A 57,671-nucleotide genomic window follows, 5' to 3' on the forward strand; every position below is an offset into this window, starting at 1 on the left:
ACGGCGGTGTTTGGCACCTCGATGTCGGCTCATCACATCCTGGGGCTGAAGCCGGTCCCAAGGGTATGGCTGTTCGCCATTTAAAGTGGTACGCGAGCTGGGTTTAGAACGTCGTGAGACAGTTCGGTCCCTATCTGCCGTGGACGTTTGAGATTTGAGAGGGGCTGCTCCTAGTACGAGAGGACCGGAGTGGACGAACCTCTGGTGTTCCGGTTGTCACGCCAGTGGCATTGCCGGGTAGCTATGTTCGGAAAAGATAACCGCTGAAAGCATCTAAGCGGGAAACTTGCCTCAAGATGAGATCTCACTGGAACCTTGAGTTCCCTGAAGGGCCGTCGAAGACTACGACGTTGATAGGTTGGGTGTGTAAGCGCTGTGAGGCGTTGAGCTAACCAATACTAATTGCCCGTGAGGCTTGACCATATAACACCCAAGCAATTTGACTACTCGAAAGAGCATCAGATTGCGGTGTGTGAAGACGCAATGAACCGAAAGTTCGATGCTCACAAAACACCGAAAACTATCCCATACCCAATTTGCTGAAGCGAGGCCAGCCGGCCACGAGTCAGTACCCGAATTTCTTGACGACCATAGAGCGTTGGAACCACCTGATCCCATCCCGAACTCAGAAGTGAAACGATGCATCGCCGATGGTAGTGTGGGGTTTCCCCATGTGAGAGTAGGTCATCGTCAAGATTAAATTCCGAAACCCCAATTGCGAAAGCAATTGGGGTTTTGTATTAGTAGAAGTTCCCGTTTTTTCTGGTCCGTTACCGTGGTAACGGGCTGGTCACAGAATTTCTTGACGACCATAGAGCGTTGGAACCACCTGATCCCATCCCGAACTCAGAAGTGAAACGATGCATCGCCGATGGTAGTGTGGGGTTTCCCCATGTGAGAGTAGGTCATCGTCAAGATTAAATTCCGAAACCCTTGTTTGCTAATGCAAACAGGGGTTTTGTCGTTTCAGGCTCACCAAAATCCAATCTTCAAACTACTCTGCGTGCCTTGCTACTTCGACGAGCCTGCCATTTGCGCCACCAGATGTAGACGCCAGTCCCGGACAACCCCGCAATCAGAACACCCAATACCGCGATCATTACTTGCCCGGTAAAACCGATGATCCGCCCCCCATGTATCGGCAACTGCAACCGATAAAACCGCTCTCCCAACGTTCCTTCTCCTGCGATCTCCTGCCCGAGTAATCGCCCGTCCGTACCGTGGAAAAACAACCAGGATTTACCATGGGCCTCGGTGTCATGCTGTCCAAACCCCGCACCGTAGAAGTTGTACTCCAAGCTGTAATACAACTCACCGATCGCTGCAGTCAGTCCCAACCTTTTTCCTTCCTGCTGTGCCCTTTCGTAGGCCTGTTGATAACTCAATCGAGTGATCCCCAGCTCATCGGCAGTCATTCGCCCTCGGGCCTCATACACGCTCGGCTCAATTGGAGACAACAGTGACACCACCGGTTTGAAGACCTGGCTCGGCAAGTTCATGGCCACGCTGCTGACGGCTATCGGCAGCAATAACAACCATAGCCACAAGCCCCCCGCCCGATGCAGATCGAAGTTGAGCCGATAGGCATGTCCGCCCTTGATCTTCCAGGCGCTCGACCACTTCTTCCAAAAGGGTTTACCCCGCGGCAACGTCAGCCAGAGGGCGATGAAGCAATCGATCACCCAGGCAATGGCCACCAATCCCATCAACAGCAACCCCCAGTTCCCGGGCAGCGTCAGGTTGTAGTGGAACTCGAGAATGAAAGGAATGAAGTTCTCACGCTGGAAACAGCACTCACCCCAGTAACGCTGGCCTTTTTGCTCGCGACTGACTGGGTCGAGGTAGAACACCTGATTACGCTCATCGAACGGTTTGCCCGTCGCCGGATCATTACGTGGTACCGCCGCCAGCAAGGCTGTGTGGCCTGCCTCATTCGGATACTCCATGTACCAGACCTGCAGCCTCGGATGTGCAGATTGCACCGCATCAACCAGCTCACCGGGCGCGAGACGCGACCCCTCTGTCGACGCCGCGTAAAACCCAGGGTTCAGCCACTCATCCAGCTCATGGTTGAACGCCAGAATGCTCCCGGTGATTCCCGCCAGCAACAGAAACACAGCCGTGGCCAACCCGATATACCGGTGCAGTAAAACCAGAAACGAACGCATGAAATTGTCCCCACGAATACGACAAAGCCGGTCCCTGAATCTCAGGGACTGGCTTTTTTATGCACAAGACAAAGGCTTAGAACTGATAGCTGACCGTAGCGGCGACGTTCCGCTCTTCGCCCATGTAGCAGAAGTTCAGGCTGGCGCAGGAGGCCACATATGATTCGTTGGTCAGGTTGTTCGCATTCAGTCGTACATCGACGCCCTTCAAACCAACCTTGCCCAGGTCATAACCGATCGACGCGTCGAACAACGTGTAGGAAGGCACTTTCATGGTGTTCTCTGCATCAGCCCAGCTATAGCCGACGTAACGCACTCCGCCGCCCAATCGCAGGCCATCAAGCGCTGCGCTGTCGAACTTGTAGTCAGCCCACAGCGATGCCATGTATCGCGGCGCCTGCGTCGGAGAGTTGCCTTTGTTCTGGATCACGTCCGTCGGGGTACTCAGGGTGCTGACCATCGATTTCGAGTACTTGATGTCAGTGAAAGTGTAACTACCGAGCACTTTCAGGTTGTCGGTGAGCTGCATGTGCGCTTCAAGCTCCAAACCTTGGGAACGGACAGCACCTACAGCACGGTAGAAGTTTTCTTGCGGGAGTTTGGTGGCGAGGTTTTCCTGATCGATGCGGAACAGCGAGGCCGTGAACAGATTGTCGGTGCCGGGTGGCTGGTACTTCAGGCCTGCTTCCCACTGCGTGCCATCCGTTGGCGCCAGCGGATTACCGGCGCTGTCGGCATAGGAATTGGGGTTGAACGACTCCGAGTAGCTGATGTACGGCGCCAGGCCGTTATCGAACAGATACAGCGCGCCGACACGACCAGTCAGTTTGGTGCGTTTGTCGCTGATCTCGGTGCCGACCGGACGGCTCGCCTCGGCAATCCGGTTCTCCTCGGACGTCTCCACCCAGTCCTGCCGCAGACCCAGGGAGAAGCGCCACTTGTCCATCTCAATCAAGTCTTGCAGGTAAACCCCGGTCTGCTCCAGACGGCGCAGATAACTGGTCTCACCGTACATATCGATGGTGGCATTGCCGTACACCGGATTGAACGCATTGATCGGCGCCAGACCTCCGCTGGTCCAGTCGACCACGGTTTTGCGCCGCTGATAATCCGCCCCCATCAGCACCGTGTGTTTAGTCACGCCGGTGAAAAATTCGGCCTGCAGCATGTTGTCGACGATGAACGCGTGCAGTCGCTCGTCACCGCCGGTGTAGTAGCGATTCAGCTCGTTGCTGGTCGGCGACGTCCAGCCATAGGCGTACACCTGATCCATGTTCACTTTGGAGTCGAGGTAACGGAAATTCTGCCGCGCAGTGAAGACGTCGTTGAAGCGATGTTCGAATTGATAACCGAACGACTGCTGATCGCGGGAATAACCATCGACTCCCGGTTCGCCCTCGAAGAAGTGCGGCGAGATGCGGTTGCCGTTGCGCTGATGAATCGTGCCGTCGGCTGGCACGCCACCGTGATAGCCGCCATCCGGGTCATGCTGCAGATACGCCTGCAGGGTCAGCGAAGTGTCTTCGTTGAAATCGATGCTGACCGTCGGCGCGAGGGCGAAGCGTTTTTCCTTGTTGTGGTCGAATTGCGTGTCGGACTGATCCGTCAAACCGATCAGACGATAGGCGACGCGCTTGTCGTCATCGACCGGACCGCTGAAGTCAAAGCCGACACCACGCTGACCCTGAGTGCCAACGGTGGCCTGAACCTGGTGATAGACCTCGTACAGCGGTTTCTTGCTGGTCAACGCCACCAGCCCGCCCGGTGAACTACGGCCGTACAACACCGACGACGGGCCTTTGAGAATGTCCACTCGCTCGAGGAAATACGGATCGACCTGCATAGTGCTGTAGGTGCCGCTGTCGCCCATGGACTTGAGGCCGTCGAGGTAGATGTTATCCACCGAGCCATCGTTGAAGCCGCGCATCGCCACGTAGTCGTAACGGTGAGTGGCGCCATAGGGGTTGGTCAGCACGCCAGGGGCGTAGCGCATGGCCTGGGACACGGTTTGCGAGCCCTGATCGTCCATTTGCTCGCGGGTGACCACGGACACTGTTTGCGAAGTTTCCAGCAGCGCGGTACTGGTTTTGGTGGCGATCTGACTGTGCGTCGCGTTGTAGCCGTCCATGCTGCCCAGCGCGTTACCGAGGGCAAAACCTTTGATGTCGGTAGTCGGCAGGGCCAGCGCTTCGGTTTCAGCAACGGAGCGCAAGACGTAGCTGCTGCCGTCCTGGCTAACGGCTTCCAGACCCGAGCCGCCGAGCAGATGACTCAACGCCTGATCGGTCGAATACTCGCCCTGCACGCCGGGTGATTGTCGGCCTTGAGTCTGCTGCGGGGTCATCGACAAGGTGATGCCGGCCTGGCGCGCGAACTGATTCAGCGCCTCACCCAATGGGCCAGCGGCGATGTTGTAGCGGTGGCTGCTGACCTCACTGCCGCCCGCCGCGACACTCAAGTTTGGCAGCAGGCCGACGCCCAGTGCCGTGGAGAATAGCGCGGCCCGAACGGCGTGGCGCAGAAGGCTCGATTCGGTAGTGAAATTCAGAGGGTTCTTACAGGTAACGCGCGCAGTCATTGTAGGTTTCCGTGGCAAGTCGCGAAGGCTGAATTGAAGTGCTTACTGACTAAGCCGGCCTTGCCACGAAAACCCGCCAAAAAAATTTCAGACGGCTCGTTCCAGCGTTACCCACCAGCGGGTGCGATAGCGCAATTGCACCGGCAGCGTCTGCGGCAAAATCGCCAGCAACTTGTCGGTGTCATCGAGACGGAACACGCCGGACAAGCGCAGATCCGCAACCTGCGGGGCGCAATTCAGGAAGCCCTGACGATAGCGACCAACCTCATTGAGGAAATCTCCCAGACGCATGTTGCGGGTCACGATAAGCCCGTCGATCCAGGCGCCGGCATCCATGTCCAGCGGCGGAGCGGGATGCGCAAGATGGTGATCGATCAAGTAACTCTGACCGGCAAGCACCTCAGTGGAAGCGCCATCGCTCGCCCGTGGCGAATGAATCGCGACGCGACCACTGGTGACGGTCAGCCGCGTGCAATCACCTTCCTGACGTAGGATGAAGCGCGCGTCGAACGGCTCATAGGTACCATGACGACTTTGCACCCGCAGCGGTCGATCAATCGTCGTACCTTCATCGGCGCCGCCACAGGTCACGATGATCTCGCCCCGAGTCAGTTTGATCAGCCGTTGTTGCGCCGTGTAATCGAGGTCCACGGCGCTGGCCGTGTTCAGTTCGATTCGCGTGCCGTCAGGCAACTGGAATCCGCGGCGCTCGCCGGTGGCGGTAGCGTAATCGGCGATCCATTGCTGCCAGGCAGACGTGTCTTTGGCCAGCCACGTGGCGGAGCCCATCAACAACGCACCGGACAGCAGCTTCAACGCCTGCCGACGACCGAGCCCATGCGCACTGTTTTCCAGTGTGTTGAATGCCACTTGCGCACCCGGAACGGAGCGCAGATTTTGGGTCAGCTCACTTTGTAACGACTGGACTCGTTGCCAGGCCAGTTCGTGATCGTGGTGCTCGGCGCGCCATTGTTCGCATTGGTGGCTCAAGCGCGAATTGCCATGATTGTTGCGCAGGCGCAGCAGCCAGTGGATCGCCTGTTTGACCACTTTCTGCTGTGGCTCGGCGCTTCGGGCGATTGACAGTTTATCCACCGGCATCAGCTTTCGTACCGCAGCACGTAGCAGTGATACAGCGCATCGGCGACGTAGCGTTCCACCGAGCGCAAGGACAGGCCCATCTGCTCGGCGATCTGCTTGTGGGTCAAGCCTTCGCACTGCGCCAGCAGAAACGCCTGACGCACTTTGGGCTTCAGCCCTTCGAGCATGCGGGCAATGCTTTCCAACAGTTCGATCACCAGGGCGCGGGCTTCGGCACTGGGTGTCTCGGCCTCGGGCAAGTGAGCGATGGTTTCCAGATACGCGCGTTCGATTTCTTCGCGTCGCCAATGGTCGATGACCAGGCCGCGAGCGATGGTGCGCAGAAACGCGCGAGGCGCGTTGAGTTCGAGACGTTCGGTGCGTTGCAGCAGGCGAACGAAGGTGTCCTGGGCCAGATCCGCCGCATCGGCCGCATTGCCCAGTCGCGCGCGCAACCAGCTGTTGAGCCAGCCGTGATGACGACTGTAAAGCGCCTGTACTGCAAACTCAGGTGAGGACATGAACGCGACAGCCCGAACGTCACAAATGATAATTAGTCGCATTGTCATCAAGGGTTACAGAATTTGCAACCGACGCTGCAAAACAGTCATCAAAAAATGACAGGCGAACGCTCTGGCACGCCGTTCGGCGGGAAGCTGGCAGAAATGCCGTCCATTTCCTACAAAACGCTAAGTTTTCTCCGAGTCGTGCCGACAGACTGGTGAGACATGCGTGCACCAAAGTAGAGCAGTCATCAGAACGCTGCCTGCGCTGTACATGGAATGTTGCATCCGGAACGCATCCCCACTTTTGGCATAAGAAGTCCCGTGAAATGAATCTCAAGTTCAGCCATAAAATCCTGTTGGCCGCCTCAGGCGTCGTGGTCCTGGCGTTCGCGCTGTTCACTTTGTACAACGACTATCTGCAGCGAAACACCATTCGCCAGAACCTCCAGTCCTCCGTCCAGCAGGCCGGCGACCTGACCGCCAGCAGTGTGCAGAACTGGATGAGCGGACGGATTCTGGTGCTGGAAAACCTCGCGCAGAACGTTGCTCATCAGGGCAAGAACGCCGACTTCCCGGGGCTGGTCGATCAACCGGCCTTCACCTCGAACTTCCAGTTCACCTACGTCGGCCAGGCCAATGGTGTGTTCACCCAGCGTCCTGACGCGAAGATGCCGGACGGCTACGACCCGCGTCAGCGTCCCTGGTACAAGCAGGCCGTGGCCGCTGACCAGACCATGCTGACTCCGCCATACATGGCCGCCGTCGGCGGTCTGGTGGTGACCATCGCCATGCCGGTGAAAAAGAACGGCGAGCTGCTCGGTGTGGTAGGCGGTGACCTGAGCCTGGAAACCCTGGTGAAGATCATCAACTCGGTGGACTTCGGTGGCCTCGGCCATGCGTTCCTGGTCAGCGGTGACGGTCAGGTGATCGTCAGCCCGGACAAAGACCAGGTGATGAAGAACCTCAAAGACATCTACCCGAACGCCGACGTACGCATCCAGAAGGGCAATCAGAACGTGGTGCTCAACGGCCAGGAGCGCATCCTGTCGTTTACCCCGGTCACCGGTCTGCCGAATGCCGAGTGGTACATCGGTCTGTCGATCGACCGCGACAAGGCCTACGCTGCGCTCAGCCAGTTCCGCACCTCGGCACTGATCGCGATGTTCGTCGCGGTGGGCGCGATTGCGGTATTCCTGAGCCTGTTGATCACCGTGCTGATGCGTCCGCTGATCACCATGGGCCGTGCGATGCAGGACATCGCCCAGGGTGAAGGTGACCTGACTCGCCGTCTGGTAGTGGAAAGCAAGGACGAGTTCGGCGAGCTGGGCAGTTCGTTCAACCAGTTCGTGGAGCGGATTCACGCGTCCATTTCCGAAGTGTCTTCCGCGACTCGTCATGTACACGACCTGTCGCAACGCGTGATGGCATCGTCCAACGCCTCGATCATCGGCTCCGACGAGCAGAGCGCACGCACCAACAGCGTGGCCGCCGCGATCAATCAACTGGGTGCCGCCACCCAGGAAATCGCCCGCAACGCCGCCGATGCTTCGCAACATGCCAGCGGCGCGAGCGAACAGGCCGATGACGGTCGTCAGGTGGTCGAGCAGACGATTCAGGCCATGACCGAGCTGTCGCAGAAGATCAGCCTGTCGTGCACCCAGATCGAAACCCTGAATGCGAGCACCGACAACATCGGCCACATTCTCGATGTGATCAAAGGCATCTCCCAGCAGACCAACCTGCTGGCGCTCAACGCGGCCATCGAAGCGGCACGTGCAGGTGAAGCCGGTCGCGGTTTTGCGGTGGTGGCGGACGAGGTGCGTAACCTCGCTCACCGCACCCAGGAATCGGCGGAAGAGATCCACAAGATGATCACCTCGCTGCAGATCGGTTCCCGCGAAGCGGTGACCACCATGAACGCCAGTCAGGCGTCCAGCGAAGAGAGCGTTGAAGTGGCGAACCAGGCCGGTCTGCGTCTGGTCAGCGTGACCCAGCGTATCGGCGAAATCGACGGCATGAACCAATCGGTGGCAGCGGCTACCGAGGAGCAGACCGCCGTGGTGGAAACCCTCAACGTCGACGTCAACCAGATCAACCTGCTGAACCAGCAGAGCGTGGCCAATCTCAATGAAACGTTGAAGGATTGCGATGCGTTGTCGCAACAGGCCAACCGTTTGAAACAGCTGGTCGACAGCTTCAAGATCTGATCGCTTGCGGTCAAAAACAGCCCGCTGCGGAGCGATCCACAGCGGGCTTTTTCAGGCCTTACACAAACAGCTTCAGCACATTGCCCATCGCATCATCGGCAAACCCCTGGACGAAATCCTTGAACCCCGGCAGCGCCTCGGGCCCACCGCTGGCCGGCTCGGCGATGATCGTCCAGGTCGCCCGCGACTTGCCCTCGCCCAACGACTCCACATTCATCGCCGCCCACAGGTTGGCCACGCCCAGGGTGTTGTAGATCGTGGTCCAGGTCATGCTCAACGCCTGGTCGTCCCGGGAGTTGAGTTGCTCGACCACCAGGTTGCCATCCTTGAAGAACTTCTTGCGCAGTGAAGACACGCCTTCGCCGGTCATCTCGATGTGCGACAGGGCTGGAATGAAACGGTCGAAGCCGTCGAATTTGCCGACCACCGCCCATACTTGTCTGGCGTCCACCGGCACTTCCACCGAAGACACGACGTGGCAGCCTTGAGGGTTTTTGATCAGGGTGTCGGGTTGAAGATTGCTCATGGTGTTGCTCCTTGGTTGATGAGTCAGATGAAGTTGATTTCTTTCAGGTAATCGCAGCCGCGACGCAGCAGTGCCGGGGATTTTTCCGGGTAGTGCGCGCCCATCTGCTGCACGCCGGCCTGGGCGTTGGCGTGGCCGATCAGGGAGATATCGCCGATGTCTTCCTCGAAGCCGTTGAGGTAGAAACCGAGTACGCCGAACAGCGCGTTGTCGGCATCGACCCGACCCAGTTGCCGTTGCCAGTCGGCGACGCTGACCAGCGAAAACTCGCTGCCGGTTTCGCGGAACGAAGCAACATAAGCATCCCAGCTCAGAGGCTCCGGGTTGTGCAGGTTGAACACCGCCCGTTCGGGCGAATAACGGCTGGCGTGGAAGGCGATGAAGCGGGCGAGAAAGTCCACCGGCATCAGGTCGAAATTCAGCGCGAAGGCCGGCACCTGACCGAGCTGGATCGAGCCCTTGAGCATCAGCATCAAACGGTTCTTGTGCGGTTGGCAGACGCCGCTGAGGCTGTTGAAACTGATGTTGCCGGGACGATACAGATTGACCCGCACCCCACGCTCCCGCGCCCGTTCGAGGATGCGTTCGCCGACCCATTTCGACAGGTTGTAGCCGTTGCGAATGTAGATCGGCGGCGTCGGTGCGGCGGGCAATTCCAGCACCCGGCCTGCGTCGTCGACGGTGCTGGAGGCCGACAGCGTCGAGACGAAATTGAACACCTTCTTGCTGCGCCCTTCGCACAGCCGCAGCAGTTCGAAAATCGGCTCGACGTTGTCCGCCGCCAGCGACTCGTAGTCGAGGACGTGGTTGACGTTGGCGGCGTTGTGTACCAGCGCGCCGAACTCCCGATCCAGTCGTTCGAAATCGCTATCGGCCAGGCCCAGTTGCGGCCGGGTGATGTCGGCCGAATAGACCCGCACCCGGCTCAGGTCCAGATGTTCCAGCCGGTTCTCCCGCAACGAATGGGCAAAGCGCTGCGCCGCCGTTTGCCCGCCGCCCTCGCGCACCAGACACGCCACCTCGCTGGCGCCCCAACCCAACAACGCCTCGACGATGTGCACGCCGACAAAGCTGTTGGCGCCGGTGACGATCACCTTGTGCACATCGCCCATGCGGCTGATCGGCAACGGTTCGATGTCCAGGGCTCGCTCGGCGTCGGCCATCGCCTGGGCGCTGAGCACCGCGCTGTCATCGGTGCCGCGCACTAGCGTGGCGAGCTTGGTAATGGTCGGCAGTTCGATGAAGCGATTGATCGAAATACTGCGACCAAACTCCTCCCGCAGACGCAGTAGCATGCGCGACAGCAGAATCGAGTGACCGCCGAGATTGAAGAAGCTTTCGTCGGTGGAAATGTCACTGGTCGGCAGCTCCAGCAACTCGCCCCAGATTTCCAGCAGCAGCGCTTCGTCGGCGTTGGCTGGCAGGCATTTGGGGCCGCTGTCCTGCACGCTGACCGGCAGCTCCAGTAAGGCCTTGCGGTCGACCTTGCCGTTGGCGGCGAACGGCATGTTCGGCAACTCCGTCCACGCCACCGGTTGCATGTAGTCGGGCAAAAACTGCTGCGCGTGAGCTTTCAAAGACTCGCGCGCGGCATCCGATTGCGGTTGGGCGAGGAACGCCAGAATCCGCCGCTGACTGTCGATCACCACCGCAATCTGCCGATATAGCTGACTCTCGCGCAGGCATCGCTCGATCTCTTCCGGCTCGACCCGGAAGCCGCGGATTTTCACCTGATTGTCGCGACGTCCGCACAGCTCGATGCCATCCTCGCCCCACTTGGCCATGTCGCCGCTGCGGTAGGCACGCAGACGCTGGCCGTCCGGCAACTCCAGGTCCAGATAGCGTTCGGCGGTCTGCTGCGGATTGTTCAGGTAACCCAGGCACACGCCGGGGCCGACGATGAACAGCTCGCCCACGGTTTGCTCCGACACCGGTTGCAGATCGTCATCGAGGATCAGCACCTGACTGTTGGCGATCGGCCCGCCGAGGGTGCGATTGCTGTCGCCCGATTGCAGTTGCCGCGCGGTGATCAACACTGTGGCTTCGGTAGGGCCGTAGAGGTTGTGCAGCTTGCCCTGGCGCGTCAGTTGCTCGATCACGAACGGCTCGCAGACATCGCCGCCGGTCATGATCTGCCCGATGCTTTGCAGTTGCTCCAGCGGCAGGATGCTCAGCAGTGCTGGCGGCAGGAACGCGTGGGTCAGCTGTCGGCGACGGATCAACGCCACCAGTTGCAGTGGATCGCGGCGCTGGTTGTCGTCGGGCACTACCAGTTCCGCACCTTTGAGCAGGGTCGGGAAGATGTCGATCAGCGACGAGTCAAAACTCAGCGACGAGAACTGCAGCACCCGGCTCTCGGTGTGCAACTGCACGTAATCGGCGTACCACGCCGTGAAATGCGCGAGGTTCGCCTGACTGAGCAGCACACCCTTCGGATGCCCGGTGGTGCCGGAGGTGTAGAGCGCCATGCACGGTGCATCGAGCTCGGGCCGGCGAAGCATCAGCGGTAGCGACAGATCGACGTCAGTGCGGTCGATGCGGCAGACATCCAGCCCCGGCATCGAATCGCTCAGTGGATGTTCGCCATCGTGCAGCAACAACACCGCGCCGGCGTTTTCCAGGATGTATTGCTGGCGCTGAAGCGGATGGCTCGGCTCCAGCGGCAGGTACACTGCGCCGCTGCCGAGAACCGCCAGAATCGAAGCAAACAGCGCATCGCATTTCGGCAGACAAATCCCCACCACCCACGGCTGTGGTTGTGTCTCCAGCATTGCCAGCAAACGCTGTTGGATTGCACGGCTGTGATCATGCAGCTGGCGATAGCTGATCGACTGTTCGGCGAGGTGCAGCGCCGGGCGCTCTGCGTGCTCGATCAGACTCTGTTGCAGCCGCTCGATCATCGGGATTTGCGCTTGTTGCAACAAGGCCGGATTGGCCGTGGCATTGAGGCGATGGACGTAAGCCAGGCCGTCGAGAAATTGCAGGTTTTCAATCTGTTCGAAGTCTGGCGCACGGGCTGTCGCCGCGTGCTGGAAATACTCGGCGTCGCGGGAGAAGCGGCTGACCAGCAGCGCCACTTCGTCCACCACGAGCGCGAGTGTTCGCTGGCGCAGGACCTGACCGTTGCCGGACGGTTCGTCGGCGATAGGCACGCGGCTCAGCAGTGTCGAGTTGCAGAAGCAAAGCAGATCGAGCACCGGCAACCCACCGGCACCCGTTGCACCGATACCCAGACGCAAGGTCAGGTGCGGTGACGTGCCGTAATCCTGTGGCGCGAGACTGCCGTCATCGATCACCAGATCCATCGACGGAGCAGTCTCTGTCAGCAATGAATGACCGTGTTGTTCGAGCTCCTGCGCCAGGTCGGTCAAGGCCTGGCTGCGGCCCCTCAGCAAAATGTCGAGACGTCTCATGTCAGCCTCCTTGTCAAACCAGGTAGTCGCGCAGGGCGTGCTGTACGCACGGTGTGTCGAGCAGCGAGCTGTTGTGGAAAAACCGCACGATGTTGCCCACCAGCGGGTGGTGGCGATTGATCGGGAAGGCCAGCCCGGCCATCTCGTCTTTCAGCGCACGGCGGGTTGCATCGTTGACTGGCAGGGCGTCGATCAGGCGCAGGTCGAAGGACTTCTGGATGTCGTTGGTCAGGTAATGGCCGATGAACACCGGCAGGATCTGCGCGATACATTCGCGATCCGCATCGCTCGCGGTGTTCCAGTAGATGCGCACCATCCGCGCCCAGAAACTCGAGTGCCGACCTTCGTCGAGCAAGTGATCGGCCATCAGGCCCTTGATCGACGGCTTGACCGTATCGTCCCGGGCGAACGCCGCGACATCGCCGGTCACGGTGTTCTCGGCGATGGCTACGCAAATCAGTTCCACGGCGCTGCGCAGGTGTTCCGGAGCCAGTTCGACGGCGGCGGGAATTGCTCGGCTCAGTTCGATTTCATTCGGTAGCTCGATCGGCTCGATGCCGGTCATGGCCACGGTCTGCTGCATGAAATCCATCGCCACCAGCGCGTGGTAATCCTCGTCCACCACCACGGTCATGGCGTCGTAGCGACAGGCGAACGGGAAGGGCACGGCGAAGCGGTTCTTGGCGATGCTGCGGGCGGTCTTGTCGACGATCTCGGTTTCGAAAATCACCACGTCGTTGATGAATTTGTACAGCGTCTGCACCAGGGCGAAATCACGCTGTTCGGGGCATTCGCGCAGGAAGGTTTCGCTGAGCACCAACGGCTGGCGACTGAGCGGATAGATCAGCCGCGCGTCATCCTCCAGCACGCGGCGCGGCCGGGTGCGAATGGTCGCGCGGCTTTCCCAGGCATCGGCGAAAGACTGGTAGTCGGCGGCGTTCATTGGGCCACCTCCGCCAGCGGTTCGCGCAGGCTTTGGCGCAGGCCGTCCCACAGGGCGATGCGGCTTTCCACGGCGGCGATGGCGCTGGCATAGACCTCGGCTTCGCGCTGCGGATCGCCGTCCACCAGTCGATCCAGCAGTTGTTCGGCGGCAGGGCCGTGGTCTTCGGAGTCGACCTCGATATGCCGCTCGAGGTAGTAACGGAAGGTCGGCGCCTGTTCGACGCCGATGCCCCAGGCATCGAGCATGCGCTGGAACATGATCGGGATGACGCTCTCGCGACCGTGCAGGAAGGCAGCGGCGACGCTGTGCCCTGGCGCATGCAGTGCCGTGAGCAAGGTGTCGCGGACGAATTGCGCGGCGGCCGGGTCGACCTCGACACTTTGCAGCGCGACGTCGTAGCTCACGCCTTCCTGTTGCAGCGCGACGAAACGCTCCACCGCCGAGGTGCTCGCACCGACTTCGCGCATCGCGTCCAGGTACAACTCGAAATGACTGTAATGCCCGTGTGACAACCGATCGTCCGACTCTTCGCCGAGCACGATTTCATTGATCAATCGTGCGGCATGGGGATCGCGCGGCGGCAGCCATGGCAGGCGGGTGCAGGTCAGTTCCTGTTGCAGGCGTTTGGTCAGCGACATGAAATCCCATACGGCAAATACATGGGATTCCATGAAACGCCGCAACACCGATAGCGAATCGATTTCGGAGAAAATCGGGTGAACGCTGAGTTCGGCTTTCTTTTGGGCGAGTTGTTCTTTAGTTGGCATGATGCGAGCCTCTGGCTTATAGGGATATAGGGACTGCTCAATCAATGGCTAACAACGTTGGATATATATTCCAGGCGAGCGATAGCCTCATTTGTTTCGATGAAAGTTAAAGTTTCATTGAAAGGCCTGGTACGACCGCATACCGCTGAAGGCGGCTGCTAACCAGGTCATATTGCTGGACCTCGCCGGTCTGTCGGTTCGGTACAAAACCCGGCGTAGAAAAACTAATACATCGCAAAACAACTTAACAAGTATATTTTTAATTAATTTAAGTTTGCCATTTTTGAAGTATGAGTGAGGCTGATAAAACTTTTAAGTTGAGTTTTATTTGGGCGTAGTTGCTCCTTTCGGCGTTTAAAGGCCAAAATTGAATAACAAGAGTGAATGCCTCACTCGAAGCAACTTTCTAATGAAGTAATTGAAATGATCTGAGGGGATGAAGTTGGCCTGGTACTGCGGCGAATCTTCCTTTTCCCGTGACAAGGCTCCTTCCGTAGGTTCCTGTTGCGGAGACTGCTGCCGGGGCGGCGCGTCCCCGTTCTATTTTGGGTTGGCGATTCAAGGGTGCGCGTAAATCGGCGCCGCGGCTATCGTCGAAAATGACTTCCTTGCGGTGCAATTTCCGGGCTGTCCAAAGCAGGGGGGAGGTTAGAGCGAAGGCGCCGAAGTGCCACGGCAATTGAGCGTGACTGGCGTGGGGATTTGTAAGCGGGTTATTCGCCGGGTAAGCGGGAGCTCACCCGGAAGGGGGGAATCAGCGGGCAGTCTTGCGGTTTTGTGCGGCGGGGCTGGCGAGGTAACGGGTGATGACCTCGACACCGCGGTTAAGGTGCTGTTCCAGCAACGCCACTGCGAGTGGGGTGTCCCGTTGCTGCACGGCTTGCAGCAGGGCACGGTGATCGTCCTGGGAGATCTTGCCCAGGCCCATGGCCTCGAGGTTGAAGCGCAGGAAGCGTTCCTCTTCATTCAAACCGTCCTCGACCAGTCGCAGCAGACGACCGTTCGGGGATTTGCAGTAAAGCGTCATGTGGAACAGGCGGTTGAGCCGGCCGATTTCGGTGTAGTCGTGCTCGGTTTCCAGCTCTTCGATGTAGCCGGCGGCGCGCTCGTGATCGGCGCTGGTCAGCAGCGGGATCGACTGACGCAGGGCTTCGGATTCCAGCAGGATGCGCAGCTCATAGGTTTCGGTCGCGTCACCCTGGATCAGCGGCGCTACCACGGCGCCTTTGTGGGCAACCACGCTCAACAGACCTTGGGCTTCCAGTTGACGCAAGGCTTCGCGCACCGGCATGCGGCTGACGCCGAACAGGTCCGCGAGATCCTGCTGGCGCACGGCGGTGCCGCACGGCAGGCGCCCGTCGAGAATCGCCGAGCGCAGGGTTTCCTCGATGACCGAGCGCGCCAGATGCGCGGGAATCGGCCCTTCGACTTTGATGCTGTGGAGTGGCTTGAGCTTCTGGGTCACAACTGCACACCCTGTTGACTGCGGAATTTGGATCCAAAGGACACTAGTGATTGCTCTACAGGTTGTCAAACCACGTAGAGGAACCCTGTTACCTCTAAAGTTTAGCGCGGTGGAGATGATCTCAGGATGCCATTGTTTTTTGCTGGACTAACCTTCACCATCAAACGCCATTTCTCCCTGCCCTGGATGCTTTGCATTGGCGGTACGTTTCGCGATCCCACGGATTGCGCGCTGGCTTGCCTGCGCGCTGCTGCTGGCCGGCATCATGCTGGGCGGCCTGCATGCCGATTGGGATTTTTCCGCGATCAGCCGCAAGGCCACGGCATTGTACGGACCGCTGGGCGCCGGGCAACAACGGATCGATGCCTGGCAGAATCTGTTGGCCACCCAGAAGCAGGTCAGCGAGATGGAAAAGCTCAAAGTGGTGAACCTGTTTTTCAACAAACAGATGCGCTACGTCGAGGACATCGACCTGTGGGGCCAGGTCGATTATTGGGAGACCCCCATCGAAGCCTTGTGGAAAGGTGCCGGCGATTGCGAAGACTACGCGATTGCCAAGTATTTCAGCCTGCGCCACCTGGGGGTTGCCAGTGACAAGTTGCGCATCACCTACGTCAAGGCCCTGCGCCAGAACCGCGCGCATATGGTCCTGACTTACTATTCCAGCCCTGACGCCATGCCACTGGTGCTCGACAGCCTGATCGACCCGATCAAGCCGGCGTCCGAGCGAACCGATTTGCTGCCGGTCTACTCTTTCAATGCCGAAGGTCTATACCTGCCGGGGGCGAAGGGCAACAAGAAGGTCGGCGACACCAAACGTCTGTCACGCTGGCAGGATGTGTTGAAGAAAATGCAGGCCGAAGGATTCCCGGTCGAGACGACTAACTAGGAGCACGCGCTCAGATGTCTTTGTTCAAACAGCTGTTGATCGCTATCTGTCTGTTCCTGGTGGTCGCCTTTACCGGCAGCTTCATGGTCAGTCTGGAGAGCTCGCGCACCCAGTACGTCAACCAGTTGCGCTCCCACGCCCAGGACGCCGCCACGGCACTGGCGCTGTCGCTGACACCGAATATCGACGACCCGGCGATGGTCGAGTTGCTGGTCAGCTCGATTTTCGACAGCGGTTATTACTCGAGCATCCGCGTGGTCGATCTGAAGACCGACCAGACTATTGTCGAGCGCAGTGGCATTCCCGCCGTCACCAACGTGCCGGACTGGTTCGTCAAACTGATCGGCCTGGAACCGGCCGGTGGCGATGCGCTGGTCAGCCGTGGCTGGGAGCAAGCGGCGCGGGTCGAGGTGGTCAGCCACCCGATGTTCGCGTTGGCCAAACTCTGGCAGAGCGCCTTGGGCAGTCTTGGTTGGTTGTTGGTCTGCGGCGCGGTGAGTGCGGTGTTGGGCGCGCTGTTGCTGCGTCGGCAACTGAGGCCGCTGGATTACATGGTCAAGCAATCCCACGCCATCGCCCGTCGCGAATTCCTCAGCCTGCCGGACCTGCCGCGTACGCCTGAACTGCGTCGCGTGGTGCTGGCCATGAACCAGATGGTCGAGAAGCTCAAGGCGCTGTTCCAGGAGCAGGCCGAACGCAGCGAAAAACTGCGTACCGAGTCCTATCAGGACAACCTCACCGGGCTCGCCAACCGACGCTACTTCGAGATGCAATTGAACGCTCGCGTGAGCAACCCGGAACAGGCCAGCTCAGGTTACTTGCTGTTGCTTCGGGTCAAGGATCTGGCGGGTTTGAACCAGCGTCTCGGCGGTCAGCGCACCGATGAATTGTTGAAAGCGGTCGGTCAGCAACTCTCTCGCGAGTGCGCCAAATACCCGGAAACCCAGAACCTCGTAACCCGCATTCGAGGCGGTGAATTCGCCGTGCTGGCGCCGGGGCTGACCCGCGAAGAAGCGCTGCAACTGGCGCAGAACCTCGACAGCGCCCTGGGCAGCCTGCATGCGACGGGCGCCACCGACGTGCCTGCTGTGGCCTCCATCGGCCTGGCGCCGTTCGCCCACGGCGATTCTCCGCAAGCGGTACTCAGCCTCGGCGATCAGGCCTTGGCTCAGGCCGAAGGTCAGGGCGAACAGAACTGGGCGTGCCTCGACCAGAGCCTGGTGGCGGATGTCGGCGACGATCACCACGCCTGGCATCGCCTGCTCGATCAGGCGCTGAATCAGCGGCGTTTCGAGTTGTTCTTCCAGCCGGTGGTGGCAGCTCAGGACACGCAGCTGGTGCTGCATTACAAAGTGCTGTCGCGCCTGCTCGACGAACAGGGCCAGACCATTCCCGCCGGACGTTTCCTGCCATGGCTGGAGCGCTTTGGCTGGACCGCACGGCTGGACCGTTTGATGCTCGAGCGGGTGCTGGAGCAAATGGCCGGCCATGAAGAATCCCTGGCGCTGAACCTGTCTTCGGCGACCCTGGCCGATCCGCAGGCGCTGAACAAAGTCTTCGAGATTCTGCGCTCGCATTCCAATCTGGGGCCGCGCCTGACCCTGGAAATCGGCGAGGAACAATTGCCGGAGCAAGCGGTGCTGGAACAGTTGACCCGCCGCCTGCGCGAACTCGGTTTCTCCCTGAGCCTGCAGCGCTTCGGCGGGCGCTTCAGCATGATCGGCAACCTGGCGCGGCTAGGGCTGGCGTACCTGAAGATCGATGGCAGCTACATCCGCGCGATCGATCAGGAGAGCGACAAGCGCCTGTTCATCGAGGCGATCCAGCGGGCGGCGCACAGCATCGATCTGCCGCTGATTGCCGAACGGGTCGAGACGGAAGGGGAGTTGTCGGTGATTCGCGAGATGGGGTTGTATGGGGTTCAGGGGCAGCTCTTCGGCGAGCCGAAACCCTGGTGATGAATTGCCCGTTCCCACGCGCAGCGCGGGAACGGGCAAGACAAAAGAGATCAGATCAACCCGGTCTCTTCATCATCGATCAACTGACTCAACCCGCCCAACGCTTCCCGGGCCTGGGTCCGGTCCATCAACTTGGCCTGGGCCGCCGGCGGCAGGTCGGTGACGCGGATCACGCCTTTCTGGGTCAGGACCTGAATCAGGTCGTCGAGTACCCGAATCATCTCCAGGTCGCTCTGCTTGAGCTGCTTGAGGCTGTTTTCCACCGCCGCGTTGGCAAACCAGGCCTGGATTTCATGGTGGTCGGCGGGCAGCGTTTCCGTGGCCTCGGCCCAGGCCGCAGCTTCCACGCGAACCAACTGACCCTGTGCATCGCGTTGCACGTAAAACATTGAGCATCCCTCGGAAATGGACCAGCGTCATGCTGTCAGCAGCATAGCCAACTGCACGGGAGTATGCGGTGCGGCGACGCAATCGTCACCGGGAAGAAAGACGCAAACGTGACGGCCGCCCCATTGGGGCGGCCGTTTTGTTCACGCATCAGCTGTTGTTGTGGTCGACCTTGATGGTCGGATCGCTGCCGGCAATCAGGTTGTGAATGTTGGCAGTGGACCAGTTGTTGCCTTCCAGTTTGATCGTCACGTCCGGTGTCGCGGCAGCCGCATCGGCGGAGTTGAACTTGCCCGCCGAACTGACTTGCAGCGACGACACGCCGTCGACCGTGGTGATCTTCAGGAAGTTGTCGATGGTGCTGCCGGACTCGCCCTGCAGCAGGTCGCGCAGGTCGATACGGTCACCTTCGCTGGCGTTGAAGTCCTTGATCACATCGTTGCCGGTGTCACCTGCTTTCCAGACGAAGGTGTCGGCACCGGAACCGCCGATCAGGATGTCGTTGCCCTGGCCGCCGATCAGCGTGTCGTTGCCGGAGCCGCCGAGCAGGATGTCATTGCCTTTGCCGCCGTCGAGCACGTCATTGCCGCCGCCGCCGAACAGGATGTCATTGCCTGCGCCACCCAGTAGCGTGTCGTTGCCGTCATGGGCACCGGACACATCGAACGCCTGATAGTGCTCGGTGATGTACTGGTGCACGTTGCTGGTGGTGACTTTGCTGACATCGACGCCAGTCTGCTGCGCAACGAATGCCTGTATCGCCTGGTAACCCTCACCGGCAATGCCGTTGAAGCTCACCAGGTCGCCGAACAGGATGTCGTTGCCGTCGCCACCGTTGACGGTGTCGTTGCCCGGCATCGTCGCTTCGGTGTGGCCGATGATCGAGTTGGCCAGGTCCTTCGGATCGATGTTGGTCTGCGGGTTGTGATCGGTGTCGTACGGTTTCAGGTCGTTGAGGCTGACACCGCTGTTGATCCCGATGGCTTCCACATTGGACAGGTTGCCCAGCAGCGCGAAGGCGCTGTTGGCGTTGTCAGTGGTGGCCTGGCTGGTGCTGCTGCCGGAGCCAGCCAGGCTCGACAGCTCGTAGGTGCCGTCGCCCTGAGCGTGGATGGTACCCACGTTGCTCCAGTTCCAGCTGCCGTTCTTGTACGTCTGCAGCACCACGGCACCCGCCGTGCTGATGGTCAGGTAGTGGGTACTGTCGATGTAGGTGCTGAAGCTGTCACCCAGCTTGTAGTTGCTGGTCTTCACCACGTCGTCGAGCTTCACGTTGCCGTACAGCGTCGGGTTGGTCTGTTCGCCGCTCTGGTAGTAGGTCGGCTGGCCGTCGGTGATGAAGTACGTGAGGTTCTTCGCCCCGGTGTTGGCCACGGCTTCAGTGCTCTGGAAGAAGTTGGCCGTAGCCTTGAACACGTCTTCGTAGTTGGTGCCGCCACCGGAGGTCATTGAGTCCAGCACAGCCTTGAGCTTGGTCAGCGCGTTCGGGTCGTTGAGGTTCACCGACACCGACTTGTTGACCTGGGTATCGAAGTCCACCAGGAAGATGTTCACCGTACCCGAGTTGTTGCCCATGCTCTGCTTGAGGGTGTTGAACACCGACGTCAGCGAGTCCTTGGCGGCGTTGATCGACGAGGTGCTCATACTGCCCGAGCTGTCGACCATGAACGCGATGTTGTAGTTGGTGCCCGGCACCACGGTCAGGCCGCCGATGTCGGCGACGATGATGTCGTTGCCGTCGGTGCCGGTGACGGTGTCGTCGGCAGAGGTGGCGACAATCGAGTTGTAGACCGCCGGCACCACGGAGACCGGAATGGTCGCGGTGGTGCTGGCCGAGCCGCCCAGTGCCTCGGTCGAAGTCGAGGTCACGGTCAGGTTGAACTGGCCGTTGTAGTAGGCCGGCGGAGTCACGGTCAGGCTGCCGAGGTTCCAGCCCGTGACGTTGGCGTCGCCGCTGGTGGCGGTCACGGTGAAGCTGTGGCCCGCACCATCGCTGAGCACCGAACCGACCGGTGCGCCGCTGATCTTGATGCTCAGGGTTTCCGAGCCGTCGGTGTCGGTCAGCGCGGTGCTGATCGACGACAGTTTCACGGTGGTGCCTTCGGCGCCGGTGTTGAGCTTGTAGCCGTCGTAATAGCCTTCGCCGTTGGTGCCGTGCAGGTCGGAGACGGTCACACCGGAGTTCACCAGGTCCTGTACGCCGGTGTAGATCGGCACGCCGGCACTGCTCAGGTCGATCGCCGTGCCGCCGTTGACCGACAGGTTGACGTCATAGCTGCCCGGACCGCTCTGGTTGTGGTGGTAGATTTCCAGGGTGTAGTAGCCGCTGGTGGTCGGGGTGAACGAACCGTTGAGGTTGCCGCCCGCGCCCCACGTCGTGGAGGCCACGTTCTTGCCACCGATGTTTACCAACAGGCTGTCATCGCCGGTGCCGGTGAAGGTGTAGGTCTTGCCGGCTTCGAGGTAGATCAGGCCGGAGGTCTTCGACGCGGTGCCCGCCGCGACGTTGCCGTCGGATTGCACGTTGGTCACGTTGCCTTTGGAGTTCGCGGTGCCGGCGCCGTCGATCACGTTTTTCAGGGTGGTCGAGTTCGCGCCACTGCCATCGGTGCCCAGGCCCGACAGGCCGGTCCAGACTTCCTTGATCAGCCCGGTGGACTTCACGCTGTTGTCGGCCACCGACAGGGTCGGCGCATCCGCCACCGGCGTGATGTCGATCTTGATCGTACCGGTGTTGCCCAGCAGTTGGCCGTCGGTTGGCTGGAACTTGATCTGCGCGTAGTCCGCCTGGTTGTTGCCCAGACCGGTGCCGCCATAACCGTTCGCACCCGATTCGTTGGCATCCGGCAGGAAGCGCAGCTTGCCGGCGTCGATGTCGGCCTTACTGAAAGTCTGGTTGGTGGCGACGTCTTTCCAGGTCGAACCGTCCAGATACTGCAGTTTGCCTTCGCCCGGCAGCTGGGTGATTTTCACGCCCAGGCTCGAGGCCGGGCTGTCCACGTCGGTGACGCCGAAGGTCGACCAGCCGAGGATCAGCGGGGTGTCTTCGGTGCCGGTGACGTTGACCGGTGCAGCGACCGGCGCGTCGTTGACGGCCACGACGTTGACCGTGGTGGTGGCGACGTTGGAGTAGTTGCCGCCATCGGTCACCGTCACGGTGATGATCCGCGGCACGGTGCTCGGGTCTTCACTGCTGTTGGTGAAGGTGATGTTCTTGATCGCCTGCATGTAGTCGGCGAGCGTCGCGTTGCCGGACAGGGTCAGCGTGATGGTGCCATTGGTGCTGTTGGCATTGATGGTGATGCCGTTGACGCTGTTGCCCAGATTCAGCGCATCGCCGTCCTGACGGTTGGTCAGCACGATGGTGGCGCCGGTCAGCATGGTGCTGTCCGGGTCGGTGATGCTGATGTCGGTGTCGGCAATCGACACGCCCGCGCCCGGGGTGTTTTCGGTGAAGGTCACCTTGTAGTCGGCCCCGGTGGCGCCGCTGGAGTTGTTGGCGTCGAGGTCGAGGACCGGTGGCGCATCGTTGTCGATGATCGAGGTGCTGACGCTGCCGTTGGTGCTGCTGACCGCCAGGTTCTCGAAGTTGCCGCCGGTGGCCGAGTCGATCTTGACCACGAAGTTCTCGGTGCCTTCGGTGATCTTGTCGTCGATGGTTGCGACGTTGAACTGCGCGCTGCTGGCGCCTGCCGGGATCTTCACGGTGTACACGCCGGTGAAGTCCGAACCGTCGGCGGCGGTGCCGCTGTAGACGATTTTCAGGGTCACTTCGGTTTGCGCCGGGTGGGTCAGGCTCACGGTGTAGGTCGCGGTCTGGCCTTCGGTCACCGAGGTGCTGCCGGTGATGCTGACGGTGGTGGTGTCGATGGTGTCGGTGACGTTGGTCACCGCTGGCGTGTTGCTGGTCACCAGGTTTTCGAAGTTGCCACCGGTGGCGTTGGTGATGGTTGCCTGCACGGTGCCGGCGTCTTTGTAGACGTCGTCAGCTGGTGCCGGAACAGTCACGGTGCCAGTGGTTTTACCGGCCTCGATGGTGATCACCGAGCCATTGCTCAGGGTCACGGTCACCGGCGTGCCTGCCGCGTTGGTCAGGGTCGCGGTGTAGGTGATCTGACCACCTTCAGCCACGGTGCCGGTCGCTGTCAGCGACAGGTTGGTGGTGTCGATGGTGTCGGTAACCGTGGTGCTGACCGGCGTCTTGTCGGCCACGAGGTTTTCGTAGTTGCCGCCGCTGACGTTGGTGATCGAGTTGGTCAGTGGTGCATGACCATTCAACACGTCGTTCGGCGCAGTCGTGGTGACGGTGCCGGTGGTCTTGCCGATGTCGATCGTGATGGTCTGGCCGTTGGACAGGGCCACGGTCACTGGCGAACCGGTCACCGGCGCGCCGACAGTCGCGGTGTAGACGACGTTGCCGCCCTCGGCCGCGGTTGCGGTCGCGGTGAGCTTCACGGTGGTGGTGTCGATGGTGTCGGTGACGTTGGTCACGGCCGGTGTGTTGCTGGTCACCAGATTTTCGAAGTTGCCACCGGTGGCCGATTTGATCGTGGCCTGAATGGTGCCGGCGTCTTTGTAAACGTCATCGGCTGGTGCAGGAACGGTCACGGTGCCGGTGGTTTTGCCGGCGTCGATGGTGATCACGGCGCCGTTGCTCAAGGTGACGGTCACCGGAGTGCCCGCAGCGTTGGTCAACGTTGCGGTGTAGACGATCGAGCCACCTTCGGCCACGGTGCCGGTCGCGGTCAGCGACAGGTTGGTGGTGTCGATGGTGTCGGTGACGGTGGTGCTGACCGGCGTCTTGTCGGCCACGAGGTTCTCGTAGTTGCCGCCGCTGACATTGGTGATGGCGTTGGTCAGCGGTGCGTGACCGTTCAACGCATCGTTCGGTGCGGTGGTGGTCACGGTGCCGGTGGTTTTACCCACTTCGATGGTGATGGTCTGGCCGTTGGACAGGGTCACGGTCACTGGCGAACCGGTCACCGGTGCACCAACAGTCGCGGTGTAGACGACGTTGCCGCCCTCGGCCGCTGTTGCGGTCGCGGTCAGCTTCACGGTGGTGGTGTCGATGGTGTCGGTGACGTTGGTCACCGCTGGTGTGGTGCTGGTTACCAGGTTTTCGAAGTTGCCACCGGTGGCGTTGGTGATGGTTGCCTGAACAGTGCCGGCGTCTTTGTAAACGTCATCGGCTGGAGCCGGAACAGTCACGGTGCCGGTGGTTTTGCCGGCGTCGATGGTGATCACGGCGCCATTGCTCAACGTTACGGTCACCGGAGTGCCAGCAGCGTTGGTCAGTGTGGCGGTGTAGATAATCGAACCGCCCTCGGCGACCGAATTGGTGGCGCTCAAGGACAGGTTGGTGGTGTCGATGGTGTCGGTGACAGTGGTCGAAACCGGGGTCTTGTCGGCAACGAGATTCTCGTAGTTGCCGCCACTCACGCCGGTGATCGCGTTGGTCAGTGGCGCATGACCATTCAACACGTCGTTCGGCGCGGTGGTGGTGACGGTGCCGGTGGTCTTGCCGACTTCGATGGTGATTTGCTGACCGTTCGACAGGGTCACGGTCACTGGAGAGCCGGTAACCGGTGCACCCACTGTGGCGGTGTAGGTGACGGTGCCACCCTCGGCCGCTGTCGCGGTCGCGGTCAGCTTCACGGTAGTGGTGTCGATGGTGTCGGTGACGCTGGTCACCGCTGGCGTGGTGCTGGTCACCAGGTTTTCGAAGTTGCCACCGGTGGCCGACTTGATTGTTGCCTGAACGTTGCCGGCGTCCTTGTAGACGTCATCGGCCGGTGCCGGAACCGTCACGGTGCCGGTGGTTTTGCCCGCGTCGATGGTGATGACAGCTCCGTTCGACAAGGTCACGGTGACTGGCGAGCCAGCGGCGTTGGTCAGGGTTGCGGTGTAGGTGATCTGGCCACCTTCGGCCACGGTGCCGGTCGCGGTCAGCGACAGGTTGGTGGTGTCGATGGTGTCGGTCACGGTGGTGCTGACCGGGGTTTTGTCAGCGACCAGATTTTCGTAGTTGCCGCCGGAAGCGTTGGTGATGGCGTTGGTCAACGGCGCGTGGCCGGTCAGCACATCGTTTGGCGCCGTGGTAGTTACGGTGCCGGTGGTCTTGCCCACTTCGATGGTGATGGTCTGGCCGTTCGACAGGGTCACGGTGACCGGCGAGCCGGTGACCGGTGCCCCCACGGTAGCGGTGTAGGTGACGGTGCCACCTTCAGCAGCGGTTTCGGTCGCAGTCAGTTTGACCGTGGTGGTGTCGATGGTGTCCGTGACGTTGGTCACGGCTGGTGTATTGCTGGTCACCAGGTTTTCGAAGTTGCCACCGGTGGCGGATTTGATCGTGGCCTGGACGGTGCCGGCGTCTTTGTAAACGTCATCGGCGGGGGCCGGAACGGTCACAGTGCCGGTGGTCTTGCCCGCGTCGATGGTGATCACGGCGCCGTTCGACAAGGTCACGGTCATTGGCGAGCCAGCGGCGTTGGTCAAGGTCGCGGTGTAGGTGATCGAACCACCCTCGGCCACGGTGCCGGTCGCAGTCAGCGACAGGTTGGTGGTGTCGATGGTGTCGGTGACGGTGGTGCTGACCGGCGTCTTGTCCGCTACGAGGTTCTCGTAGTTGCCGCCGCTGACGTCGGTAATCGCGTTGGTCAGCGGCGCGTGGCCAGTCAGCGCATCGTTCGGCGCGGTGGTGGTCACGGTGCCGGTGGTTTTGCCCACTTCGATGGTGATGGTCTGGCCGTTCGACAGGGTCACGGTCACTGGCGAGCCGGTGACAGGTGCACCCACGGTCGCGGTGTACGTAACGGTGCCGCCTTCAGCTGCCGACTCGGTCGCAGTGAGTTTCACCGTGGTGGTGTCGATGGTGTCGGTGACCTGGGTCACCGCAGGAGCCGTGCTGGTGACCAGATTTTCGAAGTTGCCACCCGTGGCGGACTTGATCGTCGCTTCCACGGTGCCGGCGTCCTTGTAGACGTCGTCGGCAGGGGCTGGAACCGTCACGGTACCGGTGGTCTTGCCGGCGTCGATGGTGATCACGGCGCCGTTGCTCAAGGTCACGGTCACAGGGGTGCCCGCAGCGTTGGTCAGTGTGGCGGTGTAGATGATCGAACCGCCCTCGGAGACCGAATTGGTGGCGCTGAGGGTCAGGTTGGTGGTGTCGACGGTGTCGGTGACCGTGGTCGAAACCGGGGTCTTGTCGGCAACGAGGTTCTCGTAGTTGCCGCCGGATACGTTGGTGATGGCGTTGGTCAACGGCGCGTGGCCGGTCAACGCATCGTTCGGCGCGGTAGTGGTCACGGTGCCGGTTGTCTTGCCGACTTCGATGGTGATTTGCTGACCATTGGACAGGGTCACGGTAACCGGAGAACCCGTCACCGGTGCGCCAACAGTAGCGGTGTAGGTGACGGTGCCGCCTTCAGCCGCCGACTCGGTCGCGGTCAGTTTGACCGTGGTGGTGTCGATGGTGTCAGTGACATTGGTCACGGCTGGTGTGTTGCTGGTCACCAGGTTTTCGAAGTTGCCACCAGTGGCGGACTTGATCGTCGCTTCCACGGTGCCGGCGTCTTTGTAGACGTCATCGGCTGGCGCCGGGACGGTCACGGTGCCAGTGGTCTTGCCAGCGTCGATGGTGATCACCGCACCGTTCGACAAGGTCACGGTGACTGGCGAGCCAGCGGCGTTGGTCAGGGTGGCGGTGTAGGTGATCTGACCACCTTCAGCCACGGTGCCGGTCGCTGTCAGCGACAGGTTGGTGGTATCGATGGTGTCGGTCACGGTGGTGCTGACCGGCGTCTTGTCGGCCACGAGGTTTTCGTAGTTGCCGCCGGATACGTTGGTGATGGCGTTGGTCAGCGGCGCATGGCCGTTCAGCACATCATTCGGCGCGGTGGTGGTCACGGTGCCAGTGGTTTTGCCCACTTCGATGGTGATTTGCTGACCATTGGTCAGGGTCACGACCACCGGCGAGCCGGTCACCGGTGCGCCAACCGTCGCGGTGTAAGTAACACTGCCACCTTCGGCCGCCGTTTCGGAAGCGGTCAGCTTCACGGTCGTCGTGTCGATGGTGTCGGTGACTTCGGTCACGGCCGGAACGGTGCTCGGAACGAGGTTCTCGAAGTTGCCACCGGTTGCATCCTTGATGGTGACTTCGACTTTGCCGGCATCTTTGTAGACGTCATCGGCCGGGGCCGGAACGGTTACGGTGCCGGTGGTTTTACCCGCTTCGATGGTGATGACGGCGCCGTTGCTCAACGTCACGGTCAGCGGCGTGCCGGCCGGGTTGGTCAAGGTCGCGGTGTAGGTGATCGAACCACCCTCGGCCACGGTGCCGGTCGCAGTCAGCGACAGGTTGGTGGTGTCGATGGTGTCGGTGACGGTGGTGCTGACCGGCGTCTTGTCCGCTACGAGGTTCTCGTAGTTGCCGCCGCTGACGTCGGTAATCGCGTTGGTCAGCGGTGCATGGCCGTTGAGTGCGTCGTTTGGCGCGGTGGTGGTCACGGTGCCGGTGGTTTTGCCGACTTCGATGGTGATTTGCTGACCATTGGACAGGGTCACGGTAACTGGCGAACCGGTCACAGGTGCGCCGACAGTCGCGGTGTAGGTGACGGTGCCGCCTTCCGCCGCCGACTCGGTCGCGGTCAGTTTGACCGTGGTGGTGTCGATGGTGTCAGTGACCTGAGTCACGGCCGGAACGGTGCTTGGCACCAGGTTCTCGAAGTTGCCACCGGTGGCCGTCGAAATGGTCGCTTCGACTTTGCCCGCATCCTTGTAAACGTCATCGGCCGGAGCCGGAACGCTTACGGTGCCGGTGGTCTTACCGGCTTCGATGGTGATGACAGCGCCGTTGGACAGGGTCACGGTGACTGGCGTGCCGGCCGGATTGGTCAGGGTCGCGGTGTAAACGATCGAGCCGCCTTCGGCCACGGAGCCAGTGGCGCTCAGGGTCAGGTTGGTGGTGTCGACGGTGTCGGTCACGGTGGTGCTGACCGGAGTCTTGTCGGCCACCAGATTCTCGTAGTTGCCACCGCTCACGCCGGTGATCGAGTTGGTCAGCGGCTCGTGACCGTTCAACGCGTCATTCGGCGCGGTGGTGGTCACGGTGCCGGTGGTTTTACCGACTTCGATGGTGATCTGCTGACCATTGGCCAGGGTCACGGTCACAGGCGAGCCAGTGACAGGCGCGCCCACCGTCGCGGTATAGGTGACGGCGCCACCTTCAGCAGCGGTTTCGGTCGCGGTGAGTTTCACCGTTGTGGTGTCGATGGTATCGGTGACGTTGGTCACGGCCGGAACGGTGCTCGGCACCAGGTTCTCGAAACCACCGCCGGTGACGGTCGAAATAGTTGCTTCGACCTTGCCGGCATCCTTGTAGACGTCATCGGCCGGAGCCGGAACGGTCACGGTCCCCGTAGTCTTGCCGGCTTCGATGGTGATCACGGCGCCGTTCGACAGGGTCACGGTCACCGGGGTGCCGGCCGGGTTGGTCAGGGTCGCGGTGTAGACAATCGAACCACCCTCGGCCACCGAGTCGGTGGCGGTCAGGTTGAGGTTGGTGGTGTCGACCGTGTCCGAAACCGAAGTGTTGGCCGGTTTGCTGTCGACCGCCAGGTTCTCGTAGTTGCCACCGGTGGCCTTGTCGATGGTCACGCTCAGCGAGCTGCCGCCCGCCAGCGGGCTGTTCGGTGCGACGAAGTTCACGGTGCCGGTGGTCTCGCCCACGGCGATGGTGATGGTCTGGCCATTGGACAGGGTCACCACGACCGGCGAGCCGGTCACTGGCGCAGTCACGGTCGCGGTGTAGACCACGGTTTCGCCTTCGGCGACGTTGGCGGTAGCGGTCAGCGACACGGTGGACGTGTCGATGGTGTCGTGAACGGTGGTGACCGCCGGGGCAGTGCTGGTGACCAGATTTTCAAAGTTGCCGCCGGTGGCGCCCTTGATGGTCGTTTCCACGGTGCCGGCGTCCTTGTAGACGTCGTCCTTCGGTGCATCGACGGTCACGGTGCCGGTAGTTTTGCCGGCCTCGATGGTGATCACGGCGCCGTTGCTCAACGTCACGGTCACCGGGGTGCCGGCGGCGTTGGTCAGGGTCGCGGTGTAGGTGATATGGCCACCTTCGTTGACTTCCGGCGTCGCGCTCAGCGTCAGGTTGGTGGTGTCGACGGTGTCGGTCACGGTGGTGCTGACGGGGGTTTTATCGGCCACGAGGTTTTCGTAGTTGCCGCCGCTCACGCCGGTGATCGAGTTGGTCAGCGGTTCGTGACCGTTGAGTGCGTCGTTTGGCGCGGTGGTGGTCACGGTGCCGGTGGTTTTGCCCACTTCGATGGTGATCGCCTGACCGTTGGCCAGGGTCACGGTCACCGGGGAACCGGTGACGGGGGCGCCAACGGTGGCGGTGTAGGTGACGGTGCCGCCTTCCGCCGCCGACTCGGTCGCGGTCAGTTTGACCGTGGTGGTGTCGATGGTGTCAGTGACTTCGGTGACGGCCGGAACGGTGCTCGGCACCAGGTTCTCGAAGTTGCCACCGGACGCGTCCTTGATCGTGACTTCAACCTTGCCGGCGTCTTTGTAGACGTCATCGGCCGGGGCTGGAACGCTCACGGTGCCGGTGGTTTTGCCCGCGTCGATGGTGATGACAGCTCCGTTCGACAAGGTCACGGTGACTGGCGAGCCAGCGGCGTTGGTCAGGGTTGCGGTGTAGGTGATCTGGCCACCTTCGGCCACGGTGCCGGTCGCGGTCAGCGACAGGTTGGTGGTGTCGATGGTATCGGTGACCGTGGTGCTGACCGGGGTTTTGTCGGCGACCAGATTCTCGTAGTTGCCACCGCTCACATCCGTAATCGCGTTGGTCAGTGGTGCATGGCCGTTCAGCGCATCGTTCGGCGCGGTAGTGGTGACGGTGCCGGTGGTTTTGCCGACTTCGATGGTGATCGACTGACCGTTGGACAGAGTCACGGTGACTGGCGAGCCAGTCACAGGTGCGCCGACAGTCGCGGTGTAGGTGACGGTGCCGCCTTCCGCCGCCGACTCGGTCGCGGTCAGTTTGACCGTGGTGGTGTCGATGGTGTCGGTGACCTGGGTGACTGCAGGAACAGTGCTTGGCACCAGGTTCTCGAAGTTGCCGCCAGTAGCCGTCGAAATGGTCGCTTCGACTTTGCCCGCATCCTTGTAAACGTCATCGGCCGGGGCCGGAACGCTTACGGTGCCGGTGGTTTTACCGGCTTCGATGGTGATCACCGCGCCGTTCGACAAGGTCACGGTCACCGGAGTACCTGCCGGGTTGGTCAGGGTCGCGGTGTAGACGATCGAACCCCCTTCGGCCACGGAACCAGTGGCGCTCAGGGTCAGGTTGGTGGTGTCGACGGTGTCGGTCACGGTGGTGCTGACCGGAGTTTTGTCAGCGACCAGATTCTCGTAGTTGCCACCGGTCACGCCGGTGATCGAGTTGGTCAGCGGCTCGTGACCGTTCAACGCGTCGTTCGGCGCGGTGGTGGTCACGGTACCGGTGGTCTTGCCGACTTCGATGGTGATTTGTTGACCATTGGCCAGGGTCACGGTCACAGGCGATCCGGTCACTGGCGCGCCAACAGTGGCGGTGTAAGTGACGGTGCCACCTTCAGCAGCGGTTTCGGTCGCAGTCAGCTTGACCGTGGTGGTGTCGATGGTGTCGGTGACTTCGGTAACCGCTGGAACAGTGCTTGGCACGAGGTTTTCAAAGTTGCCGCCAGACGCATCCTTGATGGTGACTTCGACTTTGCCTGCGTCCTTGTAGACGTCATCGGCAGGGGCTGGAACGGTCACAGTGCCGGTGGTTTTGCCAGCCTCGATGGTGATGACCGAGCCGTTGCTCAAGGTGACGGTCACCGGAGTGCCGGCGGGGTTGGTCAGCGTGGCGGTGTAAACAATCGAACCACCCTCGGCCACGGTGCCGGTCGCGGTCAGCGACAGGTTGGTGGTGTCGACGGTGTCGGTCACGGTGGTGCTGACCGGAGTTTTGTCAGCCACCAGATTCTCGTAGTTGCCGCCGCTCACGCCAGTGATCGAGTTGCTCAACGGTTCGTGACCGTTCAACGCATCGTTCGGTGCGGTGGTGGTCACGGTGCCGGTGGTCTTGCCGACTTCGATGGTGATGGTCTGGCCGTTGGCCAAAGTGACAGTCACTGGCGAACCGGTCACAGGTGCACTGACCGTCGCGGTGTAGGTAACAGTGCCGCCCTCGGCCACCGAGGTGTCAGCCGTCAATTTGACGGTTGAGGTGTCGATGGTGTCAGTCACTTCAGTGACGGCTGGAACGGTGCTTGGCACCAAGTTCTCGAAGTTGCCGCCGGACGCGTCCTTGATCGTGACTTCAACCTTGCCGGCGTCCTTGTAGACGTCATCGGCAGGGGCCGGAACGGTCACGGTGCCGGTGGTTTTTCCGGCTTCGATGGTGATGACCGAGCCATTGCTCAAGGTCACGGTCACCGGCGTGCCTGCCGGGTTGGTCAGCGTGGCGGTGTAGACAATCGAGCCGCCCTCGGCCACGGTGCCAGTCGCGGTCAGCGACAGGTTGGTGGTGTCGACGGTATCGGTCACGGTGGTGCTGACCGGTGTCTTGTCGGCGACCAGGTTCTCGTAGTTGCCGCCGCTTACCTCGGTAATCGAGTTGGTCAGCGGTGCATGGCCGTTCAACGCATCGTTCGGCGCTGTGGTGGTGACGGTACCGGTGGTTTTACCGACTTCGATGGTGATTTGCTGACCATTGGCCAGGGTCACGGTCACCGGCGATCCGGTCACTGGCGCGCCAACGGTAGCGGTGTAAGTGACAGTACCACCTTCTGCTGCCGACTCGGTCGCGGTCAGCTTCACCGTGGTGGTGTCGATGGTGTCGGTAACTTCGGTAACCGCCGGGACAGTGCTCGGAACGAGGTTTTCGAAGTTGCCACCGGACGCATCCTTGATGGTGACTTCGACTTTGCCTGCGTCCTTGTAGACGTCATCGGCTGGAGCCGGAACGGTCACGGTGCCGGTGGTTTTGCCCGCTTCGATGGTGATGACGGAGCCGTTGCTCAACGTCACGGTCACCGGGGTGCCGGCAGGGTTGGTCAAGGTAGCGGTGTAAATGATCGAACCACCCTCGGCCACGGTGCCAGTGGCGCTCAGGGTCAGGTTGGTGGTGTCGACGGTGTCGGTCACGGTGGTGCTGACAGGAGTCTTGTCGGCGACGAGGTTCTCGTAATTACCGCCGCTGACGCCTGTGATCGAGTTGGTCAGTGGTTCGTGACCATTCAACGCATCGTTCGGTGCGGTGGTGGTCACGGTGCCGGTGGTTTTACCGACTTCGATGGTGATCTGCTGACCATTGGCCAGGGTCACGGTCACTGGCGATCCGCTCACCGGGGCACCGACGGTGGCGGTGTAGGTGACGTTGCCACCTTCTGCTGCCGATTCGGTCGCGGTGAGTTTCACCGTGGTGGTGTCGATGGTGTCAGTTACTTCAGTGACGGCTGGAACGGTGCTTGGCACCAGGTTCTCGAAGTTGCCGCCAGCGGTATTGGTGATGGTGACTTCGACTTTGCCGGCATCCTTGTAGACGTCATCAGCCGGAGCCGGAACAGTCACGGTACCAGTAGTTTTGCCAGCCTCGATGGTGATGACCGAGCCATTGCTCAAGGTCACAGTCACCGGCGTGCCGGCCGGGTTGGTCAGCGTGGCGGTGTAGACGATCGAGCCACCCTCGGCCACGGAACCGGTCGCGCTCAGTGTCAGATTGGTGGTATCGACGGTGTCGGTGACCGTGGTCGAAACCGGTGTCTTGTCGGCCACGAGGTTCTCGTAATTGCCGCCGCTCACATCAGTGATCGAGTTGGTCAGCGGCGCGTGGCCGTTGAGTACATCGTTCGGTGCGGTGGTGGTCACGCTGCCGGTGGTCTTGCCGACTTCGATGGTGATGGTCTGACCGTTGGCCAGTGTCACGGTCACAGGCGAACCGGTCACCGGTGCGCCAACGGTGGCGGTATAAGTAACGGTGCCGCCTTCAGCGACCGAAGTGTCAGCGGTCAGTTTCACGGTCGAAGTGTCGATGGTATCGGTCACTTCGGTAACCGCCGGGACAGTGCTCGGAACGAGGTTCTCGAAATTGCCGCCGGACGCATCCTTGATCGTGACTTCAACCTTGCCGGCGTCCTTGTAGACGTCATCGGCCGGTGCCGGAACGGTCACGGTGCCGGTGGTCTTGCCGGCCTCGATGGTGATCACCGCGCCATTGGACAGGGTCACGGTGACTGGTGAGCCGGCGGCATTGGTCAGGGTCGCGGTGTAGACAATCGAACCGCCCTCGGCCACGGAGCCAGTGGCGCTGAGGGTCAGGTTGGTGGTGTCGACGGTATCGGTGATCGTGGTCGAAACCGGGGTTTTGTCAGCCACGAGGTTTTCGTAGTTGCCGCCCGTCACGCCAGTGATCGAGTTGGTCAGTGGCGGATTGCCGGTCAGCGCATCATTCGGCGCTGTGGCGGTCACGGTACCGGTGGTCTTGCCGACTTCGATGGTGATCTGCTGACCATTGGCCAGGGTCACGGTCACAGGCGAACCAGTCACAGGGGCGCCGACGGTAGCGGTGTAAGTGACGGTGCCACCTTCCGCCGCCGATTCGGTCGCGGTGAGCTTCACCGTTGTGGTGTCGATGGTGTCGGTGACTTCAGTAACCGCCGGGACAGTGCTCGGCACCAGGTTCTCGAAGTTGCCGCCCGTGGTGCCGGTAATGCTGACTTCGACTTTACCCGCGTCCTTGTAAACGTCATCGGCTGGCGCAGGAACGGTCACGCTGCCGGTGGTCTTGCCCGCTTCAATGGTGATGACGGAGCCGTTGCTCAACGTCACAGTCACCGGGGTGCCGGCCGGGTTGGTCAGGGTCGCGGTGTAAACGATCGAGCCGCCTTCGGCCACGGAACCGGTCGCGGACAGCGACAGATTGGTGGTGTCGATGGAATCGGTGACGGTGGTGGTCGCCGGCGTGGTGTTCGGCACCAGATTTTCGAAGTTGCCGCCGGTAGCACCGGTAATGGTGGTGCTGACGGTGCCGCCGTTGCTGTAGACGTCATTCGGTGCTGTCGGCACGTTGACGCTGCCGCTGGTCTTGCCGGCTTCGATGGTGATGGTCGAGCCGTTCGACAGGGTTACGGTCACCGGCGTCTGCGCCGGGTTGGTCAGGGTCGCGGTGTAGGTGATCTGGCCACCTTCAACCACGGTGCCGGTCGCGGTCAGGGTCAGGTTGGTGGTGTCGACCGAATCGACGATATTGGTGACGGCTGGCGTCGGGTTCGGCACCAGATTCTCGAAGTTGCCACCCGTGGCACCGGTGATCGTGGTGGTGACGGTGCTGCCATTGTTGTAGACGTCATTCGGTGCGGTCGGCACGTTGACGGTGCCAGTGGTCTGGCCGGCGCCGATGGTGATGGTCGAGCCGTTGGACAGGGTGACGGTCACCGGCGTCTGCGCCGGGTTGGTCAGGGTCGCGGTGTAGGTGATCTGGCCACCTTCGGTAACGCTGTTGCCTGCCGTCAGGGTGACGGTGGTGGTGTCGATGGTGTCGGTAACCTGGGTCACGGCCGGCGTGGTCGGCACGGTGACGGTAATGCCGTTGCCACCGGTGGTGCCGGTGACAGTCACGTTGATCTGGGTCGAGTCGTTGTAGACCGTATCGTTCGGTGCCAGCGGCACGTTGACGGTGCCCGTGGTGGAGCCTGCCGGAATCACGATCACCGAACCGTTGGACAGGGTGATGGTCAGGTCGGTCAGCGGCGCTTGGGTCAGGGTCGCGGTGTACACCAGCACGCCGCCGGCTTCGGTGATGGTCGGCGTGGCGCTGAGGCTCAGGGTCGAGTCACGCAGGGCGTTGGTGGTGGTATCGGTGGTCTGGCCACCGGTGATGTTCTGGGCGGCCTGGCCGGCGGAATTGATGCCTGCAGTCGGAAAACCGATGGTCGGGTCGACACGGCCTGCGGTCGCATCAAGCATTACAAAGCTGTGGCCACCCCCGGCGGCACCGCCAGTACCAGCGGCGCTCGGGCCGGCAGCGGTGGCTTCAAGGGCAGTGGTCGGGTCGGCGCCGGCGGCGATGGCTTGTTGCAGTTCTGCAACGGATGGCGCGGCTTGCGCGGTGGCCTCGGCCAGATCGGTGCTGGAGTCCGGAGTGCTGGCGCTCCACTGCGTTTCGCGGCCCAGGTCCAGGGTGCGGCCATCGGCCAGTTCCAGGGACACCGCGCCGGAAACGCCGGTATCGACCTGATCGCCGACGAACAAACGGTCGCCTTCAACGAGTACGCGACGGACGCCCTCTGGGGACACCACGAAAACCTGACCGACAATGCTTTTGACGATGGCAACAACACTGCTCATTGAAGACTCTCCGGGTGTCACGTTCAGTTGACTTCCATAGACCTGATGGCTTTCTGCGCCGATTCAGTCTGGACGTACTTTTAAAAAAATGTGAATCAAGTTTGACGGCGATTTACGTCAATATTTTGACTAGATTCTTTCGCTATTAAGTTTATGCCAAACTATTGACCTTCTGGGAGCCATCCTAAACAATCGCCCCAGTAATGTCACATTGATATTTATGCGGCGACCTGCCTTCAGCGTGTGATCCAGTTCCGGTTTTAAACTTTCCGACATACGGTCATTCCGGTTGCCATCTTCCGACGCAGCTCGCCATTTTGCTGTGATTCAAGACAAGAAGTTCTGGGAAATCTTTACCATGCGTTCGCACCTGCTCAAGGCTCTACCCTTCGCTCTCGCTGCCTCTTTTGCACAAGCACAATCCTTACCGGAAGCCATGCAACAGGCACTGGATGTCCATCCGGAAATCCAGGCAGGGGTCAACAGTCGTTTGGCTGCGGATTATCAGTTAAAGGCTGCCAAAGGTGGATACCTGCCCAAGGTCGACCTGCTCGGCGGTTATGGCCGTGAAGGTACCGACAGCGTCACCACTCGTGCCAACGGTGGCGGCAATCACTGGCAAACCCTGAACCGTGGCGAGTCGAGTGTGCGTCTGTCGCAAATGGTTTTTGACGGTTTTGCGACGTCCAGCGAAGTCGGGCGTCAACAAGCCACCGTCAACTCCCGCGCCTATTCCTTGCTTGGCACCTCCGAGCGCACTGCGCTGACCGTGGCCCAGGTTTACCTGGATGTACTGACCCGTCGCGAATTCGTGCGCCTGGCCGAGGAAAACCTCAAGAGCCACCAGCGCATCTACGACCAGATCCAGTTGCGCACCCAGCGCGGCGTCGGCAGCGGTGCCGACCTCGACCAGGCCGAAGCGCGGATGGCCCAGGCCCGCAACAATTTGATCACCGAGCAGACCAACCTCGCCGACTCGGAAACCAACTTCCTCAGCGCCGTCGGCCAGATGCCCGATCAACTGGAGCGTCCGGCGCCGTTCATGGCGATGATGCCGGCCAACCTCAATGAAGCGCGCCAGCAGATGCTGGAAAACAGCCCGATCCTGCGTTCGGCCGAGTCCGACATCGCCGCTGCCGAAAAGCAGTATGAAACCGCCAAGTCGACCTTCTACCCGCGTTTCGACGCCGAGCTGGGCCGCACCGCCGACAACGACCTCGACGGCCAGAACGGTCACAACAATGAATGGCAGGCGATGCTGCGCATGCGCTTCAACCTGTACTCCGGTGGTAGCAACAAGGCGGATCTTGAATCCAAGTCCTACCTGTCGAACCAGGCGCTGGACATCCGCAACAACGCCCTGCGTCAGTTGAACGAAGAACTGGGCCTGGCCTGGAACGCCCTGAACAACGCCAACGCCCAGGTGCCGATCGCTCAGCAGTACGTTGATCACAGCACCGCAGTGCGCACCGCTTACCAGCGTCAGTTCAGCCTCGGCGAACGTACCCTGCTGGATTTGCTCGACAGTGAAAACGAACTCTTCACTGCTTCGCGCCGTCTGGCCGAGATCAAAAACATTCAGTTATTTACTCAGTACCGAATCAAGGCGACCATGGGCGAGTTGCTCAAGAGCCAGGGAGTGGTCGCACCGATGGCATCCGTTGTGCAGAACGACGTGAAGCCCAAGGTTCAACTGCCCGGGATGAATTGAGTTGTCCCTTTTCAACTGTTAAAGAGTGTCGAGCGTGGAATCAGAAGTCAGTCGAGTTCATCTCAGTCATGATCCACGCGCGTTGCACGACGATCCGTTACTGGATGGTCTGCTCGCCCTTTGCATGCTGCACCAGAAACCCGCCAGCGCGGCGATGCTGACCACCGGTCTGCCGCTGCCCAAGCAACGTCTGAGTGTCGAGCTGCTGCCCCGTGCCGCCGCGCGCGCCGGGCTTCAGGGGCGGGTGCTGCAACGCAAGCTGGAAGAAATTCCGGCCATCGCCATGCCGGCGCTGTTGCTGCTCAAGGATGGACGCAGCGCTGTCCTGCTGGGCTGGCAGGGAGAGAACGAAGCCAGGGTGCTGCTCAGCGAAACCGATGGCGGCGAGTCCCTGGTCAACCGTGAGCTGCTGGCCGACGACTACCTCGGCAAAGTGTTCTTCGCCCAACCCCAGCACAAATTCGACGTCAACCATGGCACGCTGATCCCGCGTGCGCGCTCGTGGTTTCGCGACACCCTCAAGCGTTCGCGCTGGCTGTACGCCGACGCCATCGCCGCCAGTTTCCTGATCAACATCATCGCCATGGCAGCCCCGCTGTTCGTGATGAACGTCTACGACCGGGTGGTGCCGAACCAGGCCGAAGCGACCCTGTGGGTACTTGCACTGGGCATCACCGGCGCCTATCTGTTCGACCTGATCCTCAAGAGCCTGCGCAGCCTGTGCCTGGATCTGGCCGGCAAGAAAACCGACCTGATCATCTCCGCCACGCTGTTCGAACGCATCGTCGGCATGGCCATGAAATACCGGCCGGCGCGGGTCGGCAGCTTTGCCCAGAACATTCACGAGTTCCAGAGCCTGCGCGACTTCCTCGCCTCGCTGACCCTGACCAGCCTGATCGACCTGCCGTTCACCATTCTGATCTTCATCGTCATCGCCATTCTCGGTGGGCATCTGGTGTGGATTCCGGTGCTGGCCTTCCCGATTGCGCTGCTGATCGGCTACGCGTTGCAGAAACCGCTGGTGGCAACCATGGAGCGCACCATGGCGCTCGGTGCCGAGCGTCAGTCGAGCCTGATCGAAACCCTCGCCGGCCTCGACGCGGTGAAGGTCAACAACGCCGAAAGCGAACGCCAATACCAGTGGGAACAGACCATTGGCACCCTCAGCCGCCTCGAGCTGCGGGTGAAGATGCTCTCGGGTCTGGCGATGAACATCACCCTGCTGATCCAGCAACTGGCCGGTGTGATCATGATCGTCTTCGGCGTGTACCAGATCATCGCCGGCAACTTGAGCATGGGCGGCCTGATCGCCTGCTACATGCTCAGTGGCCGCGCTCTTAGTCCGCTGGCGTCGCTGTCCGGTCTGCTGACCCGCTACCAACAGGCGCGGGTGACCATGGCCTCGGTCGACCAGATGATGGAGCTGCCGCAGGAACGCAATTTCGAAGAACGCCCGCTGAGCCGCAAGGTGCTGCAAGGCGCCATTGAATGCCGTCAGCTCAACTTCACCTACCCGGATCAACAGAACCCGGCGCTGAAAAACATCAACCTGGTGATTCGTCCCGGCGAGAAGATCGGCATCATCGGCCGCAGCGGCTCAGGCAAGAGCTCGCTGGCCAAACTGCTGGTCGGCCTGTATCAGCCGGACGACGGCGCGTTGCTGGTGGACGGCGTCGACATCCGCCAGATCGACGTCAGCGAGTTGCGCTACAACATCGGCTACGTGCCCCAGGACATCCAACTGCTGGCCGGCACCCTGCGTGACAACCTGATTTCCGGCGCCCGTTACGTCGAGGACGAGCTGGTGCTGCAAGCCGCCGAACTGGCTGGTGTGCATGAATTCGCCCGCCTGCACCCGCAGGGTTATGAACTGCAAGTCGGCGAGCGCGGGCAGAACCTGTCCGGCGGTCAGCGCCAGAACGTCGCGCTGGCCCGGGCGCTGTTGCTCAATCCGCCGATTCTCTTGCTCGACGAACCGACCAGCGCCATGGACAACACCGGCGAAGAGCGTCTCAAGCAACGCCTCGCGGCGGTGGTGGAAAACAAGACCGTGGTGCTGGTGACGCACCGGGCATCGCTGCTGTCGCTGGTGGATCGCCTGCTGGTGGTCGACCGTGGACAGATTCTCGCCGATGGCCCGAAAGCCGCCGTGATGGAAGCGTTGAAGAAGGGGCAGATCAGTGTTGCTTAAGTCGGGTTTCAAGGATTCGATCCGCCGCTACTTCAAGGGCTCCGCATCATTGCAGGGCCAGCCGCTGCCGGAGGTCAACAAGGCCTTGATCGAGGACGCGCCGCGTGTGGTGCGCCTGACGATCTGGGCGATCATCGGTTTCTTCGTGTTCCTGATGCTGTGGGCCAACTTCGCCGTGATCGACGAAGTGACCAAGGGTGACGGCAAGGCGATTCCGTCGTCGAAGATCCAGAAAATCCAGAACCTCGAGGGCGGTATCGTCTCCGAGTTGTTCGTCAAGGAAGGCCAGATCGTCGAGGCCGGCGCGCCGCTGGTTCGTCTGGACGACACGCGCTTCGCCTCCAACGTCGGCGAGACCGAAGCCGATCGACTGTCGATGCTGCTGCGGGTCGAGCGCCTGAGCGCCGAGGTCGATGACCGGCCGCTGAATTTCCCCGAAGACGTGCTCAAAGCCGTGCCGGGTCAGGCCAAGAGTGAAGAGTCGCTGTATGTCAGCCGTCGTCAGCAATTGCACGACGAAGTCGGTGGCTTGCAGGAGCAGTTGATCCAGCGCCAGCAAGAACTGCGCGAATTCACCTCGAAGCAGGCGCAGTACCGCCAGCAACTGGGCCTGCAACGCCAGGAAATCAACATGTCCGAGCCGCTGGTGGCCCAGGGCGCGGTGTCGCCGGTGGAAGTGCTGCGACTCAAGCGTGCCGAAGTGGAAACCCGTGGTCAGCTCGACGCCACCACCCTGGCGATCCCGCGCGCCGAATCGGCGATCAAGGAAGTACAGCGCAAAATCGACGAGACGCGCGGCAAGTTCCGCAGCGAAGCCCTGACTCAGCTCAACGAGGCGCGCACCGACCTGAACAAGGCCCAGGCCACCGGCAAGGCGCTGGAGGACCGGGTCAGCCGTACGCTGGTCACCTCGCCGGTGCGGGGCATCGTCAACAAGATGCTGGTCAACACCATCGGCGGTGTGATCCAGCCGGGCAGCGACCTGCTGGAAATCGTGCCGCTGGACGACACCCTGCTGGTCGAAGCGAAGATCCGTCCGCAGGACATCGCGTTCCTGCATCCGGGCCAGGAAGCCACGGTGAAATTCACCGCCTATGACTACACCATCTACGGTGGTCTGAAGGCCAAGCTGGAGCAGATCGGCGCCGACACCATCACCGACGAAGACAAGAAAACCACCTACTACGTCATCAAGCTGCGCACCGAGCGCAGCCATCTCGGCACTGACGAGAAGCCGTTGTTGATCATCCCGGGGATGGTGGCGTCGGTGGACATCATCACCGGCAAGAAGACAGTGTTGAGCTATCTGCTCAAGCCGATCATCCGGGCGCGGGCCGAAGCGCTGCACGAGCGGTAAGTCTTCACGGACGCCTTCGCGGGACTCGCGAAGGCGTCCGTCGCAACACCATATCGCGTCCAGAAGTGACGCAAATGGTCACTCACCATCCAGTCTATTCCTTAACAAACGCCATATCGTTATTCTCTAACGGTATTTAAATTCCTGTTCTTATAGCTATAAAGTCAGACTCCTGCGTACCTGCCGACCAATCGGCGCGCCGCACGACACGAACCAACACGCAATCCAGCGTGAGTTTCTGATCGACGCGCGCGCCCTTGAGCGTGCCGTGCGTGGGAGATTGATTGATGTCCGCAGCTACTGCTACCCCAAGCGCCGCGACTGTCGCGCCGCAAACCTTCGAGATCCGCCCGTTCAGCGGTGCCGTCGGTGCCGAAATAATCGGCCTCGACCTGACCCGTCCGGTCAACGATGAAGACTTCGCCCGCATTCACCGCGCGCACCTCGATCACCACGTCGTGGTGTTCCGCGACCAGCGCATCACCCCGCAACAGCAGATCGACTTCAGCCGCCGCTTCGGCGTGTTGCAGATCCATGTGCTCAAGCAGTTCCTGCTGGCCAATCATCCGGAAATCCTCATCGTTTCCAACATCGTCGAGAACGGCCAGAACATCGGCCTCGGTGATGCCGGCAAGTTCTGGCACTCGGACCTTTCCTATAAAGAGCTGCCGAGCCTCGGCTCGATGCTGCACGCCCAGGAGCTGCCGTCCGAAGGCGGCGACACCCTGTTCGCCGACATGCACAAAGCCTGGGACAGCCTGCCCGACGCGCTGCGCAAAGCCGTCGAAGGCCGCTCGGCCGCGCATTCCTACACCGCGCGTTACAGCGAAACCAAATTCGAAGGCAACTGGCGCCCGACCCTGACCCCGGAGCAACTGGCTCAGGTCGCCGAGGTCGTGCACCCGGTGGTCCGCACCCACCCGGAAAACGGCCGCAAGGCGTTGTTCGTCAGCGAAGGTTTCACCACCCGCATCGTCGGCCTGCCGGAGGACGAGAGCAAACAACTGCTCGACGAGCTCTACGCCCACAGCGTGCTGCCGCAGAACATCTATCGCCATCAATGGCAGCCCCACGACCTGGTGTTCTGGGACAACCGTTCGCTGATCCACCTTGCCGCCGGCTGCCCTGCGCACCTGCGCCGCAAGCTGTATCGCACCACCATCCAGGGCGACGCGCCTTTCTGATTTGCCGGAGATCCGATCATGTCCAAACGTCTTCCATTCGCACCGCTGGCAGCGGCCATCGGCCTCGGTTTCAGCCTGATCGCCGGCAGCCTGATGGCGCCGACAGTGGCCCACGCCGAAGGTGAAATCCGCATCGCCGAACAGTTCGGTATTGTCTATTTATTGCTCAACGTGGTGCGCGATCAGGGACTGATCGAGAAGTACGGCAAGCAGGAAGGCCTCGATATCAAGGTCGACTGGACTCAGTTGTCGGGCGGCGCGGCGGTCAACGATGCGCTGCTTTCCGGTTCCATCGATATTGCCGGCGCCGGTGTCGGGCCGCTGCTGACCATCTGGGACCGCACCCACGGCAAGCAGAACGTCAAGGCCGTGGCCTCGCTGGGCAACTTCCCGTACTACCTCGTCAGCAACAACCCCAAGGTCAAAACCATCGCCGACTTCACCGAGAAGGACCGCATTGCGGTGCCGGCAGTTGGCGTCTCCGTACAGTCGCGTTTCCTGCAATACGCGGCAGCCAAACAGTGGGGCGACAAGGAATTCAATCGCCTCGACAAGTACACCATCGCCTTTCCGCACCCGGACGCTACCGCTGCGCTGATTGCCGGCGGCACCGAGCTGACCGGGCATTTCTCCAACCCGCCGTTCCAGGAACAGGCGCTGGAAAATCCGAACGTGCACGTGGTGCTCAACTCCTATGACGTGCTCGGCCCGAACTCGCCGACCGTGCTGTTTGCCACCGAGAAATTCCGCAACGAGAACCCGAAGACCTACAAGGCGTTCGTCGAAGCCCTGACCGAAGCCGCGCAATTTGCGCAGAACGATAAAGGCGCGGCGGCGGACACTTACATCCGCGTGACCAAGGCCAAGATCGACCGCGCCGCGTTGCTGAAAATCATCGACAACCCGCAGTTCGAATTCAGTGTCACACCGAAAAACACCTACCCGCTCGCAGAATTTCTCTTCCGCGTCGGCGCGATCAAGAACAAACCCGAATCGTGGAAGGACTACTTCTTCCAGGACGCCAAACCGCTGCAAGGGAGCTGATCGACATGAACGCCCCTTTGCAAGGCCACGCGGCCAGCAACCCGATCGCCACGGCGCAGGCGCTGCTGGCGGTCGATCAGGTCAGCCTCGAATACCGCACGCCGCAACGTGTCGTGCGTGCTACCCACCAAGTCAGTTTCGAAGTGGATCAACAGGACCGCTTTGTGCTGCTCGGGCCGTCCGGTTGCGGCAAGTCGACCTTGCTCAAAGCCGTCGCCGGGTTCATTGCACCGTGTGAGGGCGAGATCCGTCTGCAGGGCCAGCGCGTCGACGCGCCGGGGCCGGACCGGATCGTGGTGTTTCAGGAATTCGATCAACTGCCACCGTGGAAAACCGTCAAACAGAACGTGATGTTTCCGCTGCTGGCTTCGCGCACGTTGAAGAAAAAGGAAGCTGAAGAGCGTGCGCTCCATTACCTGGAGAAAGTCGGTCTGGCGGCGTTCGCCGATGCCTATCCGCACACCCTGTCCGGCGGCATGAAAGCGCGGGTGGCGATCGCCCGGGCGCTGGCGATGCAGCCGAAAATCCTGCTGATGGACGAGCCGTTCGCCGCCCTGGATGCCCTGACCCGGCGCAAGATGCAGGAAGAATTGCTGCTGCTCTGGGAGGAGGTGCGTTTCACCTTGCTGTTCGTCACCCACTCGATTGAAGAAGCGCTGGTGGTGGGCAATCGCATCTTGCTGCTGTCGCCGCATCCGGGGCGGGTGAGGGCGGAAGTGCACAGCCATCAATACGATCTGCACAGCCTTGGCGGCGTGGCGTTTCAGGAGTCGACGCGGCGCATTCATCGGCTACTGTTCGATGAAGGGCAGTCGCCGGAAACCAAGCGCGAACTGGATTTCACTGATATCCGCATCGCTTATTGAGCCGCCTGGAGGATTGCCCGATGAGCCATTCATCATCCGTACGTCAAGAATTCGAAAACGATCTGCAACCGCTGACCAGCGTCCCGGTGGAGCGCGAACTGCCGCTGGGCCAGCGCTTGTGGCAACAGGGCTGGCTACGCAAAAGCGTGATCCTGATTTTGCTCGCAGTGCTCTGGGAGGTGGTCGCCCGGGTGCAGAACAACGACCTGCTGCTGCCGAGCTTCTTGCAGACCAGTCATGCGCTATACGACGGTCTGTTCAGCGGCGAACTGCTGGGCAAGGTGTGGATTTCGCTGGTGGTGCTGCTCAAGGGTTACCTGATCGGCATCGTCTTGGCCTTTGCCCTGACCACGCTGGCCGTCTCGACCCAGTTTGGTCGGGATTTGCTGAGTACCCTGACCTCGATGTTCAACCCGCTGCCGGCGATTGCGCTGTTGCCGTTGGCGCTGCTGTGGTTCGGCCTGGGCCAGAACAGTCTTATTTTCGTGCTGGTGCATTCGGTGCTGTGGGCGTTGGCGCTGAACACGTATGCCGGTTTTCTCGGCGTCTCGGAAACCCTGCGCATGGCCGGACGCAACTACGGTTTGGAGGGCATGCGCTTTGTGCTGTTCATCCTGATTCCGGCGGCGCTGCCATCGATTCTCGCCGGGCTGAAAATCGGCTGGGCCTTCGCCTGGCGTACCCTGATCGCCGCCGAACTGGTGTTCGGTGCCACCAGCGGCAAGGGCGGCCTGGGCTGGTACATCTTCCAGAACCGCAACGAGCTGTACACCGACAAGGTGTTTGCCGGTCTGGCGGTGGTGATCCTCATCGGCTTGCTGGTGGAGAACCTGGTGTTCGACACGCTGGAGCGGGTGACGGTGAAGCGCTGGGGGATGCAGCGCTGATTTTCTGATCTGCTAGCATTGCGTTCGAATCAATCCTGATCGGTCACGAGTGCTCAGCATGCAACTCCCGGACATGAACCTGTTGGTCGCCCTCGACGCCTTGCTTGACGAGGGCAGTGTGGTCGGCGCCGCGCGGCGGATGAACCTCAGCCCGGCGGCCATGAGCCGCACGCTGACACGGATCCGCGAAGCCATTGGCGATCCGATTCTGGTACGTGCCGGCCGGGGACTGGTGCCGACGCCCAAGGCGCTGGAACTGCGCGAGCAGGTGCGCGATGTGGTCGAGCAGGCGGCGTTGCTTTTCCGCTCGGCGGACGCCGTGGAACTGGGCACACTGCGCCGGCGCTTCAGCATTCGCGCCAACGACTTTTTCGTCGGCGTGTACGGCGGCAAGCTGTTCGACACCCTCGATCAACTGGCGCCGCACTGTGAGTTGCGCTTTGTTCCCGAGGGCGACGGCGACGATGAAGCACTACGCGAAGGGCGGATCGACCTGAGTGTCAGCAACACTCGCCCGGTGACCCCGGAAGTCAAGATACAGAACCTGTTTTCCACCCACTTCGTCGGCCTGGTACGCGAGGATCACCCGCTGCTGGATGGCGAGATCACCGCCGAACGTTACGCCGGGTTTTCCCACATCAGCATGTCCCGTCGGGGCATCGCCCGTGGCCCCATCGACACCGCACTGAATGCACTGGGCCTGGAGCGGCGGGTGGCCGTAATCGCGCCAAGTTTTCATGCGGCGATGTTCGCCTTGCCGGATTCCGACCTGATCCTGCCGGTGCCCAAGGAAGCGCTGCTCAGCGTACGGCGGTTGGGCTTGAAGCTGCGCTCGTTCGACCTGCCGATTCCGCTGCCGACGCTGATGCTGACCCAGGCCTGGCACCCGCGTTTCGACAAGGACCCGGCCCACCGCTGGCTGCGGGAAACCCTCAAGACCTGCTGCGACGAAACCTGGCTGGCGGCGCAGCCCTGAGAGTTGCGTCTGATGCACTTATAAACTGCCGAGAAGTCAATTTTCGTCAGTACTAAGCCCTACTACCATGCTCCGGTATTTTTCCCTCCGGAGTTTGCCTGCATGACATCCCTGACGGTCACGGCGCCGATTGCCGCTGCCGCTCCGATGGCCGCCGCGCCACCGGTGTTCGGGGCGCGAATCATCATTGGTCTGGTCGGCGTGCTGCTGGCGGTGCTGGTGTCGGGTCTCAACGAGATGGTGACCAAGGTTGCCCTGGCCGACATACGCGGCGCCCTGAGCATCGGCTACGACGAAGGCACCTGGCTGGTCGCGAGTTACACCGCGACCTCGGTGGCGGCCATGGCGTTTGCGCCGTGGTGCTCGGTGACCTTTTCCCTGCGCCGTTTCACCCTGTGCGCCATCGGCCTGTTCACCCTGCTCGGGGTGCTCTGTCCGTTCGCCCCGAACTACGAAAGCCTGCTGCTGATGCGCATCCTGCAAGGCCTGGCCGGCGGTGCGCTGCCGCCGATGCTGATGACCGTTGCGCTGCGGTTTTTGCCGGCCAATTTCAAACTGTACGGCCTCGCCGGTTACGCCCTGACCGCCACGTTTGGCCCAGGTCTCGGTACACCGCTGGCCGGGTTGTGGACCGAATACGTCGGCTGGCAATGGACGTTCTGGCAAATCATCGTGCCGTGCCTGATCGCCATGGCGATGGTGGCGTACGGCATTCCTCAGGATCCGCTGCGGCTGGAGCGTCTCAAGACCTTCAACTGGAAAGGCCTGCTGCTGGGGTTTCCGGCGATCTGCATGCTGGTGATCGGTCTGTTGCAGGGCAATCGTCTGGACTGGTTCGAGTCGGACCTGATCTGCGCACTGCTGGGGGCCGGTTCGCTGTTGCTGGTGGCGTTCCTGATCCATGAGTGGTCGCAGCCCATTCCGTTTTTCAAATTGCAGATGCTCGGCATTCGCAACCTGTCGTTCGCCCTGATGACCCTGGCCGGGGTGCTGGTGGTGTTGCTGGCGGTGGTGCTGATTCCCTCGAGTTATCTGGCTCAGGTGCAGGGTTACCGGCCGGTGCAGACCGCGCCGATCATGCTGCTGGCGGCATTGCCGCAATTGATCGCGCTGCCGCTGGTGGCGGCGCTGTGCAACCTGCGTTGGGTCGATTGCCGCTGGGTGCTCGGGATCGGGTTGAGCATGCTGGTGCTGTCCTGCCTGGGCGGATCGCAGCTGACCTCGGTGTGGATTCGCGACAATTTCTATGTCCTGCAATGGCTGCAGATTTTCGGTCAGCCGATGGCGGTGCTGCCGTTGCTGATGCTTTCGACCGGCAGCATCCAGCCCCAGGACGGACCGTTCGCTTCGGCCTGGTTCAACACCGTGAAAGGCCTGGCGGCGGTGGTCGCCACCGGGGTGATCGAGGCACTGACAACGGCGCGCCTGCATTTTCACTCGACGATGCTGGTCGATCGCCTCGGCAACTCGCCGCTGGCCGCAAGCAACGACCCCGGCGTCGCCCATCGCCTGCACGAACAGGCGGTGGTGCTGACTTCCTCGGATCTCTATCTGTGCATGGCTGGCGTCGCGGTGGCGCTGATCCTGCTGATTTTCTGGCTGCCGACGCGGATCTATCCGCCACGTGCACCGACCTGACTGAAACAGAAGGTTTTTTATGACGACTCAAGCAAAGCAAAAACTCGCGGTGGCCGTGGCGGCCGCGCTGGCGGTCGGTGTGCTGGTGTATCTGGCGATGCCCGGCCTGTTCGGCAAACGCACCCAGCAGAACACCAACGACGCGTTCGTCTCTGCCGATTTCACCCTGGTGGTGCCGCGTGTGGCCGGGTTTATCAAAGAGGTGCTGGTGGAAGACAACCAACAGGTCAAGGCCGGGCAATTGCTGGCGCTGATCGATGACCGCGACCTGCGCGCCGCTGCCGAGGCCGCCGATGCGCACACCGTGGTCGCCCGCGCTCAATTGCAAAACGCCAAGGCCACGCTGGAGCGGCAGACTTCGGTGATCGCACAGGCGCAGGCATCGGTGGTCTCGGCCAAGGCTGAAATGGCCTTCGCCCAACAGGAATTGAACCGCTACAACCACTTGGCCGGTGTCGGTGCCGGCACCGTGCAAAATGCGCAACAGGCGCGCACCCGGATCGATCAGGCGACTGCGCGGCTGGATACCGCCACGGCAAAACTGGCTGCAGAGCGCAAACAGGTCGAGATTCTGACGGCGCAGCGCGATGCCGCCGAAGGCAGCCTGAAACAGGCACAGGCGGCACTGGAAATCGCCAGTTTCGAGCTGTCCTACACGCGCATCACTGCGCCTCAGGACGGCATGATCGGCGAGCGTGCCGTGCGGGTCGGCGCCTATGTGACGCCGGGCAGCAAGCTGCTGGCGGTGGTGCCGTTGAAGCAGGCCTATGTAGTCGCCAACTTTCAGGAAACCCAGCTCACCGATGTGCAACCTGGACAGGATGTTGTCGTTCGGGTCGACAGTCTCGGCGGCGAAGCCCTGAGCGGTCGCGTCGAAAGCATCGCCCCGGCCACCGGCGTGACTTTTGCCGCCGTCAAACCGGACAACGCCACCGGCAACTTCACCAAAGTCGTGCAGCGAATTCCGGTGAAGATTCTGCTGGAACCGGGCCAGCCACTGGCCGAGCGCCTGCGGGTGGGCATGTCGGTGGAGGCGAGCATTGATACCAAAAGCTCGGCGACATCGGTGCGTGAGGTGACGCAGCGATGAAGCGCGTTCAATCTCTGACGGTTGTCCTGAGCCTTTCGGCGCTGGCGGCCTGCACCGTCGGCCCGGACTTCCAGAAGCCCGAAGCCACGCAGATTGCCGAGTGGGCCAAACCCGGCAAATCCGCACCCAGCCAGGCCGTCAGCGAACCCCTGAACGAGCGCTGGTGGGAAGTCTTCCACGACGCGCAACTTTCCGCCCTGACCCAGCGCGCCGTGAGCAGCAACCTCGACCTGAGACTGGCGAGCAGCCGTCTGCAACAAAGCCGCGCCGCACGTCAGGTGATCACCGCCGACCGTTATCCAACGACCGCCGCCACCGGCAGCTATGCCCGTAAACGCAACAGCGGCGAAGGCTTGAACGACCCGTCCGGGCACAACGGCGATTCCGTCTTCAACTTGTGGGATGCCGGCTTCTCCGCCTCCTGGGAACTGGACTTCTGGGGGCGGGTACGTCGGGAAACCGAAGCGGCCGATGCAAACCTTGAAGTCGCGGAAAACGACCGTCGTGGTGTGTTGCTGGCGGTCCTTGCCGACACCGCGCAGAACTACATCCAGTTGCGCGGTGTACAGAACACCCGCGCGGTCACCGAGCAGAACCTCGATGTCGCGCGACACAGCCTGAAACTCTCGCAACTGCGGCTCAATGACGGCGTGGCTACCGATCTCGACGTCGCCGAAGCCGCCGCGCAAGTGGCGGCCATCGAGTCGCGGCTGCCGGCGCTGGAGCAGCGTCAGGCGCAACTGATCAACGCCATCAGCCTGTTGATGGGCGAGCCGCCGCAAGCGCTGGCCAAAGAATTATCCACAGACGCGCCGGTTCCGCAGTCGCCGCCGCAAGTCGCAATCGGCCTGCCGTCGCAACTGGCCGAACGCCGCCCGGACATTCGTCAGGCCGAAGCCCGATTGCACGCCGCCACCGCCAACATCGGCGTGGCCAAGGGCGATTTCTATCCTCGCATCACCCTGTCCGGCAACCTCGGCTCGCAAGCCATGCAGCTCAGCGATTTCGGTTCCTGGGGCTCACGCGCCTTCGGCGTCGGCCCGCAATTCAGCCTGCCGCTGTTCGACGGCGGCCGCCTGCGCGGCGTGCTGCAACTGCGCGAAGCGCAGCAGCAGGAAGCGGCGATCGGTTATCAACAGACCGTCCTGCGTGCCTGGCACGAAATCGACGACCAACTGACCGCCTACAACGCCAGCCAGCGCCGCCGCGACAGTCTTGCCGAAGCCGTACGCCAGAACCAGATCGCCCTGCGCACCGCGCAACAGCAATACGTCGAAGGCGTGGCCGACTTCGTCAACGTCCTGACCGTGCAAAGCGCACTGCTCGCCACCCAGGAACAATGGGTCGAAAGCTCCACCGGCGTTTCGCTGGCGATGGTCGGCCTGTACCGGGCGTTGGGTGGGGGATGGGAGTCGGTGTATCCGGTGGGGGAGATGGTGCAGCGTTGAAGCTCGCGCGGAAAACAAAAAAGCAGGTTGTGCAGCGTTTGGCTGCTCAACCTGCAAAGTTTTCGATTTTGATTTGTCCATCAGGAAATGTAGCGATGATTTCAAGCTCGCCGCCCATCGCGCGGATGTAATTGCGCAGCGTGCTGATGTACATATCAGTGCGTCGCTCCATCTTCGAGATCGCCGCCTGATTGATGTGCAGAGTCTCGGCAAGTGTCGCCTGACTCAAAGCCTTGGCCTGTCGCAGTTCGTTTAGCGGCATTTCCTTGATGTGTTGTTCGTAGATCGAATCGGCATGTGCCCGGGCTTCGGGTGTCATACGCGCTTCGAGTTCGGCAAATTTCTTAGCCATCGTTGTAACCCTCTTTGCGCAATGTATCGAGGTGCTCATCGTACAGTTGATCGGCGAGCGGGACATTGACTTCGTACCAGCGATCCTGACCGGTTTTGTCTCCACCGATCAATAGCAGCGCACATCGCCTCGGATCAAACGCATAGAGGATGCGATACGGTCGTCCGGCATGTTGAACCCTCAGTTCCCGCAGATGGCCATGTCGCGCACCATTGATCGCGCTGCTGTGCGGAAATCGCAGGTCTGGTCCGAATTGTCCTAGCAATTTGACGCTCGCAGCCACCGAGCTCTGCTCGTTCTCAATCAGATCTTCCCACCAGTTGCCGAACTCGTCGGTGTATTCGATATCCCAATTCATGGGGGCGAATATGAATGTTATGGAATATTCCTTCAAGGTTATATTTTCGATGAATTGATCTTAGTCGTTACATAGAATTTCGCCAGCCCTTCAGAAGAGTGATGGCCTTTCGCTTGACGCTAAACCCCGCTGTCGTAGACTCCGCTCATCCGTCAGGGAGTAACGGTTATGCGGCGTTTTCGTGGTTGGGTTGTCGGATTGACCTTTGTAACGTATGCAGTTCAGGCGCAAACGCCTGTGCCAGACGATCCGCTGCAGGATAACCCTGGGGCCGCCAATGCCTCGGCCAGCAGCGAAGCACGAGGTGTGTTGCGGGCGCGTGATCAGGCGACACTGGCCAGTGAATTGTCCGGGCGGATCGTCGAGCTGCCGTTCAGCGAGGGCGAGTCGTTCAAGAAGGGCGATACCCTGGCGAAGTTCGACTGTTCGGCCTATCAGGCCCAATTGAATGCCGCGCAAGCCGCCAGCCGTGGCGCCGGCGAAGAGCTGGCGCACAACCGGCAACTGGCGGCGCTCAATTCCGTCGGGCGTTTCGAAGTGGCCCGGGCCGAGGCCAAGGTCAGCGAAACCCAGGCGCAATCCCAGGTTTATCAAGTCCAGGTCAAACGTTGCAGTGTGGTCGCGCCGTTCGACGGGCAAGTGGTCGAGCGCAAGGTGCAACGCTACGAAAGCGTGTCGGCCGGGGCGCCGCTGCTTGATGTGGTCGACAACCGTACTCTGGAAATCCATTTGCTGGTGCCGTCGCGCTGGATGGCCAAGCTCAAGCCCGGCCAGACCTTCAGCTTCGTTCCCGATGAAACCGGCCAGCCCATCGACGCCACGGTCAAACGCCTTGGCGCGCGGATCGATGAGGGCAGCCAGACGCTGTTGCTGGTCGCCACACTCCCTGAAGCCAAAGGCCTGCTCGCCGGCATGAGCGGCACCGCGCGTTTTCCGGAGCTCAAGTGAACGCCCCGGTGAGCGGCGCCGCCGAGCAGGTGTTCGCGCGATTTCTCGATCTTGAACGGCAGACCCGCGCCGCCCGCGATGCATCGCAACTGGCCTACAGCCTGGTCAATGACGGGCAGTCGCTGTTCGGCTTTCGCCATGCGGCGTTACTGATCGCCGGCAAGGTGCAGGCCGTGACTGGCGTCAGCGCGGTTGAGCCGAATGCACCGTTCGTGGCGTTCGTCGAGCAGGCCGTGGCGCAGCTGTTCAAGCAGGATGTGCTGAAGGTGGCGCGGGTGATCGCGCCCGAGATGGTCAGCGAATCGATCCAGAGCGACTGGCGCAGTCTGTCGGCGCTGCAGGTGTTCTGGCTGCCGCTGATCGACCGCGAGGGTCAGGTGTTCGGCGGATTGTGGCTGGCCCGCGACATGCCGTGGAACCCTTCCGAACAAGTGCTGTTGTCGCAATTGGGCGACACCTACAGCCACGCCTGGCTGGCCCTGCAACCGCGCAAGCCGTGGCGGCTGCGCTGGACCCGCAAACGCCAGGTGGCGCTGGTCGCTGTGCTGCTGCTCGGTTTGTTGATTCCGGTGCGCCAGTCGGTGCTGGCCCCGGCCGAAGTGGTGCCCTTGGGTGGGCGTGTGGTGGCGGCGCCGCTGGACGGGGTGATTGCCGAGTTTTTGGTCAAACCCAATCAGAACGTGAAGACCGGCGATTTGTTGCTGCGCTTCGAAAGCACCACCCTCAGGGCCCAGGCTGATGTCGCCGAGCGTGCGCTTGGCGTCGCCGAAGCCGAACTCAAAGCCAATTCCCAACGTGCATTTGCCGACGCTGAATCCAGTTCACGGGTGGATCTGCTGGCCGCCCGAGTCGAGCAGAAACGCGCCGAACGGGATTACGCCCGGGAACTGCTCAACCGCAGCGAAGTGCGCGCCGAGCGCGACGGCATTGCGGTGTTCGCCGACGCCGAGCGGTTGACCGGCAAACCGGTGCAGACCGGCGAGCGATTGATGGAAATCGCCGACCCGAATCAGGCCGAATTGCGCATCGAACTGGCGGTGGGGGACGCGATTTCGCTGGAGCCGGGCGCCGACATTGCGTTGTTCCTCGACAGCGATCCGCTGCAACGCCACGTCGCCCGACTCGAGCGTTCGGCCTATGAAGCGCAGCCCACCGCTGGCGGCCAACTGGCCTATCGGCTGGATGCGAATTTTACCGACGCACCGCCGCGTATTGGCCTGCGTGGCACGGCGAAGATCTTCGGTGATCGCGCGCCGCTGGCGCTGTATCTGCTGCGTCGCCCATTGGCCGGTTTGCGTCAGAGCGTGGGCCTGTAAATGAACCTGCCGAGCCTGCGTGCCGACCTGCAATTGTCGCCCGCGGCGCCGGCGCTGGACGGTTCGCCGCGCTGGACCCTGGCCGACCCGGTGCGCGGGCGCTATTTCAAACTCGGCACGGCGGCGATACGCCTGTTGCGCCACTGGTCGCTGGGCGATCCTGAGCAAGTGCTGCGCGCCGCCAACCGTGAACCGGGCTTGCCGCTCGATGGTGTGGAGCTGGAGCAACTGCTGACGTTTCTGCGCGGGCATGACCTGATCAGCGCCCTCGACGATCAGCAACGCGCCAGCTATCAGCTCAAGGCCCTCGCGCAACGCCAGAGCCTGTGGAAAGTCCTGCTCCATCAATATTTGTTCTTTCGTATTCCATTGTGGCGCCCGGACGCTTTTCTCAATCGAGCGTGGCCGTGGCTGCAGCGATTCGGGCCAAGGATTCTGCGCTACGGCTTTCCCGCGACCCTGGGACTCGGGGTGTTTCTGGTCTCGCGGGACTGGCAGCGATTTGTCGGCACCTTCCCGCACCTGTTCAGCCTCGGCGGGGCGATTTCGTTCGGTGTGGCGCTGTTCTTCGCCAAGCTCTGCCACGAGTTCGGCCATGCGTTCATGGCCAAGCGCGCCGGGTGTCGGGTGCAGAGCATGGGCGTGGCGTTCATGGTCTTGTTGCCGATGTTTTATACCGATGTCAGCGATGCCTGGCGGGTCAACGACCGGCGCGCGCGACTGCTGATCGGTGCCGGCGGGGTGCTGGCGGAATTGCTGCTGGCCTGTATCGCATTGTTGGTCTGGTCATTGCTGCCGGACGGCCCGGCGCGCACGGCGGCGTTCATGCTCGCCAGTGCGACCTGGATCACCACGCTGGTGGTCAATCTCAACCCGTTCATGCGTTTTGATGGCTACTTTCTGCTCAGTGATCTGTGGGAGGTCGACAACCTTCAGGGTCGGGCCTTTGCCTTTTGCCGCTGGCGCCTGCGTGAGTTCTTGTTCGGCTATGGCGCACCAGCGCCGGAGCCTTGGTCGCCGGCGATGCAGCGGCGTTTGCTGATCTGGGGGTATGGCTCGTGGTTATGGCGTGCGGCGTTGTTTTTCGGGATCGCGCTGGCGGTCTATCACCTGTTCTTCAAGGTGTTGGGGATATTCCTGATGCTGGTGGAGCTGGTGTGGTTCATTTTTTTGCCGATCATGAGTGAGTGGCGCCAGTGGTGGAGCCGCCGCGAACAGGCTCACGGCCCGCGCGTGCTGCTCAGCAGCCTGGCGGTGCTCGGCCTGTTGCTGGTGCTGATCGTGCCGTGGCGCAGCGCGGTCGAACTGCCGACGATGCTTGAGGGCGGTCGGGCCAGCGCGCTGCATGCGCCGGTGGCGGCGCGGGTCAAAACGGTGAAGGTCACGGACGGCCAGAAGGTCGCTCAGGGCGACGTGTTGATCGAACTGGAATCGCCGGACCTCGATTCGCGGCAGGCCATCGTCCGCCGGGAAATCCAGATTCAACAATTGCTGATGCGCCGTCAGGCCGGTCGCAGCGAGACCGCTGCCGACGCCGGCATCGTCGAACAACGCCTCGCCGAAGCCGTGGCGGAATACCGAGGCCTGAGCGCCCGCCGCGAACGCCTGCTGCTGCGTGCGCCCCACGCAGGCACTGTGCGCGACCTGTTGCCGAACCTGACGCCGGGCCGCTGGCTGTCGAGCAAGGATGCGCTGGCGCGAGTGGTCGAGGACGGCTCGCGACTGCGTGGTTATGTGGCCGAAGCCGAACTGTGGCGGGTCAAACCGGGCGCCACCGGGCGGTTTATCGCCGATGACCCGATGCACCCGGCGATCACCGTGAAGCTTGATGAAATCGATACCAACGGCGTGGCCTATGTCGATCAGGAAGCCCTGACATCCGACCATCACGGGCCGATTGCCGTGCGCCGCGATCAACAGCAACGGGCGGAACCGGTGCAGGCGCAATACGGCGCGCGATTGACTACGCTGGATCAGCCACCGACGCCGGTACAACCGTTACGCGGCGTGGTGGTGTTGCAGGGCAGCGGCGAGTCGGTGCTCGGCGTGGCCTGGCGTCGGCTGGCGGCGCTGGGGGTCAGGGAAAGCGGTTTCTAGGGAGCATGAAAATGACGGAAAACTTGGCAGCGGACGGATTGGTGGTGCGGCCTTCGCGGGCGACTGACGGCCCCTTTCTGCAAAGCCTGTATCAATCGGCGCGGCCGGATCTGCAATGGATCGACGGCGAGCAGGAACAGGTGCAGCAAATCGTTGCCCAGCAGTTTCAGGTGCAGGAGCAGGGCATGGGTGAAAACCATCCGAATGCCATGCACTACGTGGTGGAAAAACTCGGCACGGCCATTGGCGCGCTGAGCACCGATTTCGGCCCCAACGAAATCCGCGTGTTGTACATCGCCTTCATCCCTCAGGCTCGGGGCAAGGGCTACGGTCGTACGGTGCTGCAAGGTGTGCAGAAGGCCGCGCAGCAAGTGCGTTGCCCGGTGGCGACGGTGGTCTGGGCCAACAACCCCCACGCGCGCCAGCATTACCTGGCGCTGGGATTCGCGGTGGAAGAGCGCAATCCGGCGGCGGAGCGTCTGGTGTGGTATCCACAGGGTTGATTCAGATGATCGAGTTGATATCGAAGGTGTGCGGCGCGCCGATCTTGCGGCCGTAGAGCGTCGCCAGCAGCGGGTCCTCTTCGACGGCGTCCGGCGCCATGGCGAGCTGTTCGGCTGCAGTGTTTTCCGGGTGTAGCTGCCAGCGCGGCAGGCTTTCGGCCAGCCGTTCCGGTTGTTCTGCCAGTTGCCCGTAAACGTCCTGGGTCGTGATGCGTCGATGGCGAAGGATTGCCAGGCGCTCACGTGTCACGCGTATTTTCTCTACTTCACGATTAAGCGCTTCAAGGGTGCTGGACTGAGTGCGCACGTAACTGTCCGGGCGTCCCGGCAGGTTGTTGCGCCGGGTGCGCAATTGGTAGGTGATGCGTTCCAGGGCCGACTCCACCACAGCAAACTCCCGTTCGGTGACCAGCGAACGGCTTGACTCCTGGGCCTCCTGCCAACGCCGCAACACCGCCCAGCACGCCGGAATGTATGCCCCGGTCATCGAGTGGTGCCCGGCGTCGAAAATCTGTTTGAGCAACGTCGGCCGATCCGGCAAACCGTGCCGCTGCCGGATCGCCACGTCGCACGCGGCGTGCTGGGTAATGGTGTCGCAACCCGGCTCCCACAGGATCGAAGACACCTGCTGACGCCCGAACTCCACCGGCATGGCGTGCCGCAGACTGCCGTGGTGGTCGTAGGCTTCCCCGGTCCAGTTGGTGATGCCGGCGACGAACACCGACAGACCCACCGGCACATTGACGAACGTCAACGCCGCCCCGGTGCCGTAGATGTCAGCCTTGGTGTTCATCCAGCTGCCGGGCACGCTGGGCACCGGGTCGTTGTGGTTGACCATGCGGTGATGCACGAGATCGGCTGCGCCCTTCACGAAATCCGCGTCGCCGGCGCGGGGGGCGCCGTAGGTGTAGAGCTGGATGTTGTAGCCCTCGGGCCGGCGGCGGAGCATTTCGGACAGCAGCAACGTGATAGCGCCGCCGAGGCTGTGGCCGCAGATCAGGAGGGTTTGGCCGGTGTAGAACTTTTCGAGGTAGCTGACGGCGAAAGTCGCGGCTTTCCTGGCCGCTTCATAGAAACCCCGATGTACCTGACCGTCGCCTTCCTCGAATGGCACTTGAAGGGCGTCGGCATCACGCAAGCCATCGGCGATGATCTCGGCGGTGCCGCGAACGGCGATCAGGATCAGTTCGTCGTTGTGGGTGATGAAGGCTTGGGTGTCGGTGCTGTCTTTATTACCGATGTCGTCGAGGAAGTGGACGCTGGCCGGGTGTTCCGGATCCCGTTCAGGGCTGTGCCTGTTGACTGCATAGAGGTTCGGGTCAAACGGAATGATCTCTAGCCTTCTTGAGTACGAAACATCCTCGTAGAGCGGGTAATAGAATTTGGTCTGAGTGTTGTCGACTTTCCACAGTTCTTCTCCCTTGGCCAGTGCATCGCCGAACCAGTTGCCGACGCTGGGTTGCAGCGGAAACTTAACGGATCTGGTTTCGGCGGAAGGGACTTTGGGTTCCTGGCCGAAAGGGCAGTAACTCAGGGTCGCCATCAATGCGAGCTGGTACAGGTTGAGTGCACAGAACGCCGGAGCTGTGGAAAACATCGGCCGCAACGCGCGTAGCGGGCGCACTTCAAGAACGGTGTGACGTTGCGGCATCAGCGCTACGCCAAGTTTTCCATGTTCACGCATGATTGCAGCGCACCCGGAATCGAGGGGGTTATCGCGATAAACCTCGGGTGGCAGGTGCGAGGCGTATCTCACCAGATGGCGGACTTCGACTTGAAAGTAGTCCGCACCGTCTGCAATTTTCGGGCGTTCGCGCCTGCGGGTGGCATTTGGGTTCAGGTACCGGGTTGCCTCGGCTCGGACCTGAAGTTCGGTGATTTTCAGGGGGTAATGTGGTCTGCTTTGCAAATATGAGTAGAGCTTTTCCTTTCCTTCGTACGCTTGATCAAACAGCAGCGAAATTGGCCCCGCAAAATGGTTGTCTACTCTGCCCTTGCCCGCAGCGTCCAAGCGGCCTGTGTATTTATAGCCTTCCGAGTCGGTGGCGATATAAGCCAACCCGGCGTAGGGCTCGCCCGAGCAGAACTCGTCGATGAGTTGGAAACTTGTCCATATGCCACCCTCGGGACATTTCAGAATGCGGCTACTCAACGGAGATTGCAGATCCTGCTCCAGTACCTTCATGGCGAAACCTTCTTTTCCGTACATCCGGGATATATGGTGCATTGCTGCCCGTCTGGCATTTGAAAGCCGCTGAAATCCGTGTAGTTGCCGTAACAAAAAGCGTACTGATCCTCAAAATTGTCGCCCATACAGCGTTTCCAGCCGTTAGGGACTTTGACCCAGGTGTCCTTGATGGCCGGTCGCTCTTCCGCTGCCAAGGTGATCTTCATCCTCACTGTTTTGCCCGGCAGTTGATCAGAGCTAAAAG

Annotated in this window: 33 protein-coding genes and 3 rRNA genes (2 of these 36 cut by a window edge); 21 read left to right on the forward strand and 15 right to left on the reverse strand. The window is 61.5% G+C overall.

The window, feature by feature from the left end; genetic code table 11:
* From NH234_RS01560 to rrf (NH234_RS01570), 3 genes are all read left to right on the forward strand, one after another.
* Positions 1-423 (forward strand): 23S ribosomal RNA (locus tag NH234_RS01560) (it extends 2,468 nt beyond the left edge of the window).
* A gap of 157 nt (positions 424-580) precedes the next feature.
* A 5S ribosomal RNA gene (gene rrf, locus NH234_RS01565) occupies positions 581-696 on the forward strand.
* A 105-nt stretch (positions 697-801) separates the two neighbouring features.
* A 5S ribosomal RNA gene (gene rrf / locus NH234_RS01570) occupies positions 802-917 on the forward strand.
* 72 nt (positions 918-989) lie between these two features.
* Here rrf (NH234_RS01570) and NH234_RS01575 read toward each other — a convergent pair.
* The 4 genes from NH234_RS01575 to NH234_RS01590 form a co-directional block, all read right to left on the reverse strand.
* Positions 990-2,168, reverse strand: a complete 1,179-nt coding sequence (locus NH234_RS01575) for a PepSY domain-containing protein (protein WP_085733445.1) — start codon at positions 2,166-2,168, stop codon at positions 990-992.
* A gap of 76 nt (positions 2,169-2,244) precedes the next feature.
* The gene (locus NH234_RS01580; RefSeq protein WP_367255451.1) at positions 2,245-4,746 is read right to left on the reverse strand and encodes a TonB-dependent siderophore receptor; all 2,502 of its coding nucleotides are present in this window, start codon (positions 4,744-4,746) and stop codon (positions 2,245-2,247) included.
* Positions 4,747-4,833: 87 nt separating this feature from the next.
* Positions 4,834-5,847, reverse strand: a complete 1,014-nt coding sequence (locus tag NH234_RS01585; RefSeq protein WP_085733443.1) for a FecR domain-containing protein — start codon at positions 5,845-5,847, stop codon at positions 4,834-4,836.
* A complete protein-coding gene (locus NH234_RS01590) occupies positions 5,847-6,347 on the reverse strand; it encodes a sigma-70 family RNA polymerase sigma factor (protein WP_085733442.1) in 501 nt (166 codons plus the stop codon). The genes NH234_RS01585 and NH234_RS01590 overlap by 1 nt, the downstream gene beginning before the upstream one ends.
* A 311-nt stretch (positions 6,348-6,658) precedes the next feature.
* On the opposite strand from NH234_RS01590, the gene NH234_RS01595 reads away from it, so the two are divergent.
* On the forward strand, positions 6,659-8,539 hold the full coding sequence (locus tag NH234_RS01595; protein ID WP_367255453.1) for a methyl-accepting chemotaxis protein: 1,881 nt from the start codon (positions 6,659-6,661) through the stop codon (positions 8,537-8,539).
* Between the two features lie 58 nt (positions 8,540-8,597).
* On the opposite strand, the gene NH234_RS01600 is transcribed toward NH234_RS01595, so the two are convergent.
* From NH234_RS01600 to NH234_RS01620, 5 genes are all read right to left on the reverse strand, one after another.
* Entirely contained in the window at positions 8,598-9,065 is a 468-nt protein-coding gene (locus NH234_RS01600; protein WP_367255455.1) for an SRPBCC family protein, read from the reverse strand.
* Positions 9,066-9,088: 23 nt separating this feature from the next.
* Positions 9,089-12,478, reverse strand: a complete 3,390-nt coding sequence (locus NH234_RS01605) for an amino acid adenylation domain-containing protein (RefSeq protein WP_367255457.1) — start codon at positions 12,476-12,478, stop codon at positions 9,089-9,091.
* Positions 12,479-12,491: 13 nt separating this feature from the next.
* Complete coding sequence (locus tag NH234_RS01610) at positions 12,492-13,421, reverse strand: diiron oxygenase (protein WP_367255459.1); 930 nt, start codon at positions 13,419-13,421, stop codon at positions 12,492-12,494.
* Entirely contained in the window at positions 13,418-14,194 is a 777-nt protein-coding gene (locus NH234_RS01615; protein WP_367257108.1) for a DUF3050 domain-containing protein, read from the reverse strand. The genes NH234_RS01610 and NH234_RS01615 overlap by 4 nt, the downstream gene beginning before the upstream one ends.
* Positions 14,195-14,945: 751 nt before the next feature.
* Entirely contained in the window at positions 14,946-15,656 is a 711-nt protein-coding gene (locus tag NH234_RS01620; RefSeq protein WP_085733436.1) for a GntR family transcriptional regulator, read from the reverse strand.
* Between the two features lie 196 nt (positions 15,657-15,852).
* Between NH234_RS01620 and lapG the strand changes: the two genes are divergently transcribed.
* Entirely contained in the window at positions 15,853-16,545 is a 693-nt protein-coding gene (gene lapG, locus NH234_RS01625; RefSeq protein ID WP_085733435.1) for a cysteine protease LapG, read from the forward strand.
* A 14-nt stretch (positions 16,546-16,559) separates the two neighbouring features.
* On the forward strand, positions 16,560-18,503 hold the full coding sequence (gene lapD, locus NH234_RS01630; RefSeq protein ID WP_085733434.1) for a cyclic di-GMP receptor LapD: 1,944 nt from the start codon (positions 16,560-16,562) through the stop codon (positions 18,501-18,503).
* 50 nt (positions 18,504-18,553) lie between these two features.
* Here the strand turns inward: lapD and NH234_RS01635 are convergent, their stop codons facing one another.
* Positions 18,554-18,892 (reverse strand): tryptophan synthase subunit beta, encoded by a 339-nt coding sequence (locus NH234_RS01635; RefSeq protein WP_085712603.1) that lies wholly within the window; start codon positions 18,890-18,892, stop codon positions 18,554-18,556.
* A 148-nt stretch (positions 18,893-19,040) separates the two neighbouring features.
* Positions 19,041-35,273 (reverse strand): immunoglobulin-like domain-containing protein, encoded by a 16,233-nt coding sequence (locus tag NH234_RS01640; RefSeq protein WP_367255462.1) that lies wholly within the window; start codon positions 35,271-35,273, stop codon positions 19,041-19,043.
* A gap of 358 nt (positions 35,274-35,631) precedes the next feature.
* Between NH234_RS01640 and NH234_RS01645 the strand changes: the two genes are divergently transcribed.
* From NH234_RS01645 to NH234_RS01695, 11 genes are all read left to right on the forward strand, one after another.
* Entirely contained in the window at positions 35,632-36,984 is a 1,353-nt protein-coding gene (locus tag NH234_RS01645; RefSeq protein WP_367255464.1) for a TolC family outer membrane protein, read from the forward strand.
* A 34-nt stretch (positions 36,985-37,018) separates the two neighbouring features.
* A complete protein-coding gene (locus tag NH234_RS01650; protein ID WP_367255466.1) occupies positions 37,019-39,175 on the forward strand; it encodes a type I secretion system permease/ATPase in 2,157 nt (718 codons plus the stop codon).
* Positions 39,165-40,532, forward strand: coding sequence for an HlyD family type I secretion periplasmic adaptor subunit (locus tag NH234_RS01655; RefSeq protein ID WP_085733431.1), 1,368 nt, complete (start codon positions 39,165-39,167; stop codon positions 40,530-40,532). The genes NH234_RS01650 and NH234_RS01655 overlap by 11 nt, the downstream gene beginning before the upstream one ends.
* Before the next feature lie 287 nt (positions 40,533-40,819).
* Entirely contained in the window at positions 40,820-41,716 is an 897-nt protein-coding gene (locus NH234_RS01660) for a TauD/TfdA family dioxygenase (protein ID WP_085613330.1), read from the forward strand.
* Positions 41,717-41,734: 18 nt separating this feature from the next.
* Complete coding sequence (locus NH234_RS01665; RefSeq protein ID WP_367255468.1) at positions 41,735-42,760, forward strand: ABC transporter substrate-binding protein; 1,026 nt, start codon at positions 41,735-41,737, stop codon at positions 42,758-42,760.
* Positions 42,761-42,765: 5 nt separating this feature from the next.
* Entirely contained in the window at positions 42,766-43,626 is an 861-nt protein-coding gene (locus NH234_RS01670; RefSeq protein WP_367255469.1) for an ABC transporter ATP-binding protein, read from the forward strand.
* A gap of 20 nt (positions 43,627-43,646) precedes the next feature.
* On the forward strand, positions 43,647-44,513 hold the full coding sequence (locus NH234_RS01675) for an ABC transporter permease (RefSeq protein WP_367255471.1): 867 nt from the start codon (positions 43,647-43,649) through the stop codon (positions 44,511-44,513).
* A 58-nt stretch (positions 44,514-44,571) separates the two neighbouring features.
* Positions 44,572-45,489 (forward strand): LysR family transcriptional regulator, encoded by a 918-nt coding sequence (locus NH234_RS01680; RefSeq protein ID WP_085712612.1) that lies wholly within the window; start codon positions 44,572-44,574, stop codon positions 45,487-45,489.
* A gap of 102 nt (positions 45,490-45,591) precedes the next feature.
* Positions 45,592-47,127, forward strand: coding sequence for an MFS transporter (locus NH234_RS01685; protein ID WP_085733426.1), 1,536 nt, complete (start codon positions 45,592-45,594; stop codon positions 47,125-47,127).
* A 19-nt stretch (positions 47,128-47,146) separates the two neighbouring features.
* Positions 47,147-48,217, forward strand: a complete 1,071-nt coding sequence (locus NH234_RS01690; protein WP_085733425.1) for an HlyD family secretion protein — start codon at positions 47,147-47,149, stop codon at positions 48,215-48,217.
* A complete protein-coding gene (locus NH234_RS01695) occupies positions 48,214-49,665 on the forward strand; it encodes an efflux transporter outer membrane subunit (protein ID WP_367255473.1) in 1,452 nt (483 codons plus the stop codon). Before NH234_RS01690 ends, NH234_RS01695 begins: the two co-directional genes overlap by 4 nt.
* Before the next feature lie 46 nt (positions 49,666-49,711).
* Here NH234_RS01695 and NH234_RS01700 read toward each other — a convergent pair whose 3' ends face one another.
* Entirely contained in the window at positions 49,712-50,017 is a 306-nt protein-coding gene (locus tag NH234_RS01700; RefSeq protein ID WP_064382656.1) for an XRE family transcriptional regulator, read from the reverse strand.
* Positions 50,010-50,375: a type II toxin-antitoxin system RelE/ParE family toxin gene (locus NH234_RS01705; protein ID WP_367257110.1), complete on the reverse strand. Its 366-nt coding sequence runs from the start codon at positions 50,373-50,375 to the stop codon at positions 50,010-50,012. Before NH234_RS01705 ends, NH234_RS01700 begins: the two co-directional genes overlap by 8 nt.
* Before the next feature lie 168 nt (positions 50,376-50,543).
* On the opposite strand from NH234_RS01705, the gene NH234_RS01710 reads away from it, so the two are divergent.
* The 4 genes from NH234_RS01710 to NH234_RS01725 are packed head-to-tail and all read left to right on the forward strand — an operon-like array spanning position 50,544 to position 55,239.
* Entirely contained in the window at positions 50,544-51,323 is a 780-nt protein-coding gene (locus NH234_RS01710) for an efflux RND transporter periplasmic adaptor subunit (RefSeq protein WP_367255475.1), read from the forward strand.
* Positions 51,320-52,639, forward strand: a complete 1,320-nt coding sequence (locus NH234_RS01715; RefSeq protein ID WP_367255477.1) for an efflux RND transporter periplasmic adaptor subunit — start codon at positions 51,320-51,322, stop codon at positions 52,637-52,639. Before NH234_RS01710 ends, NH234_RS01715 begins: the two co-directional genes overlap by 4 nt.
* Entirely contained in the window at positions 52,640-54,736 is a 2,097-nt protein-coding gene (locus tag NH234_RS01720; protein WP_367255479.1) for a biotin/lipoyl-binding protein, read from the forward strand.
* A 5-nt stretch (positions 54,737-54,741) separates the two neighbouring features.
* Positions 54,742-55,239, forward strand: a complete 498-nt coding sequence (locus NH234_RS01725; protein ID WP_085733419.1) for a GNAT family N-acetyltransferase — start codon at positions 54,742-54,744, stop codon at positions 55,237-55,239.
* A 1-nt stretch (position 55,240) separates the two neighbouring features.
* Here the strand turns inward: NH234_RS01725 and NH234_RS01730 are convergent, their stop codons facing one another.
* Positions 55,241-57,424 carry a lipase family protein gene (locus NH234_RS01730; RefSeq protein WP_367255481.1) on the reverse strand — a complete coding sequence of 728 codons (2,184 nt, stop codon included), beginning with the start codon at positions 57,422-57,424 and terminating at the stop codon, positions 55,241-55,243.
* Positions 57,421-57,671, reverse strand: the end of a protein-coding gene (locus NH234_RS01735; RefSeq protein WP_367255483.1) for a hypothetical protein. Its footprint extends 538 nt past the window's final position; only the last 251 of its 789 coding nucleotides appear in the window; the start codon falls outside the window, past its right edge; the stop codon is at positions 57,421-57,423. The genes NH234_RS01730 and NH234_RS01735 overlap by 4 nt, the downstream gene beginning before the upstream one ends.

It is taken from the genome of Pseudomonas sp. stari2, assembly GCF_040760005.1.
Classification (GTDB): domain Bacteria; phylum Pseudomonadota; class Gammaproteobacteria; order Pseudomonadales; family Pseudomonadaceae; genus Aquipseudomonas.

Coding starts and splice junctions, on each gene's coding strand:
- NH234_RS01575 (WP_085733445.1), bottom strand. CDS start 2,168: ATGCGTTCGTTTCTGGTTTTACTGCACCGGTATATCGGGTTGGCCACG.
- NH234_RS01580 (WP_367255451.1), bottom strand. CDS start 4,746: ATGACTGCGCGCGTTACCTGTAAGAACCCTCTGAATTTCACTACCGAA.
- NH234_RS01585 (WP_085733443.1), bottom strand. CDS start 5,847: ATGCCGGTGGATAAACTGTCAATCGCCCGAAGCGCCGAGCCACAGCAG.
- NH234_RS01590 (WP_085733442.1), bottom strand. CDS start 6,347: ATGTCCTCACCTGAGTTTGCAGTACAGGCGCTTTACAGTCGTCATCAC.
- NH234_RS01595 (WP_367255453.1), top strand. CDS start 6,659: ATGAATCTCAAGTTCAGCCATAAAATCCTGTTGGCCGCCTCAGGCGTC.
- NH234_RS01600 (WP_367255455.1), bottom strand. CDS start 9,065: ATGAGCAATCTTCAACCCGACACCCTGATCAAAAACCCTCAAGGCTGC.
- NH234_RS01605 (WP_367255457.1), bottom strand. CDS start 12,478: ATGAGACGTCTCGACATTTTGCTGAGGGGCCGCAGCCAGGCCTTGACC.
- NH234_RS01610 (WP_367255459.1), bottom strand. CDS start 13,421: ATGAACGCCGCCGACTACCAGTCTTTCGCCGATGCCTGGGAAAGCCGC.
- lapD (WP_085733434.1), top strand. CDS start 16,560: ATGTCTTTGTTCAAACAGCTGTTGATCGCTATCTGTCTGTTCCTGGTG.
- NH234_RS01635 (WP_085712603.1), bottom strand. CDS start 18,892: ATGTTTTACGTGCAACGCGATGCACAGGGTCAGTTGGTTCGCGTGGAA.
- NH234_RS01640 (WP_367255462.1), bottom strand. CDS start 35,273: ATGAGCAGTGTTGTTGCCATCGTCAAAAGCATTGTCGGTCAGGTTTTC.
- NH234_RS01645 (WP_367255464.1), top strand. CDS start 35,632: ATGCGTTCGCACCTGCTCAAGGCTCTACCCTTCGCTCTCGCTGCCTCT.
- NH234_RS01660 (WP_085613330.1), top strand. CDS start 40,820: ATGTCCGCAGCTACTGCTACCCCAAGCGCCGCGACTGTCGCGCCGCAA.
- NH234_RS01665 (WP_367255468.1), top strand. CDS start 41,735: ATGTCCAAACGTCTTCCATTCGCACCGCTGGCAGCGGCCATCGGCCTC.
- NH234_RS01670 (WP_367255469.1), top strand. CDS start 42,766: ATGAACGCCCCTTTGCAAGGCCACGCGGCCAGCAACCCGATCGCCACG.
- NH234_RS01675 (WP_367255471.1), top strand. CDS start 43,647: ATGAGCCATTCATCATCCGTACGTCAAGAATTCGAAAACGATCTGCAA.
- NH234_RS01680 (WP_085712612.1), top strand. CDS start 44,572: ATGCAACTCCCGGACATGAACCTGTTGGTCGCCCTCGACGCCTTGCTT.
- NH234_RS01685 (WP_085733426.1), top strand. CDS start 45,592: ATGACATCCCTGACGGTCACGGCGCCGATTGCCGCTGCCGCTCCGATG.
- NH234_RS01690 (WP_085733425.1), top strand. CDS start 47,147: ATGACGACTCAAGCAAAGCAAAAACTCGCGGTGGCCGTGGCGGCCGCG.
- NH234_RS01695 (WP_367255473.1), top strand. CDS start 48,214: ATGAAGCGCGTTCAATCTCTGACGGTTGTCCTGAGCCTTTCGGCGCTG.
- NH234_RS01700 (WP_064382656.1), bottom strand. CDS start 50,017: ATGGCTAAGAAATTTGCCGAACTCGAAGCGCGTATGACACCCGAAGCC.
- NH234_RS01705 (WP_367257110.1), bottom strand. CDS start 50,375: ATGAATTGGGATATCGAATACACCGACGAGTTCGGCAACTGGTGGGAA.
- NH234_RS01710 (WP_367255475.1), top strand. CDS start 50,544: ATGCGGCGTTTTCGTGGTTGGGTTGTCGGATTGACCTTTGTAACGTAT.
- NH234_RS01720 (WP_367255479.1), top strand. CDS start 52,640: ATGAACCTGCCGAGCCTGCGTGCCGACCTGCAATTGTCGCCCGCGGCG.
- NH234_RS01725 (WP_085733419.1), top strand. CDS start 54,742: ATGAAAATGACGGAAAACTTGGCAGCGGACGGATTGGTGGTGCGGCCT.
- NH234_RS01730 (WP_367255481.1), bottom strand. CDS start 57,424: ATGAAGGTACTGGAGCAGGATCTGCAATCTCCGTTGAGTAGCCGCATT.